At 71.2% G+C, this 57,133-nt stretch carries 54 protein-coding genes and 1 pseudogene (1 of these 55 cut by a window edge); 31 read left to right on the top strand and 24 right to left on the bottom strand.

Going from position 1 to position 57,133, the window contains the following annotated elements; all coding sequences use genetic code 11:
* Positions 1-100: 100 nt before the first annotated feature.
* A complete protein-coding gene (locus AC507J_RS23895) occupies positions 101-1,510 on the bottom strand; it encodes a glycosyltransferase family 4 protein (protein WP_496291425.1) in 1,410 nt (469 codons plus the stop codon).
* A gap of 362 nt (positions 1,511-1,872) precedes the next feature.
* On the opposite strand from AC507J_RS23895, the gene glgX reads away from it, so the two are divergent.
* The 3 genes from glgX to treZ are packed head-to-tail and all read left to right on the top strand — an operon-like array spanning position 1,873 to position 8,051.
* Entirely contained in the window at positions 1,873-3,990 is a 2,118-nt protein-coding gene (glgX, locus tag AC507J_RS23900; RefSeq protein WP_496291426.1) for a glycogen debranching protein GlgX, read from the top strand.
* Positions 3,991-6,309: a malto-oligosyltrehalose synthase gene (treY, locus tag AC507J_RS23905; protein ID WP_496291427.1), complete on the top strand. Its 2,319-nt coding sequence runs from the start codon at positions 3,991-3,993 to the stop codon at positions 6,307-6,309.
* A 17-nt stretch (positions 6,310-6,326) separates the two neighbouring features.
* Positions 6,327-8,051, top strand: coding sequence for a malto-oligosyltrehalose trehalohydrolase (gene treZ, locus AC507J_RS23910; protein ID WP_496291428.1), 1,725 nt, complete (start codon positions 6,327-6,329; stop codon positions 8,049-8,051).
* 202 nt (positions 8,052-8,253) lie between these two features.
* Here treZ and AC507J_RS23915 read toward each other — a convergent pair whose 3' ends face one another.
* Together AC507J_RS23915 and AC507J_RS23920 are read right to left on the bottom strand one after the other, a co-directional pair.
* Complete coding sequence (locus AC507J_RS23915; protein ID WP_496291429.1) at positions 8,254-8,856, bottom strand: HD domain-containing protein; 603 nt, start codon at positions 8,854-8,856, stop codon at positions 8,254-8,256.
* A gap of 109 nt (positions 8,857-8,965) precedes the next feature.
* On the bottom strand, positions 8,966-9,229 hold the full coding sequence (locus AC507J_RS23920) for a winged helix-turn-helix domain-containing protein (RefSeq protein ID WP_496291498.1): 264 nt from the start codon (positions 9,227-9,229) through the stop codon (positions 8,966-8,968).
* Positions 9,230-9,370: 141 nt separating this feature from the next.
* Here AC507J_RS23920 and AC507J_RS23925 point away from each other — a divergent pair.
* From AC507J_RS23925 to AC507J_RS23935, 3 genes and pseudogenes are all read left to right on the top strand, one after another.
* Positions 9,371-10,289 (top strand): annotated as a pseudogene (locus AC507J_RS23925) (helix-turn-helix domain-containing protein).
* Between the two features lie 139 nt (positions 10,290-10,428).
* Positions 10,429-10,599 carry a hypothetical protein gene (locus AC507J_RS23930; RefSeq protein ID WP_496291430.1) on the top strand — a complete coding sequence of 57 codons (171 nt, stop codon included), beginning with the start codon at positions 10,429-10,431 and terminating at the stop codon, positions 10,597-10,599.
* Entirely contained in the window at positions 10,583-11,800 is a 1,218-nt protein-coding gene (locus AC507J_RS23935; protein WP_496291431.1) for a helix-turn-helix domain-containing protein, read from the top strand. Before AC507J_RS23930 ends, AC507J_RS23935 begins: the two co-directional genes overlap by 17 nt.
* A gap of 121 nt (positions 11,801-11,921) precedes the next feature.
* On the opposite strand, the gene AC507J_RS23940 is transcribed toward AC507J_RS23935, so the two are convergent.
* Positions 11,922-12,704: a hypothetical protein gene (locus AC507J_RS23940; protein ID WP_496291432.1), complete on the bottom strand. Its 783-nt coding sequence runs from the start codon at positions 12,702-12,704 to the stop codon at positions 11,922-11,924.
* Between the two features lie 668 nt (positions 12,705-13,372).
* On the opposite strand from AC507J_RS23940, the gene AC507J_RS23945 reads away from it, so the two are divergent.
* Positions 13,373-13,882 (top strand): pyridoxamine 5'-phosphate oxidase family protein, encoded by a 510-nt coding sequence (locus AC507J_RS23945; protein WP_496291433.1) that lies wholly within the window; start codon positions 13,373-13,375, stop codon positions 13,880-13,882.
* Positions 13,883-13,885: 3 nt separating this feature from the next.
* Here AC507J_RS23945 and AC507J_RS23950 read toward each other — a convergent pair whose 3' ends face one another.
* The gene (locus AC507J_RS23950; RefSeq protein ID WP_496291434.1) at positions 13,886-14,068 is read right to left on the bottom strand and encodes a hypothetical protein; all 183 of its coding nucleotides are present in this window, start codon (positions 14,066-14,068) and stop codon (positions 13,886-13,888) included.
* A 139-nt stretch (positions 14,069-14,207) separates the two neighbouring features.
* Between AC507J_RS23950 and AC507J_RS23955 the strand changes: the two genes are divergently transcribed.
* The 4 genes from AC507J_RS23955 to AC507J_RS23970 all read left to right on the top strand — a co-directional run bounded on the left by AC507J_RS23955 (position 14,208) and on the right by AC507J_RS23970 (position 19,891).
* The gene (locus tag AC507J_RS23955; protein ID WP_496291435.1) at positions 14,208-14,969 is read left to right on the top strand and encodes a beta/alpha barrel domain-containing protein; all 762 of its coding nucleotides are present in this window, start codon (positions 14,208-14,210) and stop codon (positions 14,967-14,969) included.
* Positions 14,966-15,868, top strand: a complete 903-nt coding sequence (locus AC507J_RS23960) for a DMT family transporter (protein WP_496291436.1) — start codon at positions 14,966-14,968, stop codon at positions 15,866-15,868. The genes AC507J_RS23955 and AC507J_RS23960 overlap by 4 nt, the downstream gene beginning before the upstream one ends.
* A gap of 31 nt (positions 15,869-15,899) precedes the next feature.
* Positions 15,900-16,649 (top strand): SDR family NAD(P)-dependent oxidoreductase, encoded by a 750-nt coding sequence (locus AC507J_RS23965; RefSeq protein ID WP_496291437.1) that lies wholly within the window; start codon positions 15,900-15,902, stop codon positions 16,647-16,649.
* A gap of 140 nt (positions 16,650-16,789) precedes the next feature.
* Positions 16,790-19,891 carry an SUMF1/EgtB/PvdO family nonheme iron enzyme gene (locus tag AC507J_RS23970; protein WP_496291438.1) on the top strand — a complete coding sequence of 1,034 codons (3,102 nt, stop codon included), beginning with the start codon at positions 16,790-16,792 and terminating at the stop codon, positions 19,889-19,891.
* 84 nt (positions 19,892-19,975) lie between these two features.
* Here the strand turns inward: AC507J_RS23970 and AC507J_RS23975 are convergent, their stop codons facing one another.
* The 6 genes from AC507J_RS23975 to AC507J_RS24000 form a co-directional block, all read right to left on the bottom strand.
* Positions 19,976-20,512, bottom strand: coding sequence for a hypothetical protein (locus AC507J_RS23975; RefSeq protein ID WP_496291439.1), 537 nt, complete (start codon positions 20,510-20,512; stop codon positions 19,976-19,978).
* A 69-nt stretch (positions 20,513-20,581) separates the two neighbouring features.
* On the bottom strand, positions 20,582-21,436 hold the full coding sequence (locus tag AC507J_RS23980) for an alpha/beta fold hydrolase (protein ID WP_496291440.1): 855 nt from the start codon (positions 21,434-21,436) through the stop codon (positions 20,582-20,584).
* A gap of 64 nt (positions 21,437-21,500) precedes the next feature.
* The gene (locus AC507J_RS23985) at positions 21,501-22,349 is read right to left on the bottom strand and encodes a hypothetical protein (RefSeq protein ID WP_496291441.1); all 849 of its coding nucleotides are present in this window, start codon (positions 22,347-22,349) and stop codon (positions 21,501-21,503) included.
* 175 nt (positions 22,350-22,524) lie between these two features.
* Complete coding sequence (locus AC507J_RS23990; protein ID WP_496291442.1) at positions 22,525-23,034, bottom strand: NUDIX domain-containing protein; 510 nt, start codon at positions 23,032-23,034, stop codon at positions 22,525-22,527.
* 107 nt (positions 23,035-23,141) lie between these two features.
* On the bottom strand, positions 23,142-23,750 hold the full coding sequence (locus tag AC507J_RS23995; RefSeq protein ID WP_496291443.1) for a carboxymuconolactone decarboxylase family protein: 609 nt from the start codon (positions 23,748-23,750) through the stop codon (positions 23,142-23,144).
* Positions 23,751-23,779: 29 nt separating this feature from the next.
* A complete protein-coding gene (locus AC507J_RS24000; RefSeq protein ID WP_496291499.1) occupies positions 23,780-24,244 on the bottom strand; it encodes a GNAT family N-acetyltransferase in 465 nt (154 codons plus the stop codon).
* A gap of 41 nt (positions 24,245-24,285) precedes the next feature.
* On the opposite strand from AC507J_RS24000, the gene argG reads away from it, so the two are divergent.
* The 4 genes from argG (at position 24,286) to AC507J_RS24020 (ending at position 29,053) form a co-directional block, all read left to right on the top strand.
* Positions 24,286-25,734, top strand: coding sequence for an argininosuccinate synthase (gene argG, locus AC507J_RS24005; RefSeq protein ID WP_496291444.1), 1,449 nt, complete (start codon positions 24,286-24,288; stop codon positions 25,732-25,734).
* A 96-nt stretch (positions 25,735-25,830) separates the two neighbouring features.
* A complete protein-coding gene (locus AC507J_RS24010; RefSeq protein ID WP_496291445.1) occupies positions 25,831-26,745 on the top strand; it encodes a polyphosphate polymerase domain-containing protein in 915 nt (304 codons plus the stop codon).
* A 5-nt stretch (positions 26,746-26,750) separates the two neighbouring features.
* Positions 26,751-27,428 (top strand): DUF4956 domain-containing protein, encoded by a 678-nt coding sequence (locus AC507J_RS24015; RefSeq protein ID WP_496291446.1) that lies wholly within the window; start codon positions 26,751-26,753, stop codon positions 27,426-27,428.
* Positions 27,428-29,053, top strand: coding sequence for a CotH kinase family protein (locus AC507J_RS24020; RefSeq protein WP_496291447.1), 1,626 nt, complete (start codon positions 27,428-27,430; stop codon positions 29,051-29,053). The genes AC507J_RS24015 and AC507J_RS24020 overlap by 1 nt, the downstream gene beginning before the upstream one ends.
* A gap of 27 nt (positions 29,054-29,080) precedes the next feature.
* On the opposite strand, the gene AC507J_RS24025 is transcribed toward AC507J_RS24020, so the two are convergent.
* From AC507J_RS24025 to AC507J_RS24035, 3 genes are read right to left on the bottom strand one after another with little or no spacing between them, the layout of a single operon-like run.
* On the bottom strand, positions 29,081-30,058 hold the full coding sequence (locus AC507J_RS24025) for an NAD(P)-dependent alcohol dehydrogenase (RefSeq protein ID WP_496291448.1): 978 nt from the start codon (positions 30,056-30,058) through the stop codon (positions 29,081-29,083).
* Positions 30,055-30,279: a helix-turn-helix transcriptional regulator gene (locus tag AC507J_RS24030; RefSeq protein WP_496291449.1), complete on the bottom strand. Its 225-nt coding sequence runs from the start codon at positions 30,277-30,279 to the stop codon at positions 30,055-30,057. The genes AC507J_RS24025 and AC507J_RS24030 overlap by 4 nt, the downstream gene beginning before the upstream one ends.
* Positions 30,273-30,701 (bottom strand): hypothetical protein, encoded by a 429-nt coding sequence (locus tag AC507J_RS24035; protein ID WP_496291450.1) that lies wholly within the window; start codon positions 30,699-30,701, stop codon positions 30,273-30,275. Before AC507J_RS24035 ends, AC507J_RS24030 begins: the two co-directional genes overlap by 7 nt.
* 265 nt (positions 30,702-30,966) lie before the next feature.
* Between AC507J_RS24035 and AC507J_RS24040 the strand changes: the two genes are divergently transcribed.
* Positions 30,967-31,914: a hypothetical protein gene (locus AC507J_RS24040; RefSeq protein ID WP_496291451.1), complete on the top strand. Its 948-nt coding sequence runs from the start codon at positions 30,967-30,969 to the stop codon at positions 31,912-31,914.
* Between the two features lie 90 nt (positions 31,915-32,004).
* Here AC507J_RS24040 and AC507J_RS24045 read toward each other — a convergent pair whose 3' ends face one another.
* Positions 32,005-32,919 carry a serine hydrolase gene (locus AC507J_RS24045; RefSeq protein ID WP_496291452.1) on the bottom strand — a complete coding sequence of 305 codons (915 nt, stop codon included), beginning with the start codon at positions 32,917-32,919 and terminating at the stop codon, positions 32,005-32,007.
* Positions 32,916-33,836: a LysR family transcriptional regulator gene (locus AC507J_RS24050; protein WP_496291453.1), complete on the bottom strand. Its 921-nt coding sequence runs from the start codon at positions 33,834-33,836 to the stop codon at positions 32,916-32,918. The genes AC507J_RS24045 and AC507J_RS24050 overlap by 4 nt, the downstream gene beginning before the upstream one ends.
* A 135-nt stretch (positions 33,837-33,971) precedes the next feature.
* On the opposite strand from AC507J_RS24050, the gene bla reads away from it, so the two are divergent.
* The gene (gene bla / locus AC507J_RS24055) at positions 33,972-34,898 is read left to right on the top strand and encodes a class A beta-lactamase (RefSeq protein WP_496291454.1); all 927 of its coding nucleotides are present in this window, start codon (positions 33,972-33,974) and stop codon (positions 34,896-34,898) included.
* Positions 34,899-34,916: 18 nt separating this feature from the next.
* Here the strand turns inward: bla and AC507J_RS24060 are convergent, their stop codons facing one another.
* On the bottom strand, positions 34,917-36,395 hold the full coding sequence (locus AC507J_RS24060) for a glutamate-cysteine ligase family protein (RefSeq protein ID WP_496291455.1): 1,479 nt from the start codon (positions 36,393-36,395) through the stop codon (positions 34,917-34,919).
* A 204-nt stretch (positions 36,396-36,599) separates the two neighbouring features.
* Here AC507J_RS24060 and AC507J_RS24065 point away from each other — a divergent pair, with 204 nt between their 5' ends.
* Positions 36,600-36,944 carry a DUF3817 domain-containing protein gene (locus tag AC507J_RS24065; protein WP_496291456.1) on the top strand — a complete coding sequence of 115 codons (345 nt, stop codon included), beginning with the start codon at positions 36,600-36,602 and terminating at the stop codon, positions 36,942-36,944.
* A gap of 98 nt (positions 36,945-37,042) precedes the next feature.
* Here the strand turns inward: AC507J_RS24065 and AC507J_RS24070 are convergent, their stop codons facing one another.
* Entirely contained in the window at positions 37,043-37,915 is an 873-nt protein-coding gene (locus AC507J_RS24070; RefSeq protein WP_496291457.1) for an alpha/beta fold hydrolase, read from the bottom strand.
* An 82-nt stretch (positions 37,916-37,997) separates the two neighbouring features.
* A complete protein-coding gene (locus tag AC507J_RS24075) occupies positions 37,998-38,537 on the bottom strand; it encodes a hypothetical protein (RefSeq protein WP_496291458.1) in 540 nt (179 codons plus the stop codon).
* Positions 38,538-38,685: 148 nt separating this feature from the next.
* Between AC507J_RS24075 and AC507J_RS24080 the strand changes: the two genes are divergently transcribed.
* The 4 genes from AC507J_RS24080 to AC507J_RS24095 all read left to right on the top strand — a co-directional run bounded on the left by AC507J_RS24080 (position 38,686) and on the right by AC507J_RS24095 (position 43,725).
* Complete coding sequence (locus AC507J_RS24080; RefSeq protein WP_496291459.1) at positions 38,686-39,807, top strand: baeRF2 domain-containing protein; 1,122 nt, start codon at positions 38,686-38,688, stop codon at positions 39,805-39,807.
* Positions 39,808-39,820: 13 nt separating this feature from the next.
* A complete protein-coding gene (locus AC507J_RS24085; protein WP_496291460.1) occupies positions 39,821-41,095 on the top strand; it encodes a thiamine pyrophosphate-binding protein in 1,275 nt (424 codons plus the stop codon).
* Between the two features lie 118 nt (positions 41,096-41,213).
* Positions 41,214-42,617: a hypothetical protein gene (locus AC507J_RS24090; RefSeq protein ID WP_496291500.1), complete on the top strand. Its 1,404-nt coding sequence runs from the start codon at positions 41,214-41,216 to the stop codon at positions 42,615-42,617.
* 232 nt (positions 42,618-42,849) lie between these two features.
* Complete coding sequence (locus tag AC507J_RS24095) at positions 42,850-43,725, top strand: SigB/SigF/SigG family RNA polymerase sigma factor (RefSeq protein WP_496291461.1); 876 nt, start codon at positions 42,850-42,852, stop codon at positions 43,723-43,725.
* 88 nt (positions 43,726-43,813) lie between these two features.
* Here AC507J_RS24095 and ctaD read toward each other — a convergent pair whose 3' ends face one another.
* From ctaD to AC507J_RS24115, 4 genes are all read right to left on the bottom strand, one after another.
* A complete protein-coding gene (ctaD, locus tag AC507J_RS24100) occupies positions 43,814-45,817 on the bottom strand; it encodes an aa3-type cytochrome oxidase subunit I (RefSeq protein ID WP_496291462.1) in 2,004 nt (667 codons plus the stop codon).
* A gap of 88 nt (positions 45,818-45,905) precedes the next feature.
* Positions 45,906-46,673: an ATP-binding protein gene (locus tag AC507J_RS24105; protein WP_496291463.1), complete on the bottom strand. Its 768-nt coding sequence runs from the start codon at positions 46,671-46,673 to the stop codon at positions 45,906-45,908.
* A gap of 84 nt (positions 46,674-46,757) precedes the next feature.
* The gene (locus AC507J_RS24110) at positions 46,758-47,183 is read right to left on the bottom strand and encodes a glycosyltransferase (RefSeq protein WP_496291464.1); all 426 of its coding nucleotides are present in this window, start codon (positions 47,181-47,183) and stop codon (positions 46,758-46,760) included.
* Between the two features lie 87 nt (positions 47,184-47,270).
* Complete coding sequence (locus AC507J_RS24115; protein WP_496291501.1) at positions 47,271-48,197, bottom strand: glucosyl-3-phosphoglycerate synthase; 927 nt, start codon at positions 48,195-48,197, stop codon at positions 47,271-47,273.
* Between the two features lie 391 nt (positions 48,198-48,588).
* Between AC507J_RS24115 and secA2 the strand changes: the two genes are divergently transcribed.
* From secA2 to AC507J_RS24135, 4 genes are all read left to right on the top strand, one after another.
* The gene (gene secA2, locus AC507J_RS24120) at positions 48,589-50,883 is read left to right on the top strand and encodes an accessory Sec system translocase SecA2 (protein ID WP_496291465.1); all 2,295 of its coding nucleotides are present in this window, start codon (positions 48,589-48,591) and stop codon (positions 50,881-50,883) included.
* 332 nt (positions 50,884-51,215) lie between these two features.
* Complete coding sequence (locus tag AC507J_RS24125; RefSeq protein WP_496291466.1) at positions 51,216-51,956, top strand: ANTAR domain-containing protein; 741 nt, start codon at positions 51,216-51,218, stop codon at positions 51,954-51,956.
* Between the two features lie 78 nt (positions 51,957-52,034).
* Positions 52,035-52,535: a DUF2231 domain-containing protein gene (locus AC507J_RS24130; protein WP_496291467.1), complete on the top strand. Its 501-nt coding sequence runs from the start codon at positions 52,035-52,037 to the stop codon at positions 52,533-52,535.
* A gap of 144 nt (positions 52,536-52,679) precedes the next feature.
* Positions 52,680-53,435: a class I SAM-dependent methyltransferase gene (locus tag AC507J_RS24135; RefSeq protein WP_496291468.1), complete on the top strand. Its 756-nt coding sequence runs from the start codon at positions 52,680-52,682 to the stop codon at positions 53,433-53,435.
* An 88-nt stretch (positions 53,436-53,523) separates the two neighbouring features.
* Here the strand turns inward: AC507J_RS24135 and AC507J_RS24140 are convergent, their stop codons facing one another.
* The gene (locus AC507J_RS24140) at positions 53,524-53,922 is read right to left on the bottom strand and encodes an ankyrin repeat domain-containing protein (protein ID WP_496291469.1); all 399 of its coding nucleotides are present in this window, start codon (positions 53,920-53,922) and stop codon (positions 53,524-53,526) included.
* Positions 53,923-54,168: 246 nt separating this feature from the next.
* Between AC507J_RS24140 and AC507J_RS24145 the strand changes: the two genes are divergently transcribed.
* From AC507J_RS24145 to AC507J_RS24165, 5 genes are all read left to right on the top strand, one after another.
* A complete protein-coding gene (locus AC507J_RS24145; RefSeq protein WP_496291470.1) occupies positions 54,169-54,630 on the top strand; it encodes a cysteine dioxygenase in 462 nt (153 codons plus the stop codon).
* A 76-nt stretch (positions 54,631-54,706) separates the two neighbouring features.
* Entirely contained in the window at positions 54,707-55,204 is a 498-nt protein-coding gene (locus tag AC507J_RS24150) for a rhodanese-like domain-containing protein (protein WP_496291471.1), read from the top strand.
* A 132-nt stretch (positions 55,205-55,336) separates the two neighbouring features.
* Positions 55,337-55,828, top strand: coding sequence for a winged helix-turn-helix domain-containing protein (locus AC507J_RS24155; protein WP_496291502.1), 492 nt, complete (start codon positions 55,337-55,339; stop codon positions 55,826-55,828).
* A gap of 333 nt (positions 55,829-56,161) precedes the next feature.
* Entirely contained in the window at positions 56,162-56,773 is a 612-nt protein-coding gene (locus tag AC507J_RS24160; RefSeq protein WP_496291472.1) for a winged helix-turn-helix domain-containing protein, read from the top strand.
* A 45-nt stretch (positions 56,774-56,818) separates the two neighbouring features.
* Positions 56,819-57,133, top strand: partial view of a nucleoside/nucleotide kinase family protein gene (locus AC507J_RS24165; RefSeq protein ID WP_496291473.1) — the 5' end (the start) only. The gene runs 327 nt beyond the window's last position; 315 of the gene's 642 nt are visible here — the first part of the coding sequence; it begins with the start codon at positions 56,819-56,821; the stop codon falls past the right edge of the window.

Below are 57,133 nucleotides of genomic sequence, written 5' to 3' on the forward strand. Positions count from 1 at the left end.
CGCCGCCCGCGTTGATCATGAGGTTGACGGCACTAGTTGATCGTCAGAGTGCCGCTAACCTCATGATCAACGGGGCGGGTGGGGGGTGGGGGGTGGGGGGTTAGCGGAGGTTGGCGGCGGCTAGGAGGTTGCCCTCGGGGATCGCGGGGCGGAGGCGGCCGTGCGCCATCTGGTGGGCGGCGCGCTCGGCGACGAAGGTGGGAGCCTGGGCGATGGCCGAGGCGTACGTCGCAGCGGTGCGGCTGGCGATCGCCGCCCAGCCGTACCGCTCGTCCACCATGACCCGGGCCCGACGGGCCAGGGCGCGAGCCCGCTCGGTGTCCGAGAGCAGGGCGTGCACGGCGTCGGTGAGCGCGTCCGGGTCGTTCGGCCGGAAGGTCATCCCGGTCACGCCCGGCTCGACGATCTCGGCCAGTCCACCGGTCTCGGCGACCGCGAGCGGCGCACCGGCGGCGGCCCCCTCCAGCGCGACCATGCCGAACGGCTCGTAGATGCTCGGCACCGCGAAGCAGTCCGAGGCGGCCATCACCGCCGGCAGGTCGGTGCCGCCGAGGAAACCGGGCAGGCTGACCGTGCCGGCCAGCCCCAACCGGTGCACGTCGGCCTCCAACTCGGCCCGGTACGGGCCGTCGCCGACGATCACCGCACGCAGCCCCGGGTGCCGCTCGCGCAGCCGGGGCAGCCCGGCGAGCAGGTGCTGCACGCCCTTCTCGTAGACCAGCCGACCGGCGAAGGTGACAAGCGGACCGTCCCCCGCGAAGCGGGCCCTCGCGTCGGTCACCGCCCGCGCCGGCACCCGCCAGCGCTGCGGCTCGACCCCGTTGGGCACCACGTCGACCCGGCCGGCCGGCACGCCGAAGAGCCCGGTCACCTCGTCGCGCATGTAGCCGGAGCAGACGATCACCCGGGTCGACTCGCCGCCGAGCCAGTGCTCGACACCGTGGATGGTGCGGTTCATCTCCTCGGGCAGCCAACCCTGGTGCCGGCCCGCCTCGGTGGCGTGGATGGTGCTGACCAGCGGCAGGTCCAGGTGATCGCGCAAGGTCATCGCGGTGTGCGCGACAAGCCAGTCGTGCGCGTGGATCACGTCGTACCCGCCGCCGGAGGAGGCGGCGGCGCGCAACGCGGCCCGGGTCAGCGTGTGGTTGAAGGCCATCGTCCAGGCGAGCAGGCTCTCGGTGGCCAGCGGGAAGGTGACCGGGTCCTCGGCGGCGCGCACCACGCGTACGCCGTCGACGTACTCCTCCAGCGGCGCGCCCTCGGCGTGCCGGGTGACGACCGTGACCTCGTGCCCGGCGGCGGCCAGCGCCACCGACAGGGCGTGCACGTGCCGGCCCAACCCGCCCACGAGCACCGGCGGGTACTCCCAGGACAGCATCAGGATGCGACGGGTCTGCGGCGGGGTGGCCGGACCCGGCTGTGTCGGGAGCTGGGGTCGCGAGGTGAGAGTGGGGCGGTGCAGCCGGTCCGTGGCGGTGGCGGCGCGCCCGCCGACCCGCGTGGTCGTCACATCAGTCTCCGTCCGTGCAGGGAGGAACGCGCCGACACCGTTGGCGGCGAAAAGAGCAGCATTGGGTTTCGGACACGCGCGTACGCGCCCGGTGGTGCGAGGATCAACGGGCGCGCGGACACGTGCCCGCGAACAAGGAAACGTCATGTCGGCCGGTTCTGCACCTTGAGGACGGTCACAGTGACCGAAGGCACGCAAGGGTTCACCCGGGATCAGTCGGGTGGATGCCAGGCATTCACCCGATCGGATGGATTGGTGGCGGACCGGGCGGGGCATTACCGCCGGGCGCACCGCCCGGGGTCCCCCGGACGGGGCGCTCATGGTGCGGGCGCGCGCTCATGATTCTTGGCCGAAGGAGCGAGATGCAGGTCTGGCCGGGTGAGCGGTATCCGCTCGGTGCCACCTACGACGGGATGGGCACCAACTTCGCGATCTTCTCCGAGGTGGCGGAGAGGGTCGAACTCTGCCTCTTCGACGAGTGGGACATCGGCACCGAGCGCCGGGTCGAGCTGCGCGAGGTGGACGCGTACGTCTGGCACGCGTACATCCCCGGGCTCGGGCCGGGGCAGCGGTACGGCTACCGGGTGCACGGCCCGTACGACCCGGCGAACGGGCTGCGCTGCAACCCGCACAAGCTGCTCATCGACCCGTACGCCAAGGCCATCGACGGTGACGTGCAGTGGGACCCGGCGGTCTACGACTACGTGCACGGCGACCCGGAGCGGCGCAACGACACCGACTCGGCGCCGTTCATGCCGAAGTCGGTGGTGGTGAACCCCTACTTCGACTGGGGCAACGACGCCCCGCCGCGGATCCCGTACCACCACTCGGTGATCTACGAGGCACACGTACGCGGGCTGACCATGCGGCTGCCCGGCATCCCCGAGGAGCTGCGCGGCACGTACGCGGGCATCGCCTCACCTCCGATGATCGAGCACCTGACCCGGCTCGGGGTCACCGCGATCGAGCTGATGCCGGTGCACCAGTTCGTGAACGACCACCGCCTGGCCGACCTGGGGCTGCGCAACTACTGGGGCTACAACACGATCGGCTTCTTCGCCCCGCACCACGCCTACTCCGCGCTCGGTCACCTCGGCCAGCAGGTGCAGGAGTTCCGGGGCATGGTCAAGGCGCTGCACGCGGCCGGCATCGAGGTGATCCTCGACGTGGTCTACAACCACACCGCCGAGGGCAACCACCTCGGCCCGACGTTGAGCTTCAAGGGCGTCGACAATCCCAGCTACTACCGGCTGTCGGAGGAGGATCGGCGCTACTACGTCGACTACACCGGCACCGGCAACAGCCTCAACGTCCGCAGCCCGCACTCACTCCAGCTGATCATGGATTCGCTGCGGTACTGGGTGACCGAGATGCACGTCGATGGCTTCCGCTTCGACCTGGCCGCCACCCTGGCCCGCGAGTTCTACGACGTGGACCGGCTCTCCACCTTCTTCGAGGTGGTGCAGCAGGACCCGGTGGTCAGCCGGGTCAAGCTGATCGCCGAACCGTGGGACATCGGGCCCGGCGGCTACCAGGTCGGCAACTTCCCGCCGCAGTGGACCGAGTGGAACGGAAAATACCGCGACACCGTCCGCGACTTCTGGCGCGGCGAGCCGGCCACCCTTGCCGAGTTCGCCTCCCGCATCTCCGGCTCCGCCGACCTCTACCAGGACGATGGCCGCCGCCCCTTCCACAGCATCAACTTCGTCACCTGCCACGACGGCTTCACCCTCACCGACCTGGTGTCGTACAACGACAAGCACAACGAGGCCAACGGCGAGGAGAACCGCGACGGCGAGAGCCACAACCGCTCCTGGAACTGCGGCGTCGAGGGCGACACCGACGACCCCGGCGTACTCACCCTGCGGGCCCGGCAGCGGCGCAACTTCCTGGCCACCCTGATGCTCTCCCAGGGCGTGCCGATGATCGGCCACGGCGACGAACTGGGCCGCACCCAGCGCGGCAACAACAACGCCTACTGCCAGGACAGCGAACTGGCCTGGGTCGACTGGGACAACGTCGACACCGAACTGCTGGACTTCACCCGCCGGCTTGTCGAGTTCCGCCGCAACCATCAGGTCTTCCAGCGCCGCCGCTTCTTCACCGGCCTGCCGGTACGCGGTCGCGAGGTCGACGAGCCGCTGCCCGACCTGGCCTGGTACACCCCGGACGGGCGGGAGATGACCGGCGAGGACTGGGGCAACGACTTCGGCCGCTCGGTGGCGCTCTTCGTCAACGGCGACGGCATCCGCGAACGCGGCCAGTACGGCCAGCGCCACCACGACGCCTCCTTCTGGCTCTGCTTCAACGCCCACGACGCGCCGTTGGACTTCACCCCGCCGCCTGCCGAGTTCGGTAAGCGCTGGGAACTGGTGATCAGTACCGCCGAACCTGACCAGGACAAGGGCACCACCGTCGAGGCCGGCGGCACGCTCTGCGTACCGGACCGCTCCCTGGTGGTGCTGGAGAGGGTGGCCTAGATGACCTCGCTGGCCGAGCAGATCACCGCGGCCCGGGCCGCGCAACCTGTCGGCGCGACCTACCGGGTGCAGATACGCCCCGGCTTCGACCTGGACACCACCGCCGGCATCGCCGGCTACCTCGCCGACCTCGGCGTCACCCACCTCTACAGCGCGCCGCTGCTGGCCGCCGCCCCGGGCAGCGCGCACGGCTACGACGTGGTCGACCACCGCCAGGTCAACCCGGAGATCGGCGGCGAGGCCGGCCGGCAGCGACTGCTGCGGGCGCTGCGCGACGTCGGGCTCGGCCTGGTCGTGGACATCGTGCCCAACCACGCCGGGGTCGCCGTACCGGCGGCCAACCCGCCCTGGTGGGACGTGCTGCGCCGGGGACCCGAGTCGGCGTACGCGAGCTGGTTCGACATCGACTGGGACGCCGGCCGGCTGCTGCTGCCGGTGCTCGCCGACAACCCCGACGCGCTTGACGACCTGAAGCTCGCCGACGGCGAACTGCGCTACCACGAGCACCGCTTCCCGATCGCCGACGGCACCGGCGACGGCAGCCCGACGCAGGTACACGACCGGCAGCACTACCAGCTGGTCTCCTGGCGACGCGGCGACGCAGAGTTGACGTACCGCCGGTTCTTCGCCGTGGCCAGCCTGGCCGGGCTGCGGGTGGAGGACCCGGCGGTCTTCGCCGCCACCCACGAACTGGTCCTGGCCTGGGCAACGGCCGGCGAGATCGACGGCATCCGGGTCGACCACCCCGACGGGCTGCGCGACCCCGCCGGCTACCTGGCCCGGTTGCGCGCCGCCGCGCCGAACGCCTGGCTGATCGTGGAGAAGATCCTGGAGTACGGCGAGGAGCTGCCGGACTGGCCGGTGGCCGGCACCACCGGCTACGACGCCCTCGCGGCGGTCGGCGGGCTCTTCGTCGACGGCGACGGCGAGGCCGACTTCACCGCCCTGGACACCCGGCTCACCGGCCGAGCCACCTCCTGGGCCGACCTGACCCACGACACCAAACTCGGCGCGGCCACCCGGCTGCTCGCCGCCGAGCTGAACCGGCTCGCTGGGCTCGCCCCCGAGGTGGACCGGGCCGCCGCCCGCGCCGCCCTCGCCGAACTGGCCGCCGCGTTCCCCGTCTACCGGGGCTACCCGCCCGAAGGCGTCCGGCACCTGGCCAACGCCCGCGCCGAGGCGGGCCGCCGCCGCACCGACCTGACCGGTGCGCTGGACGCGCTCACCCGGCGGCTACGCGACCCCGACGACGAGCTGGCCCGGCGCTTCCCGCAGTTCACCGGCGCGGTGATGGCCAAGGGCGTCGAGGACACCGCCTACTACCGCTGGACCCGGTTCGTGGCGCTCAACGAGGTCGGCGGCAGCCCCACCCACTTCGGCACCCCACCCGGCCGCTTCCACCGCTTCGCCGCCGCCCACCACGAGCGCTGGCCGGCGAGCATGACCACCCTGTCGACCCACGACACCAAGCGCGGCGAGGACGTCCGCGCCCGCCTCGCCGTCCTCGCCGAGCTGCCGCAACGCTGGGCCGAGCTGGTCACTCGGTGGATGGCCGCGGTGCCGCTGCCGGACGCCGCCCTGGCCCACCTGCTCTGGCAGACCGCCGTCGGCGCCTGGCCGATCGAACGCGAGCGGCTGCACGCGTACGCCGAAAAGGCCGCCCGGGAGGCGTCGGTCTCGACCAGCTGGACCGACCCGGACCCCGCCTTCGAGCAGGCCATGCACGCCCTGGTCGACGCCATCTACGACGACCCGGCCGTCTCCGCCGAGCTGGCCGGGTTCGCCGCCGAGATCACCCCGGCCGGCTGGTCCAACTCGCTTGGCCAGAAGCTGGTCCAGTTGGCCATGCCCGGGGTGCCCGACACCTACCAGGGCACCGAGCTGTGGGACAACTCCCTGGTCGACCCGGACAACCGCCGGCCGGTGGACTTCGACGTACGCCGGGAACTGCTGGCCCGGCTCGACGCCGGCTGGCAGCCGGCGGTGGACGAGGCCGGCGCGGCCAAGCTGCTCGTGGTCTCCCGGACCCTGCGCGCCCGCCGCGACCATCCGGAACTGTTCGGCGACTACCAGCCGGTCATCGTGCACGGCCCGGCCGCCCGGCACGCCGTCGCCTTCGACCGGGGCGGCGCGCTCGCCGTCGCCACCCGGCTGCCGCTGCGCCTGGCCGCGGCCGGCGGGTGGCGGGAAACCACCCTGTCATTGCCCGTTAACGAGATGTCATGCCTGTTCACCGGGCAGGTCTACAGTGACGGCCAGGTCCGCCTGGCCGACCTGTTGGCCACCTATCCCGTCGCGCTGCTGGTGCCCACCACCTGACCCGGGAGGCTGCGATCATGTCCGAGTTCACGGTCTGGGCACCGGAGGCCAAGCGGGTACGGCTGCGCCTGCCACACGGCGCCGACCACGAGATGCGCGCCGGCCGGGGCGGCTGGTGGAAGGTCGAGGTGCCCGGCGCCGGCCCCGACTACTCCTTCGTGCTCGACGACGACGAGCAGGCCCTGCCCGACCCCCGCTCGATGTGGCAACCTGCGGGCGTGCACGGCCCGAGCCGGCGCTACGACCATTCGACCTTCACCTGGACCGACGGCTCGTGGACCGGCCGCCAGCTGCCCGGCAGCATCCTCTACGAACTGCACGTCGGCACCTTCACCCCCGAGGGCACCTTCGACGCCGTCATCGGCAAACTCGACCACCTGGTCGAACTCGGCGTCGACATGATCGAACTGCTGCCGGTGAACGCCTTCAACGGCGAACACAACTGGGGGTACGACGGCGCGTGCTGGTTCGTCCCGCACGAGGCGTACGGCGGCCCGGACGGCCTGAAACGGCTTGTCGACGCCGCCCACGCCAAGGGGTTGGGGGTGATCCTCGACGTCGTCTACAACCATTTCGGCCCCTCCGGGGCCTACGCACCACTGTTCGCGCCGTACCTCAGCGACCGCAACACCCCCTGGGGCCAGGCGATCAACCTGGACGGCCCACACTCCGACGGGGTACGCCGCTTCATAATCGACAGCATCCTGATGTGGCTGCGCGACTACCACGTCGACGGCCTGCGCCTGGACGCCGTGCACGCCCTGCCCGACACCCGCGCCGTGCACCTGCTGGAGGAGATCTCCGTCGAGGTCGAGTCGCTGTCTGTGCACCTGAATCGACCGCTCTCCCTGATCGCCGAATCAGACCTCAACGACCCCCGGATCATCACCCCACGCGAGGCCGGCGGCTTCGGCCTGCACGCCCAGTGGAACGACGACGCCCACCACGCCCTGCACACCCTGCTCACCGGCGAACAGCAGGGCTACTACGGCGACTTCGGCACCATGGAATGCCTCGCCGAGGTGCTGCGCGGCGCGTTCTTCCACACCGGCACCTGGTCCAGCTTCCGGCACCGCCAACACGGCCGCTCCGTCGACCAGCGCACCCCCGGCCACCGCTTCGTCGCGTACCTGCAAAATCACGACCAGATCGGCAACCGCGCGGTTGGTGATCGCCTCTCGGCCTCCGTGTCCCCGGCCATGCTGCGGGTCGGCGCGGTGCTGTTGATGACCTCACCCTTCACCCCGATGCTGTTCATGGGGGAGGAGTGGGCCGCCTCGACGCCCTGGCAGTACTTCACGTCGCACCCGGAGCCGGAACTCGCCACTGCGGTCTCCAACGGCCGGCGGCGCGAGTTCGCCACCCACGGCTGGTCTTCCGGTGAGGTCCCGGACCCGCAGGACCGGCAGACGTACCTGCGGTCCCGGTTGGACTGGGCCGAGCTGGACAAACCCGAACACCGCCAGATGTACGACTTCTACCGGCGACTGATCGCCCTGCGGAAGTCCCGCCCCGAGCTGTCGGACCCGCACCTGTTCGCGGTAGACGTGCGCCACGGCGACCGGTTCCTGGTGCTGCGGCGAGGCGGCTGCCTGGTGGCCGCCAACCTCGCCGACAAACCGCAACGGGTGACGTTGCCCGGCGTGGCCCGCCGGGTCCTGCTGGCCACCGGGGAGGGCGTCACGGTGCAACGAGACCGCATCGAGCTGCCAGCGGAAACAGCGGCCATCGTGGCGCTCTAGAACCCCCGGGGAGCCTCCTTGACGCCTTCAAGATCGTGCTCGTTCCACGATCGAGTGGCCTCGTCGACGCGAGGATGCCACTCGATCCTGCAACGAGCGTGACCATGAACGCGAGCTTCAGCCGGCGAGTCGGTCTGCGGTGCCCCTGCTATAAGGGCGGTCCCGCCGCGACGAAGACGCCGATGCCGGCCAGCGCCGGTGACTACCTTCCCGCCTGACCGGGAGGGCTCACGATCCCTCCCGCAGTGAGCCAGGCGAGGGGTTGGCCGGTGAGGGCGGCGTCGGCGAGGCGGTGGGCGGATGCGGTCTTGAGGGCGGCGCGGGAGCTGTCGATCCAGCGCTGGACGTTGTCGACGCCCTGGTGTCGGTACTCGACGGCTTGGACGAGGCATTCGAGCTTGTCAGCGTCTCGCGCCACGATGGCTTCGAGGGTTTCGCCAGCCTCGTACTCGCCGACGGCTGCGGTGATGACGTCGGCCACGGCGGGTGGGCAGGTGGCGACCTGGTCGGCGGTGACTGCGGTGTTGGGCACGGCGGTGAGGTACCGCTTCGCGACGTGCGGGATGTCGGTGACCCGGGTTTCCTGCGTGTCGTGCAGGACGCAGAGCATGGACACCCGGGCCGGATCGGCACCCTCCATCGCAGCCAGCATCATGCCGATCAGCGCGGTGCGGAACGAGTGCTCGGCGATCGACTCGGGATGCTTGACGCCGGCGAACCACCACCCGGTACGGGCGGCGCGCTTCAGCAGGCCCGCCTCGAAGATGAAGGCCATTGCCCCGGTCGCCTCGGTGTCGTCGCTCATCCACCCGTCTCCTGTGCTCGTTGATTCCGGCTGCCACCCGCGAGGGCGATGGTTGTCAGGACGCTGATTTCACAGTGAAATAAATATTTCGATGTGAAATCACGTCTAGTCATGGATGTGCTTCTGGCGGGCGACCCGGTCTGGCGGCTGGGTGCGGCTCTTCCGCGACGAAGACGCCGACGCCGGGCAACGTTTCGGTCATGCCCTTGATTCGTAGCACCTGCATGGCCCGGTCGATGACCGGCTCGGTGACGCCGTAGTGCTCTATCAATTCGCGGCGGCTGGGCAGCTTCGAGCCGGGCGGGAACTCGCCGGACGCGATGCGTTCGGCGAGGTCGTCGGCGATTTGTTCGTAGCGGTAACGCGGTGGCACGCTCTTCCCCTCGTCCAAGTCTTTAACGTTGTTGCTGAATACGCGGGTACCAACGCCATGCTGGCAGGGGTACCGTCCAGCTTGTAAGCCGACGGGTGGTGCTGTGCTGACCGAAGCGGCTACCTGGGAGGTGCGACGACCATGGTCCAGAAGGCTGACACCGTTGGGGCGAGGATTCGCTATTGGCGGATGCGTCGGGGCGGGATGTCGCAGGCCGTGCTCGCCGGGCTTGCTGGCGTCAGCCAGCCGTACGTCTCTCAGATCGAGTCGGGCCGGAAGACCATCGACCGGCGCTCCACTCTCGTGGCGTTCGCCGCAGCCCTCCAGGTGACGGTGGCCGACCTGCTCGGCCAGGGTACGGAACCGGGCGATCCTGCCCGTGAGAGCGCCACGGAGTGTGTGCCGGCGATCTGGTCAGCGTTGATCGAGATCGAGGACGGCGAACGACGGCGGCCGACCTGTACGCCGGAGCAGTTGGCTGCCGACATTGAGCGGAGCGATGAGCTCCGCATGATCTGCAACTACCCGGCCATGGCGAGGATGCTTCCCGGCGTGCTCGTGGAGGCTGCCGCCGTGGGCGGTCCGATCCTGGCACGGGCTGCTTACCAGGCGTCGACATGCCTACGGCACCTTGGATACCGGCATTTGGCCCTTAGCGCGGCGAGGGTCGCCGTGTCCGGCCGACGGAGGGGGCTTCAACGGCTGCGGATTCGGGCCTACCAATGTTGGGCTGTGGCAGATGTCCATCGCAGCGGAGCAGGGAGAGATGGGCCGGGTGATCGAGCTATCGCGGACGGTCCGACCGCAGGTGCTGGCGGCAACGAACCGCCAGTTGGCCTACTGGCTTGACCTCGGCCGCGCCCTGTCAGAAAGCGGCCGTCGGGACGCGGAAGCGCTGGGCGCATTCGTGCAGGCCGAACGTGCCGCACCCATACCGTTCACGTTGAACCCGCTCGCCCGCGACGCGGTGGTGACCCTCGCTCAACGGGCGAGGCGTCGGGCCGTCTCGGACGACCTGCGGCTGCTCGCCAGCCGGATGGGCATCCGCCTGGCCGCATAACTGGCAGTAATTGTTCCATTACTGAACCGCCATAACGTCGGGTTCGGGAAGGCGATCGCCTTCTCCGGCCAGATGAGACGGTGAACAGTCCCTCCTGCTCACGATCTCCACGGCCGAGCTTGATGGAGGTGGGGATGGGATGCCAGGTCAGGGCGATGAGTCGATGAGTCGGGGTGAGCGGATTCAGGCGGCTGAGCGGGAGGCGGCGAAGCGGCGGCTGCTGGAGCAGGCCGAGGCGGAGCGCGTACCGGTGGAGGAGACCACCCGGGCGGTGCCGGATCGGCGGTGGCGGCGTGACCAGCCGGAATGAGGTGCCGATCGGGCGGCGGGTGGCGCAGTGGCGGGTACGGCGGCGGATGACGCAGCAGGGGCTGGCCGACCGGCTGGGCAAGTCGAAAAGCTGGATCGACAAGGTGGAGCGGGGCGTCCGCCGGCTCGACAGGTACTCGGTGATCCAGGATATCGCCAAGGTGCTGCGCGTCGACCCGGCGGCGCTGCTCGGCGAGCAACCGCCGCCAGCCGGTGGCGACGTCCGCGACGGCCTTGACGGGGTACGCACGGCGCTCGCCCGGCACGGGGTGTTTCAGGCACCGGTAAGTCCGGTGTCGACGGCGGAGCTGCGCCGACAGGTGGGACACGCCTGGCTGAGTTTCCAGCATGGGCAGTATCCGCAGGTGGTGCGGGCGCTACCAAGCTTGCTGGACGCCGTGCAGACCAGGCCGGCGGGGGAGCCGGAGCTGGCGGTGCAGACGTACCGGATCGCCTCGTCGGTGCTGGTGAAGCTGGGTGAGGCCGACCTCGGCTGGCTGACCGCCGACCGGGCGGTGGCGGCGGCCGGTCAGGATGCGGTGCTTGCGGGTACGGCGACCGTCTCGATCGGGCAGGCGTTGCGGCTCGCCGGCCAGCAGCGGCTGGCGTTGGCGGCCACCGTCGTCGCCGCGCAGCGGCTGACCATGGCGGCGAAGCGCCCGTCCCGGGTGCCGGCGGGGAACGGGCCGACGCCGTCGGGTCGGCGGGCGCAGGAGTGGGCCGTGGGCGGGACGCTGCTGCTCCAGGGTGCCCTCGCCGCCGCCAGCTGCGGCGAATCTCGGCAGGCCGAGGCGCTGCTCGACTGGGCCGACGGCGTGGCGAGCCGGGTCGAGGTCGCAGACGATCCACAGCGTACGAGCTTCGGGCCGGTTGCCGTGGAGATGGCGCGGGTGATCGTGGCGGTCGAGCGGGGCGAGCTGGCCGAGGCGGTCACCCGGCACGAGTTGGTGATCCGGCGGGACGGGTGGCGGCGGCTGCCGGCCGAGTACCGGGGCGCCTACCTGGTCGACGCCGCGCGGGCGTACCTGCTCGCCGGTGACCTGGCCGGCGCGGGCCGGATGCTTGTCGCGGCCGATGGGGTCGCGCCGGCCGAGGTCCGGGCGCGGCCGTCGACGCGTACCCTCCTCGGCGAGCTTGCCCGGGGCCGACCGGTACCGCCCGGCGTGGCCCGCCTGGCCACCCTCGTCGGCCTCACCCGCTGACCGGTCGACTCACCGCGCTCGCCGGTCGGGCGGCGCGGGTTGCGGCATGTCGCGGTGTCCCGGCCGGTTGAGGGCGTGAGTTGCGGTGTCTTGCGCGATGCCGCCGGGTGAGTGGGTCAGCTCAGCGCGCTCGCCAGCCGGCAGGACCGTCGTGGTCGTCGGCCAGCCGGATCGAGGCCGCCAGCTTCAGCGCCTTGTCCCGGCCGCCCACCGCCTCGTTGCCGCGCCGGCTCATGATGTGCACCTCCGCGACGCACTTGGCGCACCCACCGGGAAACTTCCCTACCCGATAGACCCCCGAGCCGGTTCTGGCCCAGTCGATCGCGGTGCCGGGGCGGCCCGACACGGTGACGTCGTCGGTGCGGTTGTGCCTGCCGTCGGCCACGCTCTCGGTGCTGATGCCGATCATGAGGTCGGTCCTCAGGCTGCCATCGTGATCCTTGATCGGCTTCAGCCGGTACCGGGCGTAGGCGTAGTTCTGCACCGACTCGTCGTCGGCCCACAGCAGCGACGCGCCGCCGAGCACGGCGCCGTCGGGCAGCGCCATCGTCTGGACCGGCAGGGCCAGTGGCGTCGTCTCCCAGCGAATGCCCTCGGCCACCTGACGCGCAACCTCGCCGGGCTGGTCGACACCGTCGACCGAAATCCGCATCCACGCGTCCGGCGCGTACTCCCAGGACAGAATCCCGCCTTCGTTCTGCCGGGCGGGACGCCCACGCACCGGTGCGACCGAAGCACCCGGGACGTGCCATCCGGCCTCCTCGTCGTACTCCCGATCGTTACGATGAACATCGGCGTCGCGGGCTGCCATCATGACCTCGACGCGCCAGTCCCACTCGCGCGGGTACCTGTCGTTGCGACCGAAGGGGACATTGGGTCGTCCGGCGATGGTGAGGATGTGCATGTCCGGCCCTGTCGTGTAGCTGACCTGGAGGGCGGGGCCAGGGAGAAAGTCGAGGCGGATCAGTTGCTGGCCGGGGTCGAATCGGGTGGGTGCCGAACGTGGTGGATCACCTGGGGCGACCGGGCCCCGTTCCCGTCCGGCGACCCACACGGTCACGCCCACCGCCACCGCCACCACCGTCGCCACGGCCCCCAGGACCAGGATCCGGCGCCTGCGCCGGCGGGCCGGCAGCACCTCGACATCGGGTGCGGGTGAGGTCCCGCCGGTCTCGTTCCCGTCACTCGCCACGAGCTTCCTCCCCGACTCGGTGTACCCATCGACGGCGCGGCCCGGCGAGTCTACGGCCGGTCCCCAGCACGCCGCTGCCCGCCGAACGCGTGCCGCCGTCGGCCGCTGGCCCCGCGCTGCTGCCCGCTGGCCCCGCGCTGCTGCCCGCCGCCGCGCAGCCGACAAGATCGTGCTCGTTCATGGATCGAGTGGCCTCGGGGCCGCGAGGATGCCACTCGTTCCTGGAACGAGCGTGACCAACGCGGTCGATCCTGGGGCGGTGCGCGAGGCGAACCGTCCGCCGTCCCGGTAGGCGGATCGGTCGGTGCCTACCGGGGGTGCGTCGGCTTAAGCTGCCGGGTAGCGCGAGTTGGCGCGTAGATCAGTCCCCGGGGGTGCGCATGGGCTACGACCTGGAAGTTGCCGAGGCGGCGGCTGGGCCGGCCGAGGTCCGGACGGCCGTCGAGGAGATCCTGGCTACCGGTCGGCTCATCACGCTCGCCACGGTCGGCGCGCACGGCCCGCATGCCAGTCCGGTGTTCTTCGCTGTTGATGACGACCTCGCGCTCTACTTCGTCAGCGAACGGACCACCCGGCACACGAACGCCCTGGCCACCGACGATCGGATGTCGGGCGCGGTGTTCGTCGAGCCGCCCGTCTACGGCGAGCAGCTGCGGGGAGTGCAGCTGCACGGCACCGCCGCCGAGGCCGACCAGGAGCAGCGGTCCACGGCCCTGACGGTCTACCGGCGGCGGTTCCCCGACTTCGCGCCCGCCACCGATGTGCAGCGCGCCTTTCTTCTCGGCGAAGGGCGGGCGGCGTTCTACCGGTTCGTGGTCAGTGGGCTGACGCTGCTCGACGAGCCACGTTTCGGGCGACGAAATTACCTGCACGCCACCGTGACGCGATAACGATCAGGCTTCGTTCGCCGCCACGTCGATTTCTGGTACGTCGACGTTTGCGAAAACCGCCAGGCTGTCCGCCGGATCCAGGTCGGCGGCGAGCGCCCGCAATTCGGCGAGCGGATCGATCTCCGCTGGCAGCGTGCCGTCCTGAAGCTGACGAACCCAGTCGGTGCGCCCCTGATCGAGGTTCATCTCGTCCCTCAGAACTCGGTTATCTAATGATGTGGATCACTTTACAGTGTCCACCATGGTGCTGCCGTCACGAGGAGGGCGAATGACCAGCGCGGGCAGATCGGTGCGAATGTCGCGACTCCTTCCGGGTGGACGGGCCGTGCTGGTGCCGTTTGACGACGCATTGATCAGCGGTCCGCAGGGTGGTCTCGTCGACACCGTTTCCCGGGTGCGCGAAGTGGCCGACGGCGGCGTCGACGCGGTCATGGGCTTCCGGGCCCTGCACGACCGGTGCGTCGCGCTGGGAACGTTCGTGCCGTTTATCGTCAATCTGACCGCCAGCACCGTGCTCGTCTCGCACACCCACAAGCGGGTGGTCGGGTCGGTGGAGGCCGCGGTCCGCGCCGGGTGTGACGGGGTCGCCGTGCACGTCAACCTCACCGACTCCCGGGAGGGCGAGATGCTGGGCGTGCTGGGCATGGTCAGCGAGGCGTGTCAGGAGTGGGGCATGCCGCTGATGGCGATCATGTATCCGCGTCGGGCGTACCCCGACGGCACGGACAACAACTACCTCGAACTCAAGGCCACCGACCGCGTCGGCTATACCGAGCTGGTCCGGCACGCCGTCCGGGTCGCCGTGGAACTCGGCGCCGATGTCGTCAAGACCCAGTACACCGGCGATCCGGAGAGCTTCGCGACAGTCGTGGAGGCATCGTTGGGCGTTCCGGTGATCATTGCTGGCGGCCCGCGTACGTCCATCCGGGAGGCGCTGGAGAACGCGTACGGTGCGATGTCCGCCGGGGCTGCGGGCGTCTGCTTCGGCCGGCAGACCTATCACCGCACGGACGTCACCGGCTTCGTCCGGAAACTGCGCCTGGTGGTCCGCGACGGACGTCATCCGACGGAGCTCGTGCCGGCATGAGCCCGACCGGGCGCTGGCACGGGCTGCTGCCGGTGGCTGGCACCGCCACCGTCGCGAGTGTCTGGGGCACCAGCGGGGTGCTGGTCCGGCACCTGGAACTCACCGCCGCCCAGATCGCCTGCGCCCGCGCGATGATCGGTGCCCTCGTCCTGGTGGCCTGGCTGGTCAGCCCGTACGGCCGAGCCGCCTGGCAGCGTCCAGAGCGGTGGCGGGCGCTGGTCATGTCCGGGATCCTGTTGGCCGCGCACTGGTGGACCTTCACCCTGGCGTTACAGCGGATCCCGATCGGTACCGTCCTGCTCGGCATCTACCTCGCCCCGCTCTTCATCGCCGTACTCGTCCGGCCGGCGCTCCGGGAGCAGGTCACCACCCTGGAGCTGGCCGCGCTCGGTCTCGCGCTGGCCGGTGGGGTGCTCATCCTCCGGCCGCAGCAGGTCGGCGGATGGGTCGGTGTCGCGCTGATCGGATCCTCCGCGCTGGCCTACGCCGGATCGATCCTGGCCAGCAAGCGGGCACTCGCGAGCACCCCGGCGCTCACGGTGACCACCCTCCAACTCGGCCTGGTGGGTGTCCTGCTCGTCCCGGCCGCACTTCTCGATCCGGTCACGCTGACCACCGGGAATCTCATCCGGATCGGCGTGCTCGGCGTGCTCTACAGCGCGGCCGGGCAGCTGCTCTATCTGTGGTGCCTGCGTTCGGTGTCGGCCACCACCTCCGGCACGCTGCTCTATCTCGAACCGGTGTCCGCGCTGTTCGCCGGATGGGTTTTCCTGGCCGAGGGCCTGACGCTGACCACCGTCCTCGGCAGCACGCTGGTGATCGTGTCGGGAGTGGTGGTGACGATCAACGCGGTGGTGGCCAGCGACGATAGATCATCGGGCGCGCGTCCATTACTGTGAGGCACGCATTTTGGTGGGTGAGGAGATTCTTGTGACGCTGACCGGAAAGGTCACTCTGATTACCGGCTCGTCCCGGGGCATTGGTCGATCGGTCGCCGACGCCTTCGCCGATCGGGGCGCCGTCGTGGTGCTGAACGCACGTTCGGACCTGGCCGCCGGGGAGCGCGCCGCCCAGGAGATCCGTGATCGCGGCGGTGTTGCTGGTTTCGTCCAGGCCGACGCGAGCGATCCCGCCGATGTCGAGCGCATGTTCGCCACCGTCGAACAAAACTACGGTCCGGTGGAGGTCCTGGTAAACAACGCCGGCCGCACCGAGGGGATGCCGATCCTCGAATCGACTCAGGAGCACTGGGCGCAGATGCTCAACGTCAATCTCATGTCGGCGGTGCACTGCTCCATTCGCGCTGCCCGGAGCATGCGCGAGCGGGGCGGCGGCGCGATCATCAACACGTCGTCGATCCGTGGCCTGGACGCCAACGGGCGCGAGGGTGTGATGGCCTATTCCGCCGCCAAGGCCGCGCTCAACAACTTCACCCGCACCCTGGCCAAGGAGTTGGCCCCCGCGATCCGCGTGAACGCCGTCGCGCCCGGGTTCGTGGCGACCTCCTATCTGGACCGGGTGGACGAGACCATGAAGCAGGCCTGGCTCGAGCACATTCCGCTGCGGCGGTTCATCGACCCCGCGGACATCGCCGGTGCCTACGTCTACCTTGCCGAGTCGCCCTATCTCACCGGGACGATCCTGACCGCCGACGCCGGGTTCACCCTCGGCGAGGGCTGAGTCGCCAGGCGCTGCGGGCACCCGCCACGATGTGCTGCGGGTCGAACCGCACCGGCTGTGCAGCCCAGCGCTGAGCGCACCCGCCGCGACCTACTGCGGGTCGAACCGCACGGCTGTCCGGTGTCCAAGGGGAGGAAGGCGTGACAGCGCCAGGCGAGAAGATCTTCATCTCGTACCAGCGGGAGTCCGCGCCGGTCGCGAGGAGGTTACGGGCGGACCTGATCGCCCACGGTTTCGACGTCTGGCTGGACACCGCGCAGATCCAGCAGGGTGACCGGTGGCCGGTCACGATCCAGCGGGCCCTGGCCGCCGCCGATCGGATGATCGTCCTGCTGACCCGCCGGGCGGTCGCCGCCGTGGAGGTCTTCAACGAATGGTTCTACTTCTATCAGCACCACAAACCCATCCACCTGATTCGCCTCGACGACTGCGAGCCGCACTACCAGCTGTTGCCGTTCCACCGGATCGACTGGCCCGAGCCGCACGAGGCGTACTGGGACGAACGGATGGCCGGGCTGGTCGCGCAGCTCCGCCGCAGCTACCCCTGGCCGGCCCAGGACGCCGCGCCCGTGGTCACCACTCCCTTCGCGCCGACCCGGTCGCTCTCCGGCGCACTTGTCGCCCTGGAACACGCCGTACGGCATCCGGAGCGACCTGTCGCCCTGAGCGACAGGCAACTTCAGGAGATCAATCAGCACCCGGCGCGGACCGTCCGCGAATACCTGCTGACCCGGTACGCCCGGTGGTGCGGCCCCGCGTACCAGCTGGATCGTCGGTTCATCCGGCTGACCCTGGTGCTCGACGAAGGAACCGACGCCCCGGACCGATGGGTGGCCGCGCCCAGCACCCGCGAGAGCACCGATCTGCGTGAGCTGGTCACCGGTGCCGAATCATTCGCGTACGTGCTGCTCGGCGCCCCAGGGGCGGGCAAGACCACGCTGTTGCGGCGGCTGGAGATGGACATCGCCCGGGACGGGCTGATCGATCCGGACAATGCGGTGATTCCGTTCGCCGTTTCCCTGGCCGAGTACGGCTACGGCAGTGACGACCCACCGACGCCGGTGCAGTGGCTGGAGCAACGGTGGGCGATCCGGAACCCCCACCTGGCACCGTTCCGCGATCATCTGGCCGGCGGGCGCCTGTTGCTGCTGCTCGACGGGCTGAACGAGCTTGCCCACACCGACCAGGCGGATCTACGTCGCCGGGTGGCTGCCTGGCGCTTCTTCCTCTACGAGCACATCCGCGACGTGCCGGGCAACCTCGCCGTCTTCAGCTGCCGCACCCTGGACTACGGCGCCATGCTCTCCAGCAAGGATGTCGGCGTACCGCATATCCGGCTCGAACCCATGAGCCGCGACCAGGTGTTGGCGTACGTGCGGGTCAACCTGCCCGAGCACGCCGACCTGGTGACCGGCGTGCTCACCCGAGATCAGCGGATTCTCTCCTTCTATCGCACGCCGTACATGTTGCGGCTGCTGGTCAACCAGGTCCGGGCGATCGGCACCGTGCCGGTCGGTCGCGCCGACGCCTTCCAGACCATGGTCCGCGAACTGCTCCGTCGAGAGATCCTCGCCGGCAATCGGCGACTCACCGATCCCGCGATCCTCACCGAGCGGGAACAGCGGCAGCTTCGCGAACACAGTGGTGACCGTAACTGGTTGCCGGAGCGTGGTCATCTGATCCCCGCGCTGACAAGGTTGGCGTATCAGATGCAGCGCGCCAAGAGCGGCGCCGACAAGGGCGCTGTGGTGGTCGACTACGACACCGCCCTCGACCTGCTCAACGGAATGGCTCGATTGGCCGAGGCATCCATGCAGGTCGGCTTCGACACGGGAATCCTCGACGAGCGGGACCACTCCGTCCGCTTCTTCCATCAACTGTTGCAGGAGTTCTTCGCTGCTCGTCAGCTTGCCCGGGGCCACGAGTTGGACCTGTTGGCCGTACCGACCCGGGCTGATCAGGTGAGCCCTGCCCTGCCGGTGGCGATCGCGGAACTGGCTCCGGGCGAGCCGTTGCCGCCGCTACCCACCACGGGTTGGGAGGAGACGGCCACCATGGCCGCCGCGCTCGCTCCTGACCCGGACGCGTTCGTCCGTGCGGTCCTGACGGTGAACCCGGCGCTGGCCGGCAGGTGCGCCGCGGCCAGCGATGTCGCCGTCACGCCGGAACTCCGGCGACAGGTCGCGGCGGCGCTTGTCACCGCGACCGAAGACCCGGCGCAGGATCTGCGGGCCCGGATCGACATGGCGCATGCCCTGGCCGGCGTCGGTGATCCCCGGCTGATCCCGATCGACACCGACGGCGGCACCGCTTTCCTGCCCAGGTTCGCGACCATCCCGGCCGGCACCTGGCGGATTGGGGCGGAGGACAGCCCCTATCCGCTGGAACGGCCCGTGCACGCGGTGCCCCTGCCGAGCTTCGAACTCGCCCGGACCCCGGTCACCAACGCGGAGTACGCAAGCTTCATCGCGGCCGGCGGCTACCGGGACGATCGTTGGTGGCGTACGGGCGCGGCCCGGCGCTGGCGTCGTGGCGAGGGACTCGCCGAGATCATCGCCGCCGAGTGGATCAAGAAGCGGGACAACCTCCGCCGTCATCCGCAACTGCCCGTCGAGATGCTGCGCACCGGCGCCGCGACCCTGCACCAGGCCGTCAGCATGGTCAAACTCACCGCCATGTCCGACGTCGAGATCACCGACGCGCTCGCCGCGATCTACGGTTCCGGGCCACCACGGGCGCCCGGTTACTGGGATGACAGTCGACTCAACCAACCTGGCCAACCGGTGGTCGGGGTCAGCGTCTACGAGGCCGAGGCATACTGCGCCTGGTTGTCCGAGGTCACCGGGAATGTCATCCGGCTACCGTCCGAGTACGAGTGGGAGGCGGCAGCCGCCTCCGGCGGCCGTGCGTTTCCCTACGGGGACTCGTTCGACCCGTGGGCGGCGAACACCTTCGAACTGCACGTACGCACCACCACGCCGGTCGGAGTCTTCGCGGACGGCGTCTCCGCAGCAGGCTGTCACGATCTGTCGGGCAACGTCTTCGAGTGGACGGCCAGCCCGGCGACGCCGTACCCACATCGGGACGAGCGACCCGGCTCCGATGATCCGGGTGCGGTCCGAATCTGTCGCGGCGGGTCGTGGCGCCATCACTGGGTGCGCGCCCGGGCGGCCTACCGGGGGCGCGGTCAGTGTTTCGTACGCAACGACGACCTCGGATTCCGGCTCCTCCGGGAGCAGTGAGCTTCAGGCTGCCGAACGCTGTTGACCATGAGGTTGACGGCAGTTGGGGAGATCGACTTCGCCGCTAACCTCATGATCAACGGGTCAGCTGGGGTCGAGGGCCGTGCGGGCGGCGGTGGTGAAGGCGTTGCGGTGGGTGGCACGGTCTCGGAGTGCGGCCAGGTGCTCGGGGCGGTGGCGGGTGGCCAGGACGGCCGGCTCCGTGGCCTGCTCCCGGTGGAGTTGGCGCTGCTGGGCGTACTCCTCGTTGATGCTGCGCACGGTGCGCCCGGCCGCCTCGGCGACCGGGTCCGGCCCAGCCAACAGCACCAGGTTGTACGCCTCGTCGAGCGCGCGCAGCGCCGGGTACGGCGGGTCCTCGCCCGGCGCGGTCTCCGCACCGACCCAGCCGGTGTCCAACGCCCGGTACGCCCGGTCGCAGGCGGCCAGAAAGCGCACGTACGTCTCCCGTCGTGCCTGCTGCCGGCGGAGCGTACGCTGCTCGGCGCGTTCCTCCCGGGCGGCGGCGAGCTGCCCGGCGACCTGCCGGCGCACGGTCCGCGCGGTGACCAGCCCGGTGAGCCCGGCGGCGGTCAGCGTGGAGAGTGACGTGATCAGCGCGATGGCGACCGTTTCCCGCATGCCGACAATCATCCCTGGGTTGATCGAGTCCACTCTCGACCGCTCCGACGACGGCTTCCGGCCGCCGAGCTACGTTCCCGGCTGACGGTCCGCGAGGTAGCCGTGCACGGTGGCCACGAAGGTGGCCGGGTCGTCCACCCAGGGAAAATGGCCAGTTTCCGGCAGCACCGCCAGGTCGGCCTGGCCGAGCAGCGCGGCCAGTTCGCGCAGGGCGGCGCACGTCGGCCAGATGTCGTACTCGCCAGCGACCAGGAGCACCGGCACCGCCGATGCCGCGAGCCGTTCCGGCAGCGTGGGATCCGGGTCGAAGCCGGCGTAGAAGCCCTCCGTCGCCGGCTCGGAGAACTGGGCGGGTTCGGCGGCGGCCTGTGCCTGAGCCGCAGCGCTCCACCGCCCGTACAGCAGCGGTGCCGCCAGCCAGCGATACCGCTCCAGTTCCTGCGGTGAGGTGGCCTCGGCGTGCAGGGCGGCGACCGCGTCGGCGTGCCAGGGCTCGTGTGCCCGCCGCGCCAACACCTCGGCCACGCCCAGGTCAGACTGCATGTCAACGACGCGCAGGGACGGTGCGACCAGCACGAGCCGATCGAGCCGGTGCGGATGCTCGGCCGAGTACAGCAGACCGGTTCCGCCGCTGGCCGAGTGCCCGAGCAGATCCATCCGCTCCAACCCGAGGTGCTCGCGGAACGCCTCGACGTCCCGGACGAGCCGGTCAACGCGGTACGTGCCGGGATCCTGCGGTGCCGGCGAGCCACCGGTGCCCCGGTTGTCCAGCAGGAACAGCGTCCGATGATCGCTGAGGCCGCCCAACTCGCCGAGGTACTCGGCGGCCTGGCCGGGGCCACCGGGGATGCAGACCAGTGGCTTCCCGGCGCCGACCACCCGATACGCCAGTTCGGTACCGTCCCAGGAGCGGAAACGCCTCATGCGGCCCGAGTCTGCCACGGACCGCCGCCTGTCCCTGGTCGGCACGGAACCAGCGTCGTCCAGTTCACGCTTCGTGTGACGTGTCGCGGACCCCGGCGGCGCGTGCTGCGGCTTTGATGGCCAGGCCGAGCACCAGCCCGACACCGGCCACGGCCATGGCGATCTCGCCGACTCCGGTGGCGAAGGCGACCACGAGGACGACCGCCAACGCGAACATGCCAAGCGCTATCAGCGTGTTGACCACCCAGTCCGGCAGCGGTCTGCGCAGCTTGTCCCAGATGGACTCCTGTTCCGACTCCTCGGCCTCGCGCAGGGCGCGTGCCGGCTTGGTCGGGAAATCTTTCGCGCCGAACTCCCGGGCTTCACTCAGGTCTTCCTGCTGCTGTTGGGACAGGCGGAAACCTCCGCAGTCGTCGTCCGCCTCCCACTCGGCGATCCGGCGTCGAAGCTCATCCCTTTTCTCATGGAACTTGTCCCGGTGTCCGTCCCACGAGCCGTGTTCGGGATGTGCCTCGTTACGGTGACGGTGGAACCTGAACAGGTCGTGCGGGTCGTCCTGCGCGTCGCGGAAGCGCTTCGCGACCTCGTCGAGCAGCTCGATGATGATCTGCAACAGGTCAAGACACCTGTCGCCTCCGTGCGGGCCGCCGCCGGAGGGCATCGTCGTCTGCCGGAAGAGCAGCACCTGGTTCGGCGTACGTTGCAGAGGCGTCTTGGTCGTGTGCTCCTCTGCCGGTTCGTTCGCACAATCGCAAGGGCGTGGGCCGCAGCGCTGCACCATTGCGGTCACCGCGGCGTTGCCGGCGGCGCGCTGCAAGGTCAGCAGCGGCGAGAGCGCACTGGGCCGGTTGGTGCCAGGACCCCGTGGCGCGGGGCCACGAGTCGCCGCTTCGTGCTGACGAGCTACGCCCACTCTCAAATGGTGGGGCCAAGCCGGAACATCGAGGTTGCCCCGCAAGACCGTACGAAAAGGCAACCACCCTGCCCCCTCGCCCGCCCCCCACCCCCACCCCCACCCCCCGCCTGCCCGGCGTTGACCATGAAGTTGTTGTCATGACACGCCGGGCGGGGTGACTACAACTTCATGATCAACGGGGTTGGGGGCGACGGGGTTGGGGGCGACGGGGGTGGGTGTGGGGGAGGTAGAGGGGGGTGCGGCGGGACCGGGCGCGTAGGGCGGCGCGGATCCGTGGCGCCACGTTGCCGGGGAGGAGCTGCTCGGCCTTGGTCGGCGGGAAGTAGGCGGCCTCGGCCACCTCGTCTTCCGGCAGCTCGAAGCGTTCCGTGCCGGTAAGTGTGCCGCAGTCGAAGGTGAAGTGGATGAGGGACCGTGGGCGGGGGGACTCCGGCGGCACCCAGTCGACCACGAGCAGCTCGCCGACGGCCAGGATGATGCCCAACTCCTCCTCGACCTCGCGGGCGCAGGCGTGATGCGGGAACTCGTCCGCCTCCACACCCCCGCCGGGGAAGGCCCAGTGGTCGCGGTAGGTGGGCTTGACCAGCAGGACGTTACCGGCCGGGTCGGTGATGAGGGCGCCGGCGGAGGCATGGAAGGCAGCCAGGTTGGCGTACCAGACGGCCGGCTCGGTCCAGGTCATGTGCCGAAAGTAGTCGATTCGTGCCTGATGGTGAGCTGGTTGGGGTCTGGGCCGGCGGGCGCGTCGCTGCGCGTCCGCCGGCCGATCGACCTGGTCGGCTCGTTTGCTCAGGCCCGCAACGGCGTGTCGGGTGACTCGGTCCGCGACGGCGTGCCGGACGATCCGGCCAGCGGCGGTAGGCCGCACGAGGTGGCGAAACCCTGCGCCTCGATGCCGAGCGCGACGTTCATCCGCGCGGCGAGGTTCGCCGCCGCGACGAACGCGGTGAGTTCGATCAGTGCCGGGGTGCCGAGCCGCTTGAGCAGTCGGCCGGAAAGCTCGTCGGTGACCGTCGGCGGCGTCTGCGACATCGCCTCGGCGTACGTCAGGACGTCACGCTCCAGCGGCGTGAAGACCTCCGACTCGCGCCACCGGGGAATCTCACGGGCCTTGACCAGGTCGAGCCCCTCGTTGCGGGCCTGGAAGTAGCCCATGTCGAGGCAGAACGAGCAGCCGACCAGGGACGCCACCGCCATGTGGGCGTACGACTTCAGATCCTTGTCGCACTCGTTCCACTTGTTGGCTTTGCGGCCCAGGCCCATGGTGGCGGCGAGCACCGGTTGGTGGTGCCACATCACGCCGAGGGGCTCGGGCACCTCGCCGAGCATCCTCTTGGCCAGCCGCTTCACCAGGGCGCCCTTGACGCCGGTGATCTCAGTTCTGGGGATCCTGGTCATCGCTCCTCCTCGACTGCCGGTTCCGGGCATCAGACCCCGGCCGGAGCGGATCTGTGACGTCCCGGCGGTCCGTGTTGCGGGAGGGGTCGGCTGCCGATCCGCACACTCAGTCGGGCGCCGAACTCGCGGAAGCCGAGCGCCCGGGCCACCCGACGCGACGGTTCCGGTCGGGCCCGCCACTGCGGCAGCATCCGGTTGGCCAGGCTCTCCGCCACCGCCGCGCTTGCGACGATCCGGGCCAGGCCACGCCCACGCCGCTCCGGCGCGGTCAGCACACTCAGGTGAGCCACCTGCCCCGGCCAGTGCCGGTAGCCGGCCGCCGCCACGACGCGGGTACCGGCGCGGATGACGAAGGCCGTGGAGGTGATCTCGGTCAGCCCGCACTCCTCGGCATCGTCGGCCGGCGAACTCGCCCCAGAGTCGTCGCGCCCGCGCCACGTCAGGAGCCCTCCTCGCTGTCCACGGCGTTGACCAGCGGGCCTCGCCTTTCGCAGTCGGGTTGCATGGGTATGCGGGGTGGTGCATACTCTTCCTTGTGTCCAAGGTTCTGACCTCCCTGCCCACCGGTGAACGTGTCGGCATCGCCTTCTCCGGCGGCCTCGACACCTCGGTCGCGGTCGCGTGGATGCGCGACAAGGGCGCCGTGCCCTGTGCGTACACCGCCGACATCGGCCAGTACGACGAGCCCGACATCGCGTCGGTGCCCGGCCGCGCGCTCAACTACGGCGCCGAGCTGGCCCGGCTGGTCGACTGCCGAGCCGCCCTGGTCGAGGAGGGGCTGGCGGCGTTGACCTGCGGTGCCTTCCACATCCGGTCCGGTGGGCGGGCGTACTTCAACACCACCCCGCTGGGGCGGGCGGTCACCGGGACGCTGCTGGTGCGGGCGATGATCGAGGACGACGTCCAGATCTGGGGCGACGGCTCGACCTTCAAGGGCAACGACATCGAGCGCTTCTATCGGTACGGCCTGCTGGCCAACCCCCAGCTGCGGATCTACAAGCCGTGGCTGGACACCAGCTTCGTCACCGAGCTGGGTGGGCGCAAGGAGATGTCGGAGTGGCTGCTGGAACGCGGCCTGCCGTACCGGGACAGCACCGAGAAGGCGTACTCCACCGACGCCAACATCTGGGGTGCCACGCACGAGGCGAAGACCCTGGAGCACCTTGACACCGGCATCGAGACCGTCAACCCGATCATGGGCGTCCGGTTCTGGGACCTGTCGGTGGAGATCCCCACCGAGGACGTCACCATCGGCTTCGACCAGGGTCGCCCGGTCACCATCAACGGCAAGGAGTTCGCCAGCGCGGTCGACCTGGTGCTGGAGGCCAACGCCATCGGCGGCCGGCACGGGCTGGGCATGTCCGACCAGATCGAGAACCGGATCATCGAGGCGAAGAGCCGGGGCATCTACGAAGCGCCCGGCATGGCGCTGCTGCACGCCGCGTACGAGCGGCTGGTCAACGCCATCCACAACGAGGACACCCTGGCCAACTACCACAACGAGGGTCGCCGGCTGGGGCGGCTGATGTACGAGGGGCGTTGGCTGGACCCGCAGGCGCTGATGCTGCGCGAGTCGTTGCAGCGCTGGGTCGGCACGGCGGTCACCGGCGAGGTGACGCTGCGGCTGCGCCGGGGCGAGGACTACTCGATCCTGGACACCACCGGGCCGGCGTTCAGCTACCACCCGGACAAGCTGTCGATGGAGCGTACCGAGGACTCGGCCTTCGGCCCCTCCGACCGGATCGGCCAGCTCACCATGCGCAACCTGGACATCGCCGACTCGCGGGCGAAGCTGGAGCAGTACGCGGGCCTTGGCATGGTCGGTGGCGCCCCGCAGCGGGTGGTCGGCGCCGCGCAGGCGGCCTCGACCGGGCTGATCGGCGCGATGCCGCAGGGCGGCGCGGAGGCCATCGCCTCCCGGGGCGTGGCCACGGCGGAGGACGAGGCGCTCGACCGCGCCGCGATGGAGTTCGGCGTCGACTGACCGGGTTGGCCGGACGCGCCCCGAGGCGTCGCCCGGCCGACGGTCATTCACCGCTGGTTCATCCGGAATCCAAAGCTGATTCATAACCTCGCCTGATTGCATCGGCTGGTCCCTGTCTCCGACGAGATCGGCCAGCACATGCGCGCACGGCTCCAGCAGACCCAGCCCCGTGACGACCAGGTCGGGCATGCACTACGTGGACCCAACCGGCTGTACGCCTTCAACCGGTACGAGATCAAGTATCTGGTGCCGACCGACGACGTGCCGGCGCTGCGCGACCTGTTCGCCGCCCGGATGGACCGCGACAGCCACGGCGGCGTCACCGGGTACGGCGTGTGGAGCGTCTACTACGACACCGCCCAGCTGCGCTTCTACTGGGAGAAGATCGAGGGGCTGAAGTTCCGCCGCAAGCTGCGAGTGCGGCACTACGGCGACCGGTCCACGATCAGCGACGACACCGTCGTGCACGTCGAGATCAAGCAGCGGGTCAACCGGGTCACCCAGAAGCGCCGGGTGGCCCTGCCGTACCGGCTGGCTCGCGACCTCTGCGACCGGCGGCAGTTGGTCGAGCACGCCCCGGAACAGCGGGCCTTCCTCGACGAGGTGCTCGAACTGCTCTGCGGCCTGGACCTGCGCCCGGTGGCGATGACCGGCTACCAGCGGGAGGCGTTCGTCGGCCGGGACTCCGACGTCGGCCTGCGGGTCACCCTCGACCACCGGGTACGCGGCCGGGACCGCGACTTCCACCTCGGCGCGGACGCCGAGAACCGGCTCATCGTGCCGTCGAAATTCTCCGTGCTGGAGATCAAGGCCAATGAGCGGGTGCCGTACTGGCTCACCGACCTGACCGCCCGCTCGAACCTCTCCGTCGTCCGGATGTCGAAGTACTGCCAGAGCGTCGAGGCGTTCGGCCGGGTGCCTCGTTCCCTGTACCACGTCGCCGACGATCCGGCCGACACCTTCCCGGCCGCCGCGGCGCCGGTCCCCAGCTACGCGAGAAGCGAGGTCTGAGTCCCATGCCGTTCGAGTTTCAGGATCTTTCCGGCACGTTCAGCGTCGGCGACATAGCCCTGGCTCTGTCGCTGTCGTTCCTGTTGAGCGCGATGATCGGGTGGGTCTACCGGTTCACCCACCGCAATGTCTCGTACAGCCAGTCGTACGTGCAGACGCTCGTCATCCTCGGCATGCTCATCTCGCTGATCATGCTCGTTGTCGGCTCAAACATCGCTCGGGCCTTCGCCCTGGTCGGGGCGTTGTCCGTGGTGCGCTTCCGCAACGCGATCAAGGAGACCCGCGACGTCGGGTTCATCTTCCTGGTGATGGGCGTGGGGATGGCCTGCGGCACCCGGTTCTATGTGCTGGCCGTGGTGGCCGCCGTCGCGATCAGCCTGATCATCGTGCTGATGTACCGCTTCAACTGGTTCGCCTCAAACGTCCAGCGGCAGGTGGTCAAGGTGCAGGTGCCGCCGACCGGCAACTACACCGAGTACATCCAGGACGTGCTGATCCGGTTCACCAGCGAGTTCGAGTTGGTAAGCATGGAGACGATCCGGGGCGGCGCGCTCACCGAGCTCATGTACACCGTGCGACTCAAGAAGGGCACCGAGCCCGGTGAGCTGATCAACGCGTTGGCCGAACGGACCGGTGGCCAGCGGGTGACCGTACTGACCGGCTACGACCAGACGGATCTCTGATGCGGTGGCGTCATCGGATCCCGATCCGGATCCGGCACTACTGGCGGTTCCTGGCCGGCTGTCTGGTGTTCCTGCTGGTGCTCACGGTCACGTTCAGCACGGTCCGCATCCGCCCCTACGTGAGCAGCAGCGCCGCCGGCGGCGACGTGGTCACCCAGAACGTCCTCGGCACGGTCGACCTCTTCGACGAGACCGTGGCGCACCGCATCGAGCTGTCGTTCCGCGACGCCGACTACGAACGCATGCTGGACGCCTTCTACGACGAGGGGGAGAAGGAGTACGTCGAGGCCGATCTGGTCATCGACGGCACCACGATCCGCAGCGTGGGGATCCGGCTCAAGGGCAACTCCACGCTGCGCGGCCTGAGCCGCAACGGCGAGACTCCACAGCGCAATGGCGGGCCGGGTGGCCAGGGTCAGCCGGGCGGTGCCCGTCCCGAGGCTGGCCGGAACACCGGCCAGCGGGGCGATGCGCCGCAGGGCGACGCGCCGCAGGGTGATGCGCCGCAGGGTGATGCGCCGCAGGGCGATGCGCCGCAGGGTGACGCGCCGCAGGGTGATGCGCGGCGCGGCGGATTCGGCCAGGCTTCGCTGAAGGCGGAAGAGCCGGAGACGCTGCCGTGGCTGATCCGCTTCGACGAGTACGTCGACGGCCGCCGGTACCAGGGCCATCGGGAGATCGCGGTGCGGGTGGCCGGCATGGGCGGCGGCTCCACAGTGCTCAACGAGGCGGTCACCCTCGACCTGCTCGCCACCGCCGGCGAGGTGGCCCAGGAGTACGCCTACACCAGCTTCACCGTCAACGACCGGCCCACCACGGCCCGGCTGATCGTGGAACATCCCGACGAACATTTCGCCGAGGACTTCGACGGTGCCGGAGTGCTCTACAAGTCCCTGGCCACCAGTCAGTTCACCGACCAGGGTGACGACCAGACCGAGTATGCCGACGACTTCAAGCAGATCACCATGAAGGGCAGCCAGGACCTGCAACCGGTCATCGACCTGATCAGATGGGTTGACGGCGCCAGTGACGCCGAGTTCGACGAGCAACTCGCCGACCGGGTCGACGTCCAGTCCTTTGCCCGCTACGTGGCGTGGCAGAACCTGTTGCTCAACTTCGACGACATGTCCGGACCGGGCCGCAACTACTACCTCTGGTACGACCTGACCTCGAAGAAGTTCACAGTCATCGGGTGGGACTACAACCTCGCGTTCAGCGGGGACGCCGCACAGGGACCGCACGAGCAGGGCCGCCTCGGTGGGGGCGGCGCCTTCCGGGGCGGCGGGAACCAGGGCGGCCGCAGTCGCGCCGGCGGCACCGACCAGGGTGGGAATGCGGGACCGGGTGGAAATGCGGGACCGGGTGGCAGCGGACACAAGCTCAAGGAGCGCTTCCTGGCCAGCGAGAAGTTCAAGCAGGTGTACGAGGAGGCGTACCGCGATCTCTACCAGGAGGTGTACGCAAGCGGTGCGGCGCTGGACGCGGTCGACGCCATCACCAGCGTGCTGGCCACCGTCGACGGGTACGACGCGGCGGCGGCCGGCAGCGATGCGGAGAGCCTGCGCACGCTGATCGGCCAGCGCACCGAGAGCCTCGCCGGAAACGAGGTGGTCACCGGGAGTTGACCGGTCGCGGCGTGCTGGCCGTGCTGCTCATACGGTGATGACGACCTTGCCGGCCGGTCGCCCTTCGGTGAAGTGACGGAGCGCCTCCGCAGCCTCGGCGAGCGGATAACTGCGGTCGACCGGTGGGGTCAGCGCACCGGATCCGACGAGGTCATTCAACTCGTCGAGATCCTCGGTGCGTTCCACCGCGCTGACGGCGCGCAGCCGTTGGCGGGCGACTGTCGACAGCAGCGGTGCCCCGAGTATCTGTCGGCCGTATCCGCCGAGCAGCGGACCTCTGGTCCAGTCGCCGCCGACCAGCGCCAGCGTTCCGCGCGGGGTGAGTGCGCGCCGAAGCAGCGACAGTGGGCGGTTGCCGCCGGTGTCGATGACCACGTCGTGGACCGGGCCGTCCCGGTCGACCTCCGCACGGGTGTAGTCGAGGACGTCGTCGGCGCCGAGGGAGCGGACGAATCCGGTTTTCTCCGGGGCGCAGACGCCGGTCACGGTCGCCCCGTACGCCTTGGCGATCTGCACGGCGTACGAACCGACGCCGCCGGACGCGCCGATGACCAGCACCCGGTGACCCGGGCGCACCTGGCCGCTGTCGCGGACCGCACGCAGCGCCGTCATCCCGGAGACGGGCATGGCGGCGGCCTGCGTGCAGGAGAGGCTGGCCGGCTTGCGGGCCAGCCGCTTCTGGTGGGTGGCGGTGAACTCGGCGTACGAGCCGCGCAGGGAGGTGCCGTACACCTCGTCGCCGGGCCGGAATCGGGTCACCCGGGGGCCGACCTCGGTCACCACGCCGGCCAGGTCCCGGCCGAGTACCGGCACCCGGGGTCGGCGCAGCCCGGCCGCGAGTCGCACCAGGTAGGGGCGCCCGGCCATGAAGATCAACACTCCGGGGTCGACCGCGGCGGCGCGCACCGCGACCAGCACCTCCTCGTCGCCGATGCTCGGCCGCTCCACGTCGCGCAGCCGGAGTACGTCTGTCGTGCCGTAGGTGTGGTACACGATGGCCTTCATGATGCCTCCTCGGGATACTGGAACACCTCGTCGAGCCGTACGCCGAAGACACGGGAGATCCGGAAGGCCATCTCCAGCGAGGGGGAGTAGCGACCCTGTTCGATGGCGATGACGGTCTGCCGGGTCACCCCGACCCGGTCGGCGAGTTCGGCCTGGGTCATCTCGTTCTGGGCGAAGCGCAGCGCCCGGATGTTGTTGGTGACGCGGGTCGGTTTCACCACTGCGGCACGCCCTTGCGGTATGCGATCACCTTGGCCAGCGAACCGACGACTGCCGAGAGCACGAAGCACAGGTAGATCACGTTGGCGATCCAGAACCAGTGCCACTGCGCCATCGCCATCAGCAACGCCGACACCGCGCCGATCACCACGAACGCCTGCCCGACGCGGTCACCGAGCCGTCCGATCTCCCGGTCCCGGTCGTCGGTGACCCGGGAGGCTCGTGGGTTCAGCACGCCCATGCCGATCTCGGCCAGGATGCTCGCCACCATGGCCCCGCCGATCGTCCAGAGCATCGCGGCGGCGTACGGCGTCGCGGCCAGCGAGCCGCCCTCGGCCCGGTTCAGCAGCACGACCGCGTAGCCGACGTAGGCGACCAGGCTGACCACCAGCATGGTCCAGGCGCGTTTCTCCTCGTGCGTCATGACCGGCTCCCGATGTAAAGAATCCTTGACACACGAAGAGTAAGACATCTTCGACTTCATGTCTAGAAACTTTTACATCCCTCCGCGTCGGAGAGCACTGCGGACGAGTACGGCTGGTCGGCCCCGGCGGAGGGTGGCTACCGCGCCACCTGGTGCAGGGTGACGGCGTCGAGCCGCCCGATGGCCCGAGCTGGCGGCCGGCCGTGGACCGCGATCCCGGGGTCGGCACGGCGGTGCCCTTGCGTCGGGTTCGTCCAATGGATCAGTGACCGACGACATCGAACACCGGCTCTCCCTGGCGGCCGAGGCGCTGCGCGAGTACGAGGTGACCACGCACCGGGTCGCGGACCTGCGCGCCCGGATCGACGAACTGGCCGACCGGGTCGCGCAACTGCGCGAGCAGTGCGTGGACGAGGAGAAGGACGTCGCCCGGCTGGAGGGCCTCTCACTGGCCCGGGTGCTGGCCTCGCTGCGCGGCGCGCGGAACGACCTGCTGGCCCGGGAACGGGCCGAGGCCGACGCCGCACGCTACCGCGCGGCCGAGGCCGCGGCCCGCCTCGACGCGCTGCGGCGGGAGCACGAGGCCGTGTGCGCGCGGCTCGATCAGCTCGCCGGAGCCCCGGACGCGTACGCCGACGTGCTCGACGCGAAGGAACGGCACCTGACCGGCACCGGCGACCCGCGCGCTGCACGGCTGCTGGCCCTGGCCGACCAGCGCGGACGGCTCACCGGCGAGCTGCGTGAGGTGGGCGAGGCCGAGCAGGCCGCCCGCGCCGCCCAGGAAGCCCTGGAACAGGTGCAACACAAGCTGGACAGCGCCTCCGGCTGGTCGACCTACGACACCTTCTTCGGCGGTGGGATGGTGAGCAGCGCGATCAAACACTCCCGCCTGGACGACGCGGCGCAGGCCGCCGCCCGCGCCGAGCGGTGCCTGGCCGCGCTGCGCACCGAACTCGCCGATGTGCCGGGCATCGACGTGATCGCACCGCGACTGGCCGTCGGCAGCCTGACCCGGTTCGTCGACATCTGGTTCGACAACATCTTCACCGACCTCGCGGTACGGGAGCGGATCAAGCAGGCCAGGCAGCACATCGAGCAGTGCCGGCGGTTGGTGGGCGACGTGCGGGTCCGGCTGGCCCAGCGGGCCGCCCGGGACCACGCCAGCCTCGGCGCGATCGAGACCGAGCGCAAGCACCTGCTCGCCGGCGGCTGACCGCCGATCCCGGTGGCGGCGGACGACGGCCTGGGCCGAGGGCGGCTCAGTGACCAGCGGCGCCACCGGCGATCCGCCGTACCCGGTGGGTCAGCGGTGGGTGGCCCGGAGGGCGTCGTGCAGCTCCCGCGCCACCTGCGCCAGCGCCGCCTCCGCCTGCGGCTGCACGGCCGCCGGCACCGTCGACTCGCTCAGCGCGGCCACCGCGTACGCCTGCCCGTCGCTGTGTTCCACCACGCCCACCTCGTGTCGCAGGTTGAGCAGGGTGCCGGTCTTCGACGACCAGCGGGAGGCGTCGGAGCTGAAGTCCGGGGCGAGCCGCTGCCGCAGCAGGTTGTCGCCCATCAGCTCGCGTACCCGGGCGGCGACCGGCACCGGGATGCGCGACGGGCGCCACAGGGCGTGCAGCAGTTCGACGAAGGCGCCCGCCGAGCCGGCGTTGGCCCGGCCCACGTCGAGCTGGGGGACCGGATGGCCCTGCCCGGCGGTGGTCGCGGACGCGGCGAGGGAGTGCGCGAGGTGTACCTCGTCCGGGGCGAACCGCTCGGCCGGCGTGTCGGTCAGGTCCCGGGTGCGGTGCCGGACGCTGATCCCCTCGACGCCGAAGCGGCGCAGCGCGGCGGCGACCTCCGTCGGCGGGGTGAGGGTGAACAGCGCGTCCGAGGCGCCCTCGTCACTGATCGCCATGCTGAGATAGAGCAGGTCGTCGACTGCCACGGTGGCCGGGTGCCGAAACCGGCTCAGCCCGGTCGGACCCGGTGTCCGCACCCGGCCGGGCGCCACCGTGACCGCGGTGGCGCCGTCGAGTTCGCCGCGTTCGATCCGATCCACGGTGGCCACCGCGAGCGGCACCTTCACCAGCGACGCGACCGGGAGGACGACGTCGGTGTCGAGCCCCAGCTCGTCGCCGGTGTCGAGGTCGCGGACCAGGACACAGCCGCGCAGCCCGGCCTCGCGCAGCGTTTCCCGAGCTGCGCGGAGCAGCCGACCGACCGTCACCGTCATGTTGGCTCCCGCCAGCCGTGCTCCGGGCGCTCCCCGGGCACCTGATCCTGCGCCCCGAGGCACCGGCCGATGGCGGCGTGCAGCGCGCCGCGTAGCCGCTCGGCGTCCTCGCGTACGCCGGCGGTCACCTGGTAGCCGCGGACCGGCCGCAGCTCGCCGAGGGGCCGCCAGTGCAGCCCGAGTTCGCCGGCCTCGGCGGGCGAGCAGAGCATCAGGTCGGTGCCGCCGAGCGCCTCGGCGGTGGCGTCGACAATGGAGGCCGAGATCGCCACCTGGGCCGGTCGCAGCCCGACGGCGTCGCGTAGCCGGGTCAGCGGGTCACGGACGTGCGGCACGTCGTCCTCCGCCGAGATCCAGACCCGGCGCCGTCGGGTCCGCCGGTCGGCTCGCGGCGCGCGCAGCGTCTCCAGATGCACCACCTCGACACCCGGGTCGGTGCCGCTCGCCAGCCCCAGCGGCACCCGCCACGCGGCCTCGTCCGGGGGTACGCAGACCAGCGCGGCGCGCACCTCGAAGCTCTGGCGCAGCCGGGCCCGTTCCGCCGGCTCGGCTCGACGCAGTTCCAGGTTCAGCTCGTGCCGGCGGGCCTCGACCACCAGGCCGGCCAGCGACCGTGGCGCGCAGACCGCCGGCACGGCCAGCCGGAACGGGCGCAGCCGGGCCCGTTCGGCGTCGTGCTCCATCGCCTCGGCCAGGTCCACGATCCGCCGGGCGGAGTGGAGCATGTCCCGCCCGAACGGGGTGAGCGTGACGCTGCGCGAGGTGCGGTCGAAGAGCCGACCACCGAGGTGCTGCTCCAGCGCGGCGACCCGGCGACTCGCCACCGACTGGGGGATACGGGCGACGGAGGCGCCGACGGTGAAGCTGCCGTGTTCGCCGACCGACACGAACGCCCGGCAGGCCGCCACCAGATCCATGTCGGGATTCTATGCCGGAACGGCATCAGTATCGCCCTCGGTGTCTTCGACAGCATGGACGAGCGCTGCGAGCCTGGGTACCGGCCACCCGGGAAGGCCTCCGGGACGCCGGCACGACCGACGAAAGGACCAGTCTTGACCAGCACCACCCGCCGTACCCGGATCTCCGCCCTCGCCGCCGCCCTGGCACTCGGCCTGCTGGCCGGCTGCTCACCCGGCACCCCTGCCACGCCGGCGTCGCCGACTGCCGCGTCGCCGTCCGCGTCGTCGCCGTCCGCTGCTCCGGTGGCCGTCGACTTCGCCCCGCTGGAGAAGCAGTACGACGCCCGGCTCGGCGTGTACGCCCTCGACACCGGCACCGGCCGCACCGTCGAGCACCGGGCCGACGAGCGCTTCGCGTACGCCTCGACGTTCAAGGCCCTGGCCGCCGCCGCGGTCCTCGCCGCGACGTCCACCGAGGAACTGGACCGGATCGTCACCTACTCCCGCGACGACCTGGTGACCTACTCGCCGATCACCGAAAAGCACGTCGAGACCGGCATGTCGCTGCGGGCGATCGCCGACGCGGCGGTGCGCTACAGCGACAACACCGCCGGCAACCTGCTGCTCGACCGGCTCGGCGGCCCGGACGGCTTCAAGCAGGTGTTGCGCGACATCGGCGACGAGGTCAGCGAGCCGGCGCGGTGGGAGACCGAACTCAACGAGGCGACCCCGGGCGACCCCCGCGACACCAGTACGCCCCGCGCACTGGCCAGCTCGCTTAAGACGTACGCCGTGGACGACGCGCTCTCCGCCGAGGACCGGGTGGTGCTTGTCGACTGGCTCAAGCGCAACACCACCGGCGACAAGACGATCCGGGCCGGTACCCCGGACGGCTGGCAGGTGGGCGACAAGACCGGCTCCGGTGGCTACGGCACCCGCAACGACATCGCCGTGATCTGGCCGCCGGACCGGGCCCCGATCGTGCTGGCCGTGCTCTCCAGCAAGGCCGACAAGGACGCCGAGCGCGACGACACCCTGCTGGCCCACGCCACCGAACTGACCCTCAACGCCCTGCGGTAGGACCGAAGTGGGGGTGGTTCAGGGGATCGGCCATTCGTGGACGGGGCGGTTGCAGTTCATCAGCTCCACGTAGTGCCGGACCACCTCGCGCAGCGCCTCCGGCCGGTCGAGTTGATCGGTCGACTCCAGCCGGTGCAGCGTCGCCACCTGCCAGCTGGCCCCGTTGCGGCCGGTCAGGCAGCGCTGCTCGATGATGCCGAGCAGCCGGTCCCGCTCGGCCGGGTCCAGCCCCCAGCGGTCCAGGCCGTGATGGGCCAGCGGCAGCAGGCGGCGCAGCACCAGCTCGGTGACCGGCAGGTAGCCCAGGCCCGGCCAGAAGACATGGGCGTCGATGCCGTGCCGGGCACAGGTGTAGAGGTTCTCCTCGGCGGCGCTGAACGACATCTGCGACCACAGCGGACGGTCCGACTCGGCGAGCGCGCGGACCAGTCCGAAGTAGAACGCCCCGTTGGCGACGGTGTCCAGCACGGTCGGCCCGGCAGGCAGCACCCGGTTTTCCACCCGCAGGTGGGGGCGGCCCCGCAGCACGTCGTAGACCGGGCGGTTCCACCGGTAGACGGTGCCGTTGTGCAGCCGCAACTCGGCAAGCGTCGGCACCCCACCGGCGGCGAGCGTCTCGGCCGGATCCTCCTCCTCGCAGACCGGCAACAGCGCCGGGAAGTAGCGGACGTTCTCCTCGAACAGGTCGAACACCGAGGTGATCCAGCGTTCGCCGAACCAGACCCGGGGGCGTACCCCCTGGGTCTTGATCTCCTCGGGCCGGGTGTCGGTGGCCTGCTGGAACAGCGGGATCCGGGTCTCCCGCCACAGCTCCCGGCCGAAGAAGAGCGGCGAGTTGGCGCCGAGCGCCACCTGGATGCCGGCGATGGCCTGGGCGGCGTTCCAGTAGTCGGCGAACTGGTTCGGGCCGACCTGGAGATGGAACTGGGTGCTGGTGCAGGCCGCCTCCGGGGTGATGGTGTCGGCGGTGACCGACAGCCGCTCCACCCCGTTGATGGCGATCCGCAGATCCTCACCGCGGGCGGCGAAGATCTGCTCGTTGAGCAGGGTGTACCTGGGGTTGGCCGAGAGCGTGGCCGCGGTCAGGTGCTCGGGCCGTACGGTGGGCAGGATGCCGATCATCACCAGCTGCGCGCCGACCGTCCGGGCCCGCGCGTCGGCCGAGTTCAGGCTGGCCCGTACGTCCTGCTCGAACTCGGCGGTGCCGATGCCGGTCAGCCGTCGAGGTGGCACGTTGATCTCGATGTTGAACTGGCCCAGCTCGGTCTGGAAGCTGGGATCGGCAACCGCGCGCAGCACGTCGGCGTTGCGCATCGCCGGCATCGAGTCCTCGTCGACCAGGTTCAGCTCGATCTCCAGCCCGGTCATCGGCCGGTCGACGTCGAACCGGGACTCGCGCAGCATCTCGGCGAAGACGTCGAGGCAACGGCGTACCTTCTCCCGGTAGCGGGCCCGATCCTGGCGGCTGAAGGTCTGCACGCCGACTTGCTCGCCCATGGTCACCACCCTGTCACCGCTGGTACCCCAAACGTCGCACGTCCATGCCTTTCGGCGCAGCTCCGAGCGCCCGGTTGTCCACCATTCGGCTTGCGCTCACCCGCGGCGTGCGGTCAGGCCCGGCGGCTGCTCCGGCCGCCGTAGGGTGACGCCGGTCGCGTCGGCGCCCCGAACGCCGCGAACCACCCGGCGGCGCCCGATAGCATGGCCGGCGTGCGCGAGAAGGTGACCCGACTGTTCGTGGTGGCGGCGATCGCGGAGGCGATCTCCTGGGCCGGCCTGCTGGCCGGCATGGCGGTCAAGTACGGCCCGCCCGGCAACGAGGTGGGGGTGCAGGTCTTCGGGCCGATCCACGGCGCGCTCTTCGTGGCGTACGGCGTGCTGGTGCTGGCCGTGGCCCGGGTGCACCGGTGGAGCCTGCTGGCCACCGTCGTGGCGCTGGCCTGCGCGGTGCCGCCCTTCGCCACCCTGGTCTTCGAGCGCTGGGCCCGCAGGCGCGGCATGCTCGACGTCGCCGAGCCGGCCCGCGAGCCGGCCCCGGTCGCCTGACCGCACGCCAGCTCACGAGCCGGCCGGCGGACCCGGTGCCGGCCCGGTGCCGGTGCCGGTGAGGAACGGACTTACGCCCGTGCCGGTGCGGAACGGACTCACGCCGGCCCGGTGCCGGTGAGGAACGCCCGCACCGTCTCGGCCAACTGCTTCGGGGCCTGCTCGGCCATGTGGTGGCCGGACTCGATCGGCGCGGCCCGTACGTCGTCGGCCCAGTCCCGCCAGATCGCCGCCGGATCGCCGTACAGCTCGACCATGTCGTCGCGGGTGGACCAGCAGAAGAGCACCGGGCAGCCGATCCGCCGCCCGGCGGCCCGGTCGGCGTCGTCGGCCGCCCGGTCCGGCCCGAGACCGGCCCGGTAGTCCTCGCACATCGCGTGCACCGTGGCCGGATCGTGGATGGCCCGCCGATAGTCGTCGTAGGCGGCCCGGCCCATCTCGTCGGGGGAGCCGCCGTACCAGGCGTCCGGATCGGCGTTGATCACCCGCTCGGCGGGCCTGCCGAGCTGACCGAGGAAGAACCAGTGCCACCAGCGGGCGGCGAACCGGGCGTCGCAGCGGGCCAGCGCCTCGCCGATCGGAATCCCGTCGAGCACGCCGAGGTGGCTGACCCGCTCCGGGTGGTCCAGGGCGGCGCGCATCGCCACGTACGACCCCCGGTCGTGACCCACCACGGCCGCCCGGTAGTGGCCGAGCGCGTCAAGCAACCCCACCACGTCGGCGGCCATCGCCCGCTTCGAGTACGTGGCGTGGTCCGCCGTGCTCGGCGGCTTCGACGAGCCGCCGTAGCCGCGCAGGTCGGGGCAGATCACGGTGTGCGAATCGGCGAGGCGGGGCGCCACCCGGTGCCAGGTCGCGTGGGTACGCGGATGCCCGTGCAGCAGCACCAACGGCGGCCCGGAGCCGCCGTGGCGTACCCGCAGCCGCACCGGGCCGACGTCGATCTCGTCCAGCGCGAATCCGGGGAACATGCGGCCAGCGGTGCCCACCGCAGCCGGGGCGGAAACCTCGGGCGGGCCCGCCGGTGGGCAGGTCCGCCGGGCCCGCTGCCGGTCAGGTCAGCGTGGCGCAGGCGGCCACCCCGGCGAGCAACAGCAGGCCCAGCATGGCCTGGAGCAGCAGCGGCGGGCCGAGGTGCGACCACATCGTGGCGGTACGCGGGCGCAGCAGTTGCCCGGTGGTCAGGTTGACGATCCGTTCGATCTTCGGTGCCAGGTCCGGGTCGCCCTGGTCGCGCAGGGTGAGCTGGACGTGATCGGCCGGGTGCAGTGCGCTCTGCGGCAGGTGCCCGTGCAGTTCGACCTCGTACGTGCGGCCGTCGGCGTCACGCAGCCGGATCGGGGTGACCAGGAACTCCGGACCCTTCTTGAGTTCCTTGAAGCTGCGCCGGCCGGTGCCGGAACCGGCCGAGAGCAGGGCCCGGACCAGCTTGGCGAGCAGCCCGACCACCCCGGCGGCGGCGAGCACCACCACCAGCACCGGCTGGCCCACGCGTACCTCCCGTGGGTAGCCGTCCATCAGGCGGACGACCTGGGCGGTGAGGATCCGGCCAGTGGGGTGCAGAGCACGCCGGGAGTACGATGTCGCGTCCATGATCACCACCCGCTGTTCGCGTACGGACACAGATAGTATCGATTCTCCGAGTTGAACGACATGAATGAACAGCGGTCACGCGATGGCCGGCAGGTGACAAGTGCGGGGGCGCGGGTAAGCGGTGGGCCGAGCTGGAAAGGGGTCGAGCATGCAGCTGTCCTTCCTGCGCCCGCTCTACCAGCGTCCGGGGCCGTGGTGCTCGGTCTACCTGGACGCCTCGCTGGACACCGAGGACGCCCACGCGGCGCTCGATCTGCGCTGGCGTGGCCTGCAACGGCAGCTGGCGGATCAGGGCGCCGACGAGCCGACCGTCGCCGCCATCGACCGGGTGGTACGCGGGCACGACCCGATGCCCGGCGACTACGGGCTGGCGGTCTTCGCCACCGGAGGACGCGTGGTGCTCTCCGAGTACCTGCACGCGCCGCCGCGCCGCGATCTGGCCGCCTACGATTCGCTGCCGCACGTGATGCCGCTGCTGGCCCAGCGGGGCGAGCAGGTGGCCTGGGTGCGGGTCCTGGCGGACCGGACCGGCGCGGACGCGATGTCGGTAAGCGCCGGTGGCGTACCGCGGCGGGCCCACGTGGTGGGTCGGGAGAGTTACCAGCTGCGCCGGGTCAAGCCGGGCGGCTGGTCGCAGTCGCGCTACCAGCGCGCCGCCATGGAGGCGTGGCACCACAACGCCGGTGACGTCACCGCCGCCACCGTGGAGCTGGCCGAGCGGGTCGGTGCCGAGGTGGTAGTGGTCGCCGGCGACGTGCGGGCCACCGGCATGATCGCCGCGCAGATGCCGGAGCGCTGGCAGGACCTGGTGGTACGCACCGACGCGGGGTCGCGGGCCGGCGGTGCCGACCAGACGCTGCTCGACGACCTCACCGTGCAGACCATCGCCGAGGTGGCGGACCAGCGGGTCACCGCCGCGCTGGACCGCTTCGGCATGCAGGAGGACGTCGGCGCCGGGCTCGACGCCGTGGTGGCCGCGTTGCAGCGCAACCAGGTCGACACGATGCTGATCGTGGACGACCCGTCCGCGAACGGCGAACTCTGGATCGGCCCGGCGGCCACCGACATCGCCATCGACCCGGCGCACCTGGCCGCGGTCGCCGACCCGCCGCAACGGGTCCGCGCCGACGCGGCGCTGGTCCGCGCGCTGGTCGGTACCGACGCCGAACTCACCGTGCTCGGCCCGGACGAGGCGCCGGAGCTGCTGGACGGGGTGGGCGCGGTGCTGCGCTACGTCGACCCGTCCACCCCGGGACGGGGCGGTGCCTGACCGGAGCGGGGCGGTGCCTGACCGCAGCGGGGCGAGGCTCGCAGCGGAGGCGCTCGTCGCGCGGTTGGCGGCCTGGCGGGTACCGCGGGTCTTCGGCCAGCCGGGCGAGGCGGTCGCGCCGCTGGTCGAGGCGCTGGCGGCGGCCGGCGGCGAGCCGGAGTTCGTACCCACCCGGCACGGGGAGAGCGCCGCCTTCATGGCCATCGGGCACGCCCGGCTCACCGGCGGCCTCGGCGTCTGCCTTGCGTCGCCGGGTCCGGGCGCGTACGGGCTGCTCAGCGGCCTGGAAGCGGCCTGGCGCCCGGGCCTGCCGGTGCTGGCGATGGTGGGCGCAAACGACCCGCCCGGTGACACCGACCCGTCCGGTGACACCGACCCGCTCGGCGACACCGACCTCCCTGGCGAGACCGACCCGGACCGGTTCGCCGGCCCGGGGATCGAAGGCCTCTTCGCCGGCCTCTGCCGGCACGTGCGGTACGCCGCCGACCCGGGCCGCGTCGCGCACCTGGTGGACGAGGCGGTGCGGTACGCGGTGACCGGCGCCGGGCCGGCCTGCCTGGTGCTGCCCCGGCTCGCCGTACCCGACCGCCCGTCCGCGACCAGCGGGCCGACGGGTTCTGTACCGGTCGCATCTGTACCGGTCGGGTCCGGGCTGACCGATTCTGGGCTGTTCGGGTCGGCGCTTACCGAGTCCGGGCTGCTCGATCCGGGGCTGGTGCTCGACGAGCTGTGCGCGCGGCTGCCTGCTCGGGGCACCGTGGTGGTCGACGGCGATCCGATCCTCACCGGGTACGCCCGGCACCTGCGTCCCCGGTCGGGGCTCACCGTGGGCGACACCCCCGGCGGCGGCGCGCTGCCCTACGCGGTGGCCGCCAAGTTGGCCGGCCCCGACCGTCCGGTGCTCGCCCTGACCGGCGACGCCGGCATGCACCCGCACGGCCTGACCGAACTGGTCACCGTCGCCCGTCGCTGGCCGACCTGGCCCGATCCGCGCCTGGTGGTCGTGGTGCTCAACACCCGTACCGAGGCCGGGCACCGGCCGGGGACCGACGACGTGCCGTACGCCGGCTGGGCCCGGCTGCTCGGCCTGGACGGCGTACGGGTGGACCGGTCGCGCCTGGTGGGAGCGGCCTGGGACGCGGCCCTCGCCGCCGACCGCCCCTGCCTGCTGGAGATGGTCCTCGACCGTACCCACCGCCCCGCCCTCGCCGATCTTGCACTTCTGGTCGCCGCGAAACCTGACGAAAGGCGCGGAACGGCGACCGAAAGTGCAAGATCAGCGTGGTAGGGGGAGGGATCCGCTGGTTGATGCCGTTCGGTGGGTCGATGCCCTGTTTAACCCGCATCGAGGCGGGAAGCCGGGCCGCGTGGCGAGCGAACGAGGCAGGGTGGATCCGGTGCGCGAGGTGCGCCCGGGCCTGACGGCGCAGGGCGCCGGCCTGGCCGGCGACCGGGTCGTGGCGGCCGGCAGCATCGCCCGGATCCTCGTCGCGGCCGTCGCCCGCGCGCTGCGCGGTACCGACTGCGCCGATCTCGGGCACCCCGGCCCGGTGTCCCGCTTCGCCGGCTCGCCCGAGCCGATCCGCCGCGCCGTGGCCGCGCGGGCCGTGGGTCGGGTCGCCCTCACCCCCGGGCAGGCGGCCGAGGTGGACGCCGAACGGGTCGCCCGCTGGTTCGCCGACCAGTACCCCCGCCGCCGCTACCCCGGGGTGCTGGTGGGCTCCCCACACGGTGCCGCCGCGCACCTGGCGGTCGCGCTCGGGGTGCCCTGGCTGCCCGCCGGGTTCGAGATGATCGCGCACTGGCCGCAGGGCGCGGTGGACCGTCCCGGCGCGGCCCTGGACCACGGCGCCGGGCTCGCCGGCCGGCTGCTCGCCGGCAACCCCGACCTGCACCTTCGCCAGGTTCACTGCCCGGCCAGCCGGGGTGCGCTCGCGGGGGCCACGGTGCTGCTGGCCGCCCGCTGGCGCCGGCTGCCGGCCGCGTACCGGCGGTTCCTGGCCGAGCGGCTCGCCCCCGGAGCGTCGGTGCTGATGCTGCGCGACGGCCGGACCTGGCCGGTGCTGGAGAGCCACGACGGGCACAGCTTCCAGGTGGGCTGCCCGGGCAGCGGGCTCGACCCGGTCGACTTCCACCCCGACAGCCACGCGCTGCGGCAGGTGTTGCGCTCGGCCGGCGGCAACGGTACGCACTGGGAGTTGCCGGAGATCTGCGCCCCGCCGGCCGCCGCCGAACACGGGGTGGAGTCCGGTTTCGAACTCGACGTCCGGGAGTGGGCCACGCGGCAGGCGCACCGGATGCGTCGCCTGCTCTTCCCGGCCCCGGAGGTGCTCAGCGCCGCCATCGCCGACCTGTACCGGCACTGGCTACGGGCCGCTGGCAAGACCGGTGACCGGCTGGTGGTCGAGTGCGGCCGGTTGCTCGACCCGTGGCAGGTGCTCCGGGCCGGCCTGGTGCCGTACTGGTGCGAGAACGCCACCCGTCGCAGTGTCGAGCAGGTGGAGTGGTGGTTGGCCGGCAGCGGCACGTTCAGCTCGGTGGACGTGCTGCCGGAGCCGCCGGGCGTACGCTCGCCGGCGCTGGCCGGTCTGCCGCAGTGGCTGGCGGTGGCCGGGTTCGGTAGGCGTCGCCGGGCGCTGGACCGTACCTCCGCGCGGGGGTACCCGGTCGCCTCGGTGCCCACCCGCCGGGCCACCGAGGTGCTCCGCGCCCAGCCCTGCGACCTGCCCGCCCCGCCGCCGCTCGGGATGGCCGACGCGCTTACCGTGCTGCGGGACATCGGTACCCGCGACGGCCTCCTCGTCAGCTGACCGACCAGGAACCGCGGGGCTGGCGAAACATCCTCGCGAACCCGCGATCCCGTGATTGAGTACCTACGGAGCGGGAACACCGCCGGCTGCGACAGGCTGATCACCTCGGCGTGGCATGGCGCCGTCGCCCGCTGGCATCCCAGCACGTAACCCACTCACAGGCCCGTGCGTGCCCACGCGCGTGCCCGGTGTTCGGCGAATCCGGGCGGGGTCCTTCCTGAGGGAGGCGCGGATGTTCGGACAGACCAGCACGACCACACCACCACCCACCGATCGGGGACTGGAGGATCTCGACGCGGCGGCGCTGGCGTACGCGGCGCGGATCGAAGGTCTGCCGCCGGAACGGCGCCAGGAGGCACGCGACGACCTGGTGCGCTTCGCGTTGCCGTTCGCGGGCCGGTTGGCCCGGCGCTACCGGGGGCGCGGGGAGCCGCTTGAGGATCTGGAGCAGGTGGCCCGGTTGGGCCTGGTCAACGCCGTCGACCGGTACGACCCGGAACGTGGCTCTTTCACGGCGTACGCCGCGATCACCATCGTGGGTGAGATCAAGCGGCACTTCCGGGACCGGACCTGGGGCGTGCACGTGCCCCGCCGGTTGCGCGACCTGATCCTGGAGGTCGGGCAGGCGACGGCGGCGTTGACCAGTGAGCTGTCCCGGGCACCGACGGTGGCCGAGTTGTCGAAGCGGCTGGAGACGCCGGAGGAGGAAATTCTCGCCGCGCTTGAGTCGGCGGCCGGCTACAGTCCGGCCTCGCTCAACGCCCCGGTGGGCGGGGAGAGCTCGGCCGAGTTCGGTGACCTGGTCGGCGAGTCGGACATCGCGCTGGAATCGGTGGACGACCGGGTGACCGTCAGCGGCCTGCTGCACCGGCTGCCCTGGCGGGAACGGCGGATCCTGGCCATGCGGTTCTACGGCAACCAGACCCAGGCCGAGATCGCGGCCCGGTTCGGCATCTCCCAGATGCACGTGTCGCGGTTGTTGTCGCGGGCGCTGACCTGGCTGCGTCAGGCAATGCTCGCCGACACGCCGCCGCCCTGGCAGAACGGCCCCGCTGAATCGGAGTCGAAGACGAAGGAAGCAAGCCCGGCCTCATCCCGCGTCCGCTGAGCGGCTCGGCCGGTTGGTTGGTTCGGCCGGCGGCGGGGCGCGCGAGGACAGCCAGCCCGGCGGGCAGCGCGGGGACGGCGACGCCCGTTCAGTTCTCCGGGGTGTCGCCGTGCCCGCGCGGATGCCGCCACCGGTCGTTGGGCTGCGGGCTGCGTTCCCCGCCCAGCGGGTTCTCCTCCGGCTCGTCGGTCTCCTCGAAGCTCGGCCGGCGAATCTCTTCCGGGCTCGGCACCTCGACCGGCCGGGCGCCGGACTGCGGTATCGGTTGGTACGCCACGGCCTCCCGGGCACCGTGCGCGCCCTCGGCGCTGGGCGACTCGGGCGGATGCGGTTCGCGGTGGAACTCCTCGCGCAGTTCCTGCGGCGGACGCGTGGTGCGTTGTGGCAGGTCGCGACCCAGATCGGAGACGAGTTCGCCGTACTTGGCGTCGAAGGCCGGGCGCTCGGAGCGGATCCGGGGCATCCGGTCGAAGTTGCGCAGCGGCGGCGGGCAGGTGGTCGCCCACTCCAGCGAGTTGCCGAAGCCCCACGGGTCGTCCACCGTCACCAGCGCCCCGAACCGCCAGGACTTCCAGGCGTTCCAGATGAAGAAGAGGGTGGACGCGCCGAGCACGAAGGCGAAGATGCTGGAGATCGTGTTCAGCGTGGTGAAGCCGTCACTCGGCAGATAGTCGGCGTAGCGCCGGGGCATGCCCTCGTTGCCCAGCCAGTGGTGCACCAGGAAGGTGCCGTGGAAGCCGATGAACATGGTCCAGAAGTGGAGCTTGCCGAGCCGCTCGTCGAGCAGCCGCCCGGTCATCTTCGGCCACCAGAAGTAGAAGCCGCCGAAGAGCGCGAAGACCACCGTGCCGAAGACTACGTAGTGGAAGTGCGCGACCACGAAGTAGGTGTCCGTGACATGGAAGTCGACAGGCGGCGCGGCCAGCAGCACGCCGGTGAGCCCGCCGAGCAGGAAGGTGACCAGGAAGCCGACGGCGAACAGCATCGGCGTCTCGAAGGTGAGCTGCCCCTTCCACATGGTGCCGATCCAGTTGAAGAACTTCACCCCGGTCGGTACGGCGATCAGGTAACTGAGGATGCTGAAGAACGGCAGCAGCACCTGGCCGGTGGCGAACATGTGGTGTGCCCAGACCGCCATGGAGAGCACGGTGATGGCGATGGTGGCCAGCACCAGGCCGGTGTAGCCGAAGATCGGTTTACGGGAGAAGACCGGAATGATCTCGGTGATGATGCCGAAGAACGGCAGCGCGATGATGTAGACCTCGGGATGCCCGAAGAACCAGAACAGGTGCTGCCAGAGCATCGGCCCGGCGGTGTCCGGGCTGTACACGTGCGCGTCGAGCAGCCGGTCCGCGGAGAGCGCCAGCAGCGCGGCGGCCAGCAGCGGGAAGACCAGGATCACCAGCACGCTTGTGAAGAGCATGTTCCAGGTGAAGATCGGCATCCGGAACATGGTCATGCCCGGCGCGCGCAGGGTCAGGATCGTGGTGATCAGGTTGACCGCGCCGAGAATGGTGCCCAGGCCGGACACCACCAGACCGATCACCCACATGTTCGTCCCGACCCCGGGTGAATGCTGGGCGGTGCTCAGCGGCGCGTAGGCCGTCCAGCCGAAGTCGGCCGAACCCTGGGGTGTCAGGAAGCCACCGATCACCATCAGCCCGCCGAACAGGTACAGCCAGTACGCCAGGGCGTTCAGCCGGGGAAACGACACGTCCGGCGCGCCGATCTGGATCGGCACGATGTAGTTGCCGAACCCGAATGCCGCAGGCGTGGCGAAGAGCAGCAGCATCACCGCGCCGTGCGAGGTGAAGAGCTGGTTGTACTGCTCCGCGGAGAGTAGTTGCAGCCCCGGCCGGGCCAACTCGGCGCGGATCAGCATCGCCTCGACCCCGGCCACCAGGAAGAAGGCGAACGAGGTCAGCAGGTAGAGCAACCCGATCTGCTTGTGATCGGTGGTGGCCAGGAATCTGATCAGCTTTCCGCCGCGGATGGGCTCGCGGACCGGGCCGGGGTAGCCCCCGAACCGGGCCGGTGCCAGGATGGCCGGGCCCCGGTCCTGTCCGGGTTCGGAGGTTACCCGTTTGGGCATGAGCGCTCACCCCGCTGGAGGACGGAAAAGGACGGGCGTGGCTACCCGCCCCGCCGACCATGTAACCAGGCGGAAGAGCGAATTTCGGTCAATTCGCCGGCAGCGTGGCCCAGACGGCCTTCCCGTCGCCGGCCGGCGCGCTGCCCCAGCGCTCGGCCAGCTCGCGGACCAGCAGCAGGCCCCGGCCGCCCTCGTCGCGCTGCCCGGCGTGCCCGGGGCGGGCCGCCCGGTGGCTGCCGTCGACCACCGCCAGTTGCAGCCACGGCCGGCGCAGCGTCACGGTGACCTGCATCGGGGTGCGGGCGTGCCGGACCACGTTGCCGACCAGCTCGCTGAGCACCACCGACGCCGGGTCGACCGTCTCCGGCAGGTTCCACCGGGCACAGGCGTCGGCGACGAGTTCCCGGGCCCGCCGGCAGGCCGCCGCCACCGGTTCCAGGCGCATCCGGACCCGGGGGACCGCCGACGCGCCCGCCACCCGGGTCGCCTCGGCGCAGGTGGCGTGCACCGGCAGCGCCCGTCCGGCGGCCGACGCGGTCAGCCGAGCGGCCGTATCTGGCTGCGGCGCGCAGAACACCATCGGCACCGCCGGCCAGTCCCCGGCGCGCCGGACCGCAGCGGCGAAGACCGACACCGCCAGGCTGTCGCGTACGGTCAGCCCGGCCAGGTCGACCACAAGTGCGTCGGGCTGGCGGGCCAGGCATTCGTCCAGGACCGCGTACACCTCGCGCATGCTGGCCAGGTCGAGGATGCCGGCGAGCGCCACGACGGTGACGGGTGATCCGTCACGTACCTCGCAGGTGATCCGGCCCGCCATCTCCGCCCTCGTCTCGCGCCCGCCCTGGGAACCTGCCAACTACCGTCACCATCCCTGGGAGCCTGCCAACTACCCGGCACCGGGCCGGGTGAAACCGCGCGGCCGGGTGCCAACGATGCTGGATCAGGCCGCCCGCAGCGTGGGCGCGGCGGTGCCGAGGCGGCGTAGCTGCTGGTAGAGGGCGAGGTAGCGGCGGGCCATCACCGCCGGGGCGAACCGGGCCGCGGCCTCCCGCCGGCACTCGTCGGGCTCCAGCAGACTCGCGGCGAGCACCAGGTCGCCAAGTTCCTCCTCGTCGCCGGTGAGCAGCCCGGTGCGGGCGTGCTCGACCAGCTCGGGCAGGCAGCCCCGGGCGACCGCCACCACCGGCGTGCCCAGGGCCAGCGACTCCACCACCGCGGTGCCGCCCGGCTCCTCCCAGCGCAGCGGAAACAGCGTGGCCCGCGCGCTGGCGAGCAGCCGGTGGTGGTCCCGGCCGGCCACGGTGCTGACCCAGCGCACCCGGTCACCGTCGAGGTGCGGGGCCACCGAGTCGTGGAAGAACCGCACGTCTCGGCGAAACGGTCTCGGTGCCGCCTCGCGGTCGGCGTACCTCGGTGGCGTGGGTGACCCACTCGGCGCGGTCGGGGCCGTCGGTCACGCCGCGGTGACCCGCCGGCGCGGTAGCAGATGCCGCAGCTCGGCCAGGGGTGGCCGTTCCGCCACGGAGACGTCGCTGACGACGATCTCCCGGTCCAGGTTCGGCAGCGCGTCGGAACCGCCCCGGCGGAACTGGGTCAACAGGGGAGTCGGCAGCAGCTCGGGATTCGCCCAGCCGCGCCGCTGCAACCGGGACCAGACGGTCAGCATGATCTGAGCGGACATCCGGCCCAGCGCGGCCGTGTCCTGGTGCCGGTGCTTGCGCTCGCCGAGGTCGACCTGGGCCAGCGCGTCCAGCCCGACGAGTTCGAGCAGGTCGATAAGCATGGCGGTCTCGACGCCGTACCCGGAGACGAAGGGCACCCGGGCGAGCACCTCGCGGCGGCCCGCGTACTCGCCGCCGAGGGGTTGCACGAAGCCGGCCAGTTCCGGCCAGAACAGGTTCAGCACCGGCCGGGCCATCAGCTCGGTCACCCGGCCGCCGCCGTCGGCCTCCACGCCGCTGGTGCTGATCAACGGCCGGTGGTAGAAGCCCTTCACGAAGTCGACCGAGGGATCGGTGAGCAGCGGTCCGAGCAGCCCGGTGACGAAGTGCGGCCGGAACTCCCGCAGGTCGGCGTCGACGAAGGCGACCACGTCGCCCTCGGCCGCGGCAAGCCCGGCCCAGAGCGCGTCGCCCTTGCCGGTCAGCCGGGGCAGCCCACGGGTCATCGCATCCTGGCCGACCACCTCGGCGCCGGCGTCCCGGGCCACCTGCACGGTGCGGTCGGTGGAGCGCGAGTCGACCACGATCAGCTCGTCGACCAGCGGCACCCGGTCCATCAGGTGTTCCCGGATGGTCGACACGATGGCGCCGACCGTCGCCTCCTCGTTGCGCGCCGGCAGCACCACGCTGACCCGGGTCTCGCCCTTGGCCCGCAGCAGCCGCCGGGTCGGCCAGTCCGCCTGGGAACTGGTCCGATAGGTGGCCCACGCCTCGACCACGGGCGAGACCAGAGATTCACTGTTCCGCACAGGCACCCCCTGATGGCGGGAAGACCGAGAGTTGGATTTCCCAGCACCCCGCACGCTAACCGGATCCGTCTCCCCAGCTTGATCAGGACCCTGCTCCCGGCACGTTCCCGGCGGATGAACGTTTGATTGCGGCCCGCCCGGACGCGGCCCCTGCCTCCGCGATCTTGCACTTTCGGTCGGCAATATGTGTCTTTCACCCGCATTTGTGGGGGCGGAAAGTGCAAGATCGCGGAGATTCGGGGGTGGGGGAGCGGGTGGGCGGGACGCTCAAGATCCGTTTGGTCGCGTACCGTTGCGGCTCATGGGTGTGTCGCAACGGTTGAAGACCAGGTTCCGCCGATTCCTCCAGCGCCCGGGGACCACGGTCGACCTGGCCCCGCTGGAGAAGCTGCTGCCGGCCATCGAGGCACGTGAGGAGGAAGTCTCGGCGTTCGACGATGCCGAGCTCACCGAGGCGGCCGGCGCGGCGACGAGCTACGAGGAGATCTGCGCGCTCGGCCGGGAGGCCGCCCGCCGCGGCCTCGATCAGCGGCCGTACGACGTCCAGCTGCTCGGCGCGATGTCGCTGCTCTCCGGCAAGGTCGCCGAGATGGCCACCGGCGAGGGCAAGACGCTTACCGCCGCGATCGCCGCCTACGGGCACGTGCGGCTCGGCAACGGTCCGGTGCACGTGCTCACCGTCAACGACTACCTGGCCCGCCGCGACGCCCAGTGGATGGAGCCGGTCTACACCCTGCTCGGGCTCACCGTCGGCTGGGTCAACGAGGCGTCCACGCCGGTCGAGCGGCGGGCCGCGTACGCCTGCGACGTGACCTACGTGGCGGTCAGCGAGGCCGGCTTCGACTTCCTGCGCGACCAGCTCGTCACCGACATCGACGACCGGGTCCAGCCGCCGCTGCGCACGGCGATCGTCGACGAGGCCGACTCCATCCTGATCGACGAGGCCCGGGTGCCGATGGTGCTGGCCGGCTCGGTGCCCGGCGAGCAGGATCCGGTGCACGCCGCCGCCGCGCTGGTGCGCGGGCTGCGCAAGGGCCGGCACTACACAGTCGCCGAGGACGGCCGCAGCGTGGCGTTCACCTCCGCAGGGCTGGCCGCCGTCGAGGCCAAGCTCGGCATCGACCTGTACGACGAGGAGCACGTCGAGCAGCTCTCGGCGGTGAACGTGGCGCTGCACGCGCACGCCCTGCTGCACCGGGACGTGGACTACATCGTCCGGGACGGCACGGTCGAGCTGATCGACGAGATGCGTGGCCGGGTCGCCCAGCGGCGGCGCTGGCCGGACGGGCTCCAGGCGGCGGTGGAGGCCAAGGAGGGGCTGGACGCCACGGCCGAGGGCGAGGTGCTGGGCACCATCGCCGTGCAGGCGTACATCAACCTCTACCCGAAGGTGTGCGGGATGACCGCCACCGCGGTGCTCGTCGGCGACCAGCTCCGGGAGTTCTTCGGCCTGGAGGTCGCGGTGATCCCGCCGAACACCCCGTGCGTACGAGTGGACGAGCCGGACCGCATCTACGCCACCCGGGCGGAGAAGGAGGAGGCGCTGATCGACGAGATCAAGCGCTGCCACGCCGACGGGCGGCCGGTGCTGGTGGGCACCCTGGACGTCAAGGAGTCCGAGCAGTTGGCCACCGGGCTCAACGCGATCGGTGTGCCGTGCGTGGTGCTCAACGCCAAGAACGACGACGAGGAAGCGGCGATCATCGCCGAGGCCGGCGCGTACGGTGTGGTCACGGTCTCCACCCAGATGGCCGGCCGGGGTGTGGACATCCGGCTCGGCGGCAGCGATCAGGCCGACCGCGACCGGGTGGCCGAGCTGGGCGGCCTCTACGTGATCGGCAGCGGCCGGCACGACAGCCGCCGGGTCGATGACCAGCTGCGTGGTCGGGCCGGCCGGCAGGGCGACCCGGGTGGCTCGGTCTTCTTCGTCAGCCTGGAGGATGACCTGGTCGTCCGGCACGCCGGTGACGCGGTGCCGCCCTCGCCCCGGATGAACGCCGACGGCCTGGTCACCGACCCGCAGGTGGACTACGCCGTGGAGCACGCCCAGCGGGTCGCCGAGGGCGTCAACCACGAGATCCACCGCAACACCTGGCGATACAGCGTGGTGATCGAGCAACAGCGCAAGGCGCTGGCCGAGCGCCGCGAGCGGCTGCTGACCAGCGACATCGCGGCGCTGATGCTGCTGGACAAGATGCCGGAGAAGGCCGGCGAGATGGACGAGGACCTGCTGGCCCGGGTGGCCCGGTCGATCGCGCTCTACCATCTCGACCGTCTCTGGGCCGAGCACCTGGCCGAGCTTTCGGAGGTCCGCGAGGGCGTGCACCTGCGTGCCCTGGGCCGGCTCGACCCGCTCGACGAGTTCCACCGGGCCGCGGTGCCGGCCTTCACGAACCTGGTTCCGGAGATCGAGCGGCGCACCCTGGCGACCTTCGAGGAGACGGAGTTCGACGAGGACTGGGAGCCGGACGCGGCGAAGCTGGTCCGGCCGAGTGCGACCTGGACGTACCTCGTGCACGACAACCCGTTCGGCTCTGAGTTGGACCGGTTGATCGCCTCGGTCGGCCGCCGGCTCAGCGGCGCCGGTGCCCGCTGACCGAGGCACCTACCGTTTCGGCGCGGCAGCCGACCGGCTGCCGCGCTGACGGCTGATCGGTGGTGGCCGCGGTGCCGTTCTTGGCGGCCCGGACCCGCCCCTCCGGGCGGTGCCAGTACCCTGAAAGGGCTCCGGTTTGCACCGTTTCGACCCTTGTTCGGGTGGGTAGTAGGGCGAGTCCACGCGGTTCGGGTCGCCCGGGACCGGGTGGACCGGGTCTGCGCGGCGTCAGCAAACGGATCACCCCTTCGGCGCGCGGCGACGCGGAGTACCGGATGATTCGAGGAGGAACAGGTGACGACGCTGGCCGGTCGTACGGGGGCTGAGGGCCGGTGAACCTGGAGGCCAGTCCACCGCTGGTGGAGACGCTCGGCGTGCTGGAGACGGCCGCCCTGCTGCGGGAGTTGACCGCCGGACTGCTCGCCCTGGAGGACTTCGACCAGGCGCTCTCCGAGCTGGTCCGGATCACCCGGGACGCGCTGGCCGGGGTGAGCTGGTGCGGGTTCACCGCGCTGCGGGCCGGCGAACCGGCCGGCGTGGCCGCCTCCGACCTCGGGCTCAGCGGGCTTGACGACCTGCGGTACGGCGCGGACACCCCGGCGATGGACGCGATCCGGCTGCGGGAGATGGTCGGTGCGGAGGACCTGGACGCCGAGCGCCGCTGGCCGGACTGGACGGCCCGCGCGCGCGAGTTGGGCGTACACGGGGTGATCTCGGCCCCGGTCGACATCGACGAACAGGTCATCGGGGCGGTCAACCTCTACGCCGGCGAGTCCGACGCGCTCACCACCGGCCACCAGTTGACCGCGATGCTGCTCGCCGAACACGCCGGCCTGCTCCTGGCCGCGGTCCGCGACCGCCAGCGGCGGGCCGCGCAGGCCGGCGAGCAGGACGCCGCGCTGCTTGGGGACGGTGTGATCAGCCAGGCCGTCGGAGTGATCATGACGCAGCGCGGCTGCCCCGCGGAGGACGCCCTCGAGGTGCTGCGCAGCGCCGCGGCTTCGCTCTCCATCCCGCTTCGTGCGGTGGCTGAGCGGCTGGTCAGCACCGTCTCCCGCCCCCGGGACAACTGACCCGGTCGTTTCACCCGGCTGGCACCCGGGTAGCACCCTGGGCTGATGGGCTGATCCGATCCCAGGGGGGACAAAGAGATGCAGAGCCGGCTGCGGGTGCAGGGGCATCCGATCCAACCGATGCTGGTGACCTTCCCGTACGGGCTCTTCGTCTGCGCGACCATCTTCGACCTCGCCGACGTGGCCGGTGGGCCGGCGTTCCTCGGCGAGGTCGGCTACTGGACGGCGGTGGCCGCCCTGGTGACGGCGGCGTTGACCGCGGTGGCCGGGATGGTCGACCTGTGGGACGTGCCGCCGGACCGCACCCGCCGCACGGCGATCAGCTTCAATGTCGTGAACGCGGGCATGGCCGGGCTTTTCCTGCTCTCCTGCCTGGTCCGAGCGGACGCGCCGAACCGCGGTGCCACCCCGGCACTGCTTGTCGTCGAGGTGCTCGCCCTCGCCGTCGGCGGGGTGGGCGTGCACCTTGGCGCGCGGCTGATGCGGCACTTCGAGGCCAGCCGTGCCGAGGTGACCGGCGTCGAGGTGGTACGCGGCCTCGACGGCCCCACCGTCGAGGTCGTCCGCCCCCGCCCGTAGGCCCCGCCGTCGACTACCCGGGCTATTCGCCGTGACCCGCGTCGGCGGCCGGCCGCCTCTGGTCGGCGGCCGGCCGCCTCTGGTCGGTGCCGGGCCGGGGAAAAGGCGTTGCCGCCGCAGTGGCGGCCGGAAACGCTTGCACCCGTGCCACGAGAATCGAGCTTTGAGGATCTGATCGCCGAAGGGGTCGCCGCCCCGGTCGAGGGGTGGGCGTTCGACTGGCTCGCCGGGCGGGCCACGGAGGAACGTCCACCCTGGGGTTACGCGCGGCTGGTAGCGGCCCGGATGGCGCGCGCCGGCGCGGCGTTGGACATCGACACCGGCGGGGGAGAGGTGCTGGCCGAGGTGCCCCAGCCGCCCCCGCTGCTGGTCGCGACCGAGGCGTGGCCGCCGAACGTGGCGGTGGCGTGGGCCAACCTGGCTCCGCTCGGGGCGAGCGTGGTGGCGGTGAACGGCGACGCGCCGCTACCGTTCCGCGACGCCGCCTTCGACCTGGTGGTCAGCCGGCATCCGGTGCGTACCGACTGGCCCGAGGTGGCGCGGGTGCTGCGCCCGGGCGGTACGTTCCTCTCCCAGCAGATCGGCCCGGGTACCGTACGCGAACTCAGCGAGGCGATCCTCGGCCCACTGCCACCGCCGGAGCACCGCCATCCGGAGCACGCCGTGGCTGCCGCCCGGGCAGCCGGCCTGTCCGTGGTGGACCTACGGGAGGCGACCCTGCGGACGGTCTTCCACGACATCGGCGCGGTGGTCTGGTTTCTGCGCAAGGTGATCTGGACGGTGCCGGGCTTCACCGTGGCGGCGCACCTGCCCGCGCTGCGGCGCCTGCACGAACGGATCCGCGTCGAGGGCCCCTTCGTCGCCCACGCCCGTCGCTTCCTCATTGAGGCCAGCGCGTAGGCGGCCCGCCGGTGCCGGCCAACTGCGACCGGTTCGGTGTTAACAGGGGGCCCTTCCTCTACACCAGGCGTTAATAGGGGGCCCTTCCTTACACCTGGCCGGAGCGGAGCAGCGCGAGCATTTCGGGCAGGTCGAAGAACTCGGCGGTGGCCACCGCGGACGGATTGCCACCGTCGGGGTCGGCGCCGGCGTCGAGCAGGGCGCGTACCGCCTCGGCGTTCTTGCGGAAGACGGCTGCGGCCAGCGCCGTCTGTCCCCGGTCGTTGGCGCGGGAGTGGTCGGCACCCCGGTCGAGCAGGGCGCGCACCGTCTCCGGATGGGCGTGATAGGCCGCCAGGATCAGCAGGCTGTCACCCTTCTGGTTGGTCAGGTTGACCGGCAGCCCCGCGTCGACGTACCCGGCGAGTTCCGCAGTCGCGCCGTCGCGCGCCAGGTCGAACATCCGGTGCGCGAATTCCAGGGTCTCGGCGTCGAGTTCCTCGCTCACCGGTCCAGGTTAGTCGGCGCCGCCGCGCCGCTCGCGACCGCCGGTCGACTGCGGTGATCTCTGCCGGTCGCCGCGTTGTTGGCCTGGCCGTTGCGTCGTCTGGCCCGCCGTTGCGTCGTCGTCTCGCCACGAACGGGTGAACGTCGCGACCGAGCCGTCCCAGATCGTAGGATAGCCTACTAAACCTATAGGGTTTATCTTCTAAGCTGGTCGGGACGTACCGCCGACGACCGCCGTGAGGACCTGATGCTTGCCGTACCCGCCACCGAGTCGGACCTGCTCGCCGTCGCCCGGCGCTGGGCCGCCGATCCCGCGAGCTGGCCGGTGCCGCTGCGCTTCGACCCCACCAGCCGCTGGTACGCCCGGCTGGCGACCCATGACGACCACGAGGTGTGGGGGCTGAGCTGGCTGCCCGGCCAGGGCACCGACCTGCACGACCATGGTGGCTCCTCAGGTGCCTTCCTGGTCGTCGCGGGTGTCCTCACCGAGGAGACGGTCAGCGGTGGCCGGATGCGCCCGCACCTGCTCGCCACGGGCGCCGGCCGCCGGTTCGGCCCGCGACACGTGCACGTGGTGACCAACCGGCACGCCGACCCGGCGGTCAGCGTCCACGTCTACCGTCCGGCCCTGCGCCGGATGACCCGCTACCAGCTCGCCGACGGCCGGCTGGTGGTCGCCGAGGTGGCCGAGGCCGGCGTGGCATGGTGATCCCCTCACGGCCCGCCGCAGCCCGTCGCCGGAGCCTTCGACGCGGAACGATGATCTTTTCTGGAAGGAACCCATGATGTCGCAGACCGAAACCGCCGCCCCCCGCTGTCCGGTGCCGGTGCCGCCCCCGGGCTCCCGGGGAATCGACGAGATCCTGGCCGCCGCGCGCGCCCGGATCGACCGGCTCGACCCGGAGCAGGCGCACCTGGCGTACCGGGGCGGTGCACTGCTGGTCGACATCCGGCCGGCCGCGCAGCGGGCCGCGCACGGCACCGTGCCGGGGTCGCTCTGCATCGAGCGCAACGTGCTGGAGTGGCGGCTCGACCCGCGTTGCCCGGCCCGGTTGCCCCAGGCGGTCGGCTACGACCTGCCCGTGATGATCATCTGCCAGGAGGGTTACACCTCGTCGCTGGCTGCCGCCTCGTTGCAGGACCTCGGCTTGTTCCGGGCCACCGACGTGATCGGCGGCTTCGCCGCGTGGCGGATCGCCGGCCTGCCCGTACTCGGTCCCACCCCGCCAGCCAGTCCGTCCATCCTCGCGCCCCCGGCGACCGCCGGTCGGGCGTCCCGCTGAACCACCCACGCCCACCCGGCGTGGCGGTAGTCCCAGGAGGCCAGCATGTCCGTCGTCGCCATCAGCCCGCGTCAGCACCCGCCCGGCCGCCCCAACCGGACCCGGCTGGCGCGGCCGCGCATCGGACCGACCCTGACCATCACGGTCGATCTCGCCTCGGGGACGGCGAGCCCGCGCCTGACCCGTCTGATGGAGTTGCTGAGCGAACTGGCCGAGTCGGGTGAGGGCCGGCTGTCCCACGACGGCTGGCTCTTCCCCGAGGACGTCCCCGAACGGGCCACCCCGCCGGACCCGGGCCCGGCGAACCGAGCCGCCCCGGTGGACCCGAGCGTCGTACGCATCCTCACCGGACCCCGCGTGGTGCAGCAGGGCGACCGGACCATCCCGCTTACCCGCATCGAGTACGACCTGCTGCTCTTCTTCGCCGAGCGACCGCGCCGGGTCTTCACCCGCATGCAGCTGCTCAACTCGGTCTGGGGCTACGACCACGCCGTGGCGCGCACAGTCGACGTGCACGTCCGTCGGTTGCGGGCCAAGCTGGCCGCCGGCACGCCGTTGCTGACCACCGTCCACGGCGTCGGGTACCGCCTCGCCGACGAGGCCCGGGTGGCCATCGAGCCGTGAGGACGGCCCACCACGTGGCGCGGCGCATCCCGACCGGGGGCGCCGCGCCCGTCCGGTTGTGGCGGCCGAAAACGAGATGCCCGGTACGCGACGTCAGCTGCGGGCCGCTGAGAAGGTGAATCCGCCGGGGACCCCCCGTAACAGATCAAGTGGACGACTCTGCTGTAATCATCGTTGGCTCGTACGCAGAGCGAGCAGTTGGCTGCGATGTGTCGGCCAATTGTCACATTCATGCAACGCAGCCGCCTCTTGACCCCTGCACGGACGCCGGGAAGCATCGATAAAACGGCGTCCCGGGGCCGTGGGGAAAACCCGGACCAGCCAAGGAGGACCATGTCGGTCAGCCCCGCTTCGTCGCGCGCCGGATGGCATACGTCCCAACCCGCGGTCCCCGGTCGGCCTCCGGGCGGTCAGCGCCGCCCGAGCAGTACGGCGGCGGCTCCGGTGCTCACCGTCACCCTCTCCATCCCGCTGGCCTGCGAGGAGTCGCTGACCCCGGCTGCCCGCCGGCTGCTGGAGGCGGCTCGGGAAATGATCGAGCACGGTGAGGGATCGGTCAACACCGTCGCTCCGGTGGTGCCCGAGCGGCGCACCGAGAGCGTGCCGACCGGCCGCTCGGCACGGCATCTCGCCCCGACCATTCCCACCCTGCACATCCTGGCCTCCTCCCGGTCCGTGCTGCGCGACGGCGAGCCGCTGCCGCTGACCCGGCTGGAGTTCGACCTGCTGCTGCACCTGGTGGCGCATCCCCGCCGGGTGTTCACCCGGCTCCAGTTGCTCAACGCGGTATGGGGCTACGAGCACGCGGGCGTGCGTACGGTCGACGTGCACGTGCGGCGGCTGCGGGGCAAGGTCGGGGTGGACGTCCCGCTGGTCACCACCGTCTACGGCGTTGGATACCGGCTGGCCGACGACGCCCGGGTAACCCTCGACCGCACCGGCTGACCGGTCCCGGTGGGCGCCCGGCCGCCAGCCGGGGACCATTGTCGGATGCGCGTGCGCCCCATCTCACCACAGCGACTCCTGGCCGAGCTGGCCGAACGGCTCGCTGAAGCCGTACCGGCCGGGCGGCTGCGCGTCGGCGTGGACGGTGCGCCGGCCGCGCACCCGGGCGAGTTGGCCGCCGCCCTGGTGGACCCGCTGCGCGCGTTGAGCCGTCCGGTGCTGCACGTACGGGCCGAGGACTTCCTCCGGCCCGCCTCCGTCCGGCTGGAACGGGGCCGGCACAACCCGGACGCGTACTACGAGAGCTGGGTCGACGAGGCCGGCCTGCGCCGGGAGGTACTGGATCCGGCGGGGCCGCAG

The organism is Micromonospora sp. PRAS1 (assembly GCF_059553435.1).

Bases quoted from the DNA above. Each gene is read 5' to 3' on its own strand.
- treZ (WP_496291428.1), top strand. From the start codon at position 6,327: ATGTCCGAGTTCACGGTCTGGGCACCGGAGGCCAAGCGGGTACGGCTG.
- AC507J_RS23980 (WP_496291440.1), bottom strand. From the start codon at position 21,436: ATGAGGCGTTTCCGCTCCTGGGACGGTACCGAACTGGCGTATCGGGTG.
- AC507J_RS24145 (WP_496291470.1), top strand. From the start codon at position 54,169: ATGCTTGCCGTACCCGCCACCGAGTCGGACCTGCTCGCCGTCGCCCGG.
- AC507J_RS23930 (WP_496291430.1), top strand. From the start codon at position 10,429: ATGCCAGGTCAGGGCGATGAGTCGATGAGTCGGGGTGAGCGGATTCAG.
- AC507J_RS24150 (WP_496291471.1), top strand. From the start codon at position 54,707: ATGTCGCAGACCGAAACCGCCGCCCCCCGCTGTCCGGTGCCGGTGCCG.
- AC507J_RS23990 (WP_496291442.1), bottom strand. From the start codon at position 23,034: ATGACCTGGACCGAGCCGGCCGTCTGGTACGCCAACCTGGCTGCCTTC.
- AC507J_RS23975 (WP_496291439.1), bottom strand. From the start codon at position 20,512: ATGCGGGAAACGGTCGCCATCGCGCTGATCACGTCACTCTCCACGCTG.
- AC507J_RS23960 (WP_496291436.1), top strand. From the start codon at position 14,966: ATGAGCCCGACCGGGCGCTGGCACGGGCTGCTGCCGGTGGCTGGCACC.
- AC507J_RS24045 (WP_496291452.1), bottom strand. From the start codon at position 32,919: ATGACGGTGACGGTCGGTCGGCTGCTCCGCGCAGCTCGGGAAACGCTG.
- AC507J_RS23995 (WP_496291443.1), bottom strand. From the start codon at position 23,750: ATGACCAGGATCCCCAGAACTGAGATCACCGGCGTCAAGGGCGCCCTG.
- AC507J_RS24075 (WP_496291458.1), bottom strand. From the start codon at position 38,537: ATGGACGCGACATCGTACTCCCGGCGTGCTCTGCACCCCACTGGCCGG.
- AC507J_RS24130 (WP_496291467.1), top strand. From the start codon at position 52,035: ATGCAGAGCCGGCTGCGGGTGCAGGGGCATCCGATCCAACCGATGCTG.
- AC507J_RS24095 (WP_496291461.1), top strand. From the start codon at position 42,850: ATGTTCGGACAGACCAGCACGACCACACCACCACCCACCGATCGGGGA.
- treY (WP_496291427.1), top strand. From the start codon at position 3,991: ATGACCTCGCTGGCCGAGCAGATCACCGCGGCCCGGGCCGCGCAACCT.
- secA2 (WP_496291465.1), top strand. From the start codon at position 48,589: ATGGGTGTGTCGCAACGGTTGAAGACCAGGTTCCGCCGATTCCTCCAG.
- AC507J_RS24025 (WP_496291448.1), bottom strand. From the start codon at position 30,058: ATGAAGGCCATCGTGTACCACACCTACGGCACGACAGACGTACTCCGG.
- glgX (WP_496291426.1), top strand. From the start codon at position 1,873: ATGCAGGTCTGGCCGGGTGAGCGGTATCCGCTCGGTGCCACCTACGAC.
- AC507J_RS23950 (WP_496291434.1), bottom strand. From the start codon at position 14,068: ATGAACCTCGATCAGGGGCGCACCGACTGGGTTCGTCAGCTTCAGGAC.
- AC507J_RS24160 (WP_496291472.1), top strand. From the start codon at position 56,162: ATGTCGGTCAGCCCCGCTTCGTCGCGCGCCGGATGGCATACGTCCCAA.
- AC507J_RS24070 (WP_496291457.1), bottom strand. From the start codon at position 37,915: ATGTTCCCCGGATTCGCGCTGGACGAGATCGACGTCGGCCCGGTGCGG.
- AC507J_RS24065 (WP_496291456.1), top strand. From the start codon at position 36,600: ATGGCCGGCGTGCGCGAGAAGGTGACCCGACTGTTCGTGGTGGCGGCG.
- AC507J_RS23945 (WP_496291433.1), top strand. From the start codon at position 13,373: ATGGGCTACGACCTGGAAGTTGCCGAGGCGGCGGCTGGGCCGGCCGAG.
- AC507J_RS24080 (WP_496291459.1), top strand. From the start codon at position 38,686: ATGCAGCTGTCCTTCCTGCGCCCGCTCTACCAGCGTCCGGGGCCGTGG.
- AC507J_RS24015 (WP_496291446.1), top strand. From the start codon at position 26,751: ATGCCGTTCGAGTTTCAGGATCTTTCCGGCACGTTCAGCGTCGGCGAC.
- ctaD (WP_496291462.1), bottom strand. From the start codon at position 45,817: ATGCCCAAACGGGTAACCTCCGAACCCGGACAGGACCGGGGCCCGGCC.
- AC507J_RS23940 (WP_496291432.1), bottom strand. From the start codon at position 12,704: ATGCACATCCTCACCATCGCCGGACGACCCAATGTCCCCTTCGGTCGC.
- AC507J_RS24020 (WP_496291447.1), top strand. From the start codon at position 27,428: ATGCGGTGGCGTCATCGGATCCCGATCCGGATCCGGCACTACTGGCGG.
- AC507J_RS24050 (WP_496291453.1), bottom strand. From the start codon at position 33,836: ATGGATCTGGTGGCGGCCTGCCGGGCGTTCGTGTCGGTCGGCGAACAC.
- AC507J_RS23915 (WP_496291429.1), bottom strand. From the start codon at position 8,856: ATGAGCGACGACACCGAGGCGACCGGGGCAATGGCCTTCATCTTCGAG.
- AC507J_RS24035 (WP_496291450.1), bottom strand. From the start codon at position 30,701: ATGACGCACGAGGAGAAACGCGCCTGGACCATGCTGGTGGTCAGCCTG.
- AC507J_RS24060 (WP_496291455.1), bottom strand. From the start codon at position 36,395: ATGGGCGAGCAAGTCGGCGTGCAGACCTTCAGCCGCCAGGATCGGGCC.